The organism is Robertmurraya korlensis NBRC 107688, from assembly GCF_001591645.1.
Taxonomy (GTDB): Bacteria; Bacillota; Bacilli; order Bacillales; family Cytobacillaceae; genus Robertmurraya_A.
This window is the reverse complement of the sequence record NZ_BCVH01000012.1, coordinates 56,899-108,748: the sequence shown is the minus strand read 5'-3', so window position 1 is coordinate 108,748 and position 51,850 is coordinate 56,899. Positions and strand designations below refer to the sequence as shown.

Sequence of the window (51,850 nt, the reverse complement as noted above, 5' to 3'; positions counted from 1 at the left end):
TTGATGAAAGACGTTTCCTGGTTAATTCTTCATCCAAACGTTCTTCATTCCCTTGATGAAGGACGTTTCCTGCTTTATCCTTCATCCAAACGTTCTTCATTCCCTTAATGAAAGACGTTGCCCGCTTGATTTTTCATCCTAACGTTCTTCATTCTCCTTACACGAAAAAAGTCCCCCTCATAATTAAAGAAGGACACTTTAACGTTTGTTATTTAATTTTGAACAACAATATTCTCCAAAGCTACAATCAAATCATTCAGCTGATCCAAGCTAGAAATAACCTCTTTCATCGAATGTCTTTGATCTTCCACTCCAGCAAAAATTTCTTCCGTTGTCGCTGATGCTTCTTCGGTAATATTGCTAATTGAAGTTACTTCATTCACAATACTGTCGGAAGCCTCTAAAAGAGAGTTCGTTTTATGCTGGATTTGATCTGCTTGTGAAAATACATTCGTTGCATTCTGACTAATGAGTTGAAGAATATTTTCTGCTTCTTTTGCCGCTTGTGAGCTCAACTCAAATGCATTTTTACTCTGATTTAATTTTTCCTGAAGCTGAATAATTTTAGAGAAAATGTCGGTTAACATGTTCCCCACTTCTTCTGTTGCTAGACGAGAATGTTCAGCTAACTTTCGAACTTCATCGGCAACAACCGCAAACCCCTTGCCTTGTTCTCCGGCACGAGCTGCCTCAATACTTGCATTAAGAGCAAGTAGGTTCGTTTGTTCGGTAATTCCTTTGATCGAGCCAAGCATTTCTTCAATTTTACTATTTTGAGAGGCAAGTGTTCCCATCAAACTTACTGTTTCTGTCATGCTGCCTTCCACTTTCCCCATGTTAGAAGCAAGCTGAGATAAGTGTGTAGCTCCCACTTGTGTCGACTCACCTGTTTTACCAGATAACGTCTTCATCTCCTCTGACGTTTGAGTAACAAGAGAAATTTCCTTATGAATTTTTTCAATATTATCCTTAATATCATGAATGGAAACGGCTTGGTATTCCACCCCTTTAGCTACTTCTCCAAAACCAACTGCAATTTCCTCTGTTGCCTTGCCCGTATGACTCACTTCGGCTTGAATGGATTGGTAAAAGGACAATAACCCTTGAATAGAGCTTTTAATGTTCTCAAAGGTTTCTTGAAGTTGCTGTTGCTGGATTTTAGATTCTTCTAAATGCACATTCACATCAGAAACTACTTTTCTACCAATAACAGAAATGATAATTCCCGCCACACCACACATAGCTACTAATACGTACAATACAACAAGATCAAGAACTGGCAACTGGACAGCTTTAAATGCTGGATTCATAAAAAACTGAATCGTAAATACAAACAACATAAGAACCGTTGCCGAAATCATGACTTTACGATCTAAGTAAACGATTGAAAAAATCAAATACAGGATAAAAATGGTCCACGCATTAAAGGTTGGAATGGCTATTAAAAGAAAATGACTGGCAAGAAACATGAGTGAGACTACTAGATACTTTGTCCAACTATAGCTTGCAAGCTTTTTATTAATAAAAAATAATAGCGAACAAACAATCACCGTTAACGCAAAGAAACCAAGCATGGGTCCCATCTCAATCTGCTTGAAAAAATACATAAGCCCAATGATGGGTACTGCCGAAAGATAAAGGGAGATTACTGTATATGTCAGCAACTTTGTCCCTAGTTTTTCATAATGTGTAGCCATTGTGCACCTCTTTTTTAAATTACTTTGTTTTCCTAAATGAATTATCGACAAATTTCGCGATTTTTTTAGAAGAAAAACACACTGTGTAAAATTTATTTTTTTTAAAAAGAAGGTACCAAAAGTAGTATGGATTAGTATTTCCGGTGAAATTATTTGTGAAGTTGATGATAGTAGTGGTTAAGTTAGAGGGTCGGGTTCATACTATGTTGCAGTATGAACCCTTATTTATTATCCAGCCTTCTTTACTGAATCCTGATTAATTACTTTTTGCGATTTTAATTTATTTATATCCGCTCGTATCAATAGAGAAATAACAAGCGCAAGTACAAATAATCCCGAAAAGAAGGTTAAGCTTCCTGCATAGCTTCCTGTCGTATCCTTAATCCATGCAGCGAACAGCGGACCCGCTAAGCCAGCAGCAGCCCAAGCGGTTAATATATATCCGTGAATCGCACCTAACTGCTTTGTTCCAAACAAATCTCCGATATAAGCTGGAATCGAGGCGAATCCCCCACCATAGCAAGTATAGACAACGATGAGCATCCCCATAAACAACCATTGAATTGACACTTGTGGAAGGAAGAAGAAAATAACCATTTGCAAGACAAAAAATGCTGTGTACGTATTTGGTCTACCAATATAATCAGATAATGAGGCCCAACCAATTCTTCCAAGACCATTAAAGATTCCAATGGCACCAACTAAAGCTGCCGCTGTCGCCATATCAATTCCTATGCTTTCCATTGCTAATGGCTTTGCTACTGCTAAAATAGCAATCCCACAAGTTACGTTAATGAACAACATAAACCACAAATACCAGAAACGCTTTGTCTTTACTGCTTGATTCGCTGTTAATTGTGATAAATCCAACGTAGCTTTTGCTTTTCCACTAGCGATTTTCTCTTTAAATCCTTCTGGCAACCAGTCTTCTTCCGGTTTCTCAAGGTATAAAGAAGAGAGAACCATGATGATAAAATAAGAGACACCTAGAATGTAGAACGTGTTCGCCACCCCAACGGAGTGTATCAAAGAGTTCATCACCGGGCTAGCAATCGCCGCAGCAAAGCCGAATCCCATAATCGCTAAACCGGTTGCTAATCCCCTACGGTCAGGGAACCATTTAACAAGAGTAGATACAGGAGCAATATAACCTACTCCAAGTCCAATTCCTCCAAGTGCCCCGTAAAACAAGTACAATAAGGACTTCGATTCCATATCAACCGCAAACCCCGCTCCTGTCATTCCAATCCCAAAGAATACCGCAGCTAGTAATCCCGCTTTTTTCGGTCCGTACTTTTCTACGAAATGCCCTAAAAAGGCCGCTGATAATCCTAAAAATAAAATAGCAATACTAAAGGTTAAAGCCACTTCAGAATCAGACCAACCAAACATCTCTTTTAACGGTGCAGTAAAGTTACTCCAAGCATACACGGAGCCAATTGAAATATGAATCCCCACTGCTGATAATGCGATCAACCACCTGTTCTTCCTCACTAACATCTCTCCTTAGTAAATTCTATATTTTAAATCGTCATGAATGGATCATAACGGATTTTACTTACCATAGGATTGTTGATTAAGTAAATGCAAATCAACCAAGACCAAAACACGAACATTTTTATTAAAGAAACAAAAAATATTCGCCTTTTCAAAATTGAATAAACCTACTTTATCATGCGAAAGTGAGGAAGACAATAGAAAATTAGTATTTTTATTGTGGGTATGTTGTTAAACTGAGGATTAAAAATAGCTGTAGGCTTTTTTGTAAGCGCTACAGCTACTGGTGTTTATTAGAAGTTATGAAAAGTGGTTTGTGTTGGCCGAAAGGATTTCATCCAATTGAAAAATTCATTTTTACTATGTGAGATACTATCATAGCTAAAAAACGAATAATCAATAAAATCTAGATAGTTCTTGAGTTGTTTCTTGTGTCCATTTTTAAAGGCTTTATAGTCCCAGAAGTTAGGTCTTCTAACAGGTAATGGTTTTACTTTCTGTAAATATGGATGCTGTTGATAAACGATTGCAAGAGTACGTATCATTCGTTTTTGAGTACGATGTTGTCTAGCCTGATTAAACAATGTAATATAATCAACTTGCTCACCAATTCGATAAATAAGTTGAATGATATCTAAAAAGTGTTTCGGAGAATCAAGATTATGTCTCCATCCATGCAAACAAATCATGTAAAAGGTATGGTAATCATTTAACTCAAAAATATGTTGATAGTTTCCCAACCTCTTGGCATTTTGCCAAAACTCTTCAATGGGAAGCTTACAGGTGTCATTCTTCAGTAAATTCCAGTGCAGTTCTACGGTTAAAGGAATTCTTGCATTTGGTATATGTCTACTAAAACTGCAGTGAAAATGTCCTTCGATGGGTTCCTCTTCAACTGTAAATCCTAAGGAAGTAACAAGAGAAATAGCTTTGTTTAAATCCTCTGGATGAATCAGCAAATCAATGTCTGAGGTTCCCCGTGCTCCTATATGACCAAAGTATTTTTCCGCAAAGTGTACACCTTTTAAAGGAATAGCTGGAAGTTCTCTTTCCTCAAAACAATCCAAAACCTTTGTAAGCTGGCTCCTGATAAATAGAGAAAGAAAAAGACTCTCTTCGTATTGCTCCTTTAATCTTTCTTGAAAGAATACAGGTGTTTGCTCCAATTTTCCTTGTTGCTTTAATAAGTAATACACCTGGGGAACAACACCGAACTCCATGATTTCTTTCAGTAGAGATTTATAATCAGATGAATCAAGAGGTATCTCTGGTTCATACAATGCTTCCATCCAGTTCATAACGTTATCCTCCTTTCCTTATGCAAGTGACAATTCAACTTTTGATTTAAACTTTGTCCGGCTTAAGTTTTGGTATAACCCTGGTTGATTGAGTAACTCCTCATGAGTCCCCTGTTGAACAATCTTCCCCTGATCCATTACTAAAATTAAGTCAGCACTCTCAATGGTCGATAAACGGTGAGCAATCACAAGAGTGGTTCGGTTCTTCTTCAAAGAATTCAAAGCTTCCTTCACATAGTACTCTGTTTCTGTATCAAGTGCCGAGGTTGCTTCGTCCAATAATAAAATCGGTGCATCCTTTAATATTGCCCTGGCAATCGCCATCCGTTGCTTTTGACCACCTGAGAGCTTCATGCCTCTCTCACCAATTTCCGTATCGTAGCCATTAGGAAGTGTAAGAATGAAATCATGAATACAAGCGTCTTGCGCAGCTCTAATCATTTCGTGTTCTGTGATTCCAGGTCTAGCTAACATTAGGTTTTCACGTATGGTACCTGCAAACAAAAATGTTTCTTGAGGGACGCTTGCTATAGAGCTTCGTAACTTTGATACAGTCATTTCTTTAATTGATACCCCATCAAAGAGAATGTCACCTTGTTGGGGTTGATAGAAGCCTTGGATTAGGTTGAATAAGGTGCTTTTTCCGGCTCCGCTTGGGCCGACAAACGCCACTGTTTTTCCAGCAGGTATTGTAAGGTTCATGTTAGTAAAAATAGAATTCACTTTGTTATAACCAAAATAAACATTTCTAAAATCTATTTGATTTTCTAACTTAGTAGATTGGATTTTTGAAGGCAATTCTGGAGAGTGCACGGGTTCATCTAGGATTAGTAAAAGACGATCGATAGCTGTAATTGAACGTTGGAAGTTTGCCCACTGACCAGCAGCGCCTGTTAAAGGCGAAATTAAATAACCAGAAAGACTAAGGAATGTTAGTAGGGATCCTACTGACATTGTACCTGTTGACACATAATAAGCTCCCATTAGAAGGCAGAGATAATATGTTCCTGAACGAATAAATCCGCTCCCTGCATTAAAGCCTCCACGGATTTTAGCATTAGATAATTCTAGTTGGTATAGGTCTTCATTTTCCTTTGAAAAAGAGTGATAGGTTGATTTATCAAGAGTAAAAGACCGAATTACTCCTATTCCCTGGAATGTTTCGGTAATTCGCATATTTACTTTTTCAAACAAGGAGTTAAGTTTACGACTATTCTTACGTATTATAAAACCAAAAGTAATACCTGCAAGAATTGCAAATGGCGTTACCATTAAACCTATAAAAGTTAATTTAAAATTGATATTAGCTAAATAAAAAAGTACGATTGTAAAAACAACGGGGATACGTATTAGGTTGATTAGACTGTATCCAATGACACCATCAAGATTATGAATATCATTGGTAAAGTAAGTAATAAGTTCACCTGTATTTATTTTTGACACTCTACTTACAGGTAACCTCAATATATGACTAAACATATGATTCTTCATATCTCTTTTCACACCACTGGAAGTGACTGTTTCAAAATAAATATCGGATAACCCGTAAAGAATATTAGATATGATTAGAATCAGGGCAACCGGAATATATGATATTATTTTATCTACATCAGCTCGTACTGCTGCATTTGCAATTTCCCCATAAAAAGTAGCAAAAGCAATGGTTAATAAAATATCTACCAATAGTAAAAAAAGCATGATAAGATACGCTTTTTTATGCTTTATTATAAAAGGTTTTAAGAGAAAAAATGTCTTCCTAAGATCTTTAAAATTAAAATATTCTTTCATCAAATCCTTAAACACACTAAATTTCCTCATAATGAAACACTTCTTTTATTTAAATAGGCTCTTACTATTCCAGATAATTTTGGTATAAGTATAATTATTTTTCCCCAAGTTATCGCTGCTATATTATTAACATTTATATTACGTTCTTTTCTCTTAATAAATGTCAATCTAGCAATTATATTGGAGCTTTCTATTGGCTCATCAAAGGCTAGATTGGTATCTCCTTTACAGAAATAATACAGTCTATTATTTCGCGATTTATTGCAGTAATAACGATGAGCAATTAGTTCCCCAGTTTTTGTCCAGAATAATATAATGTCTCCTTTTTTTAGTTTATCAATGTCGAATAACTCGAATTCACATAAATCCCCATTTTTTATGAATGGAAACATACTTTCTCCTATACTTGGTAATATTATTTTGCTATCACTCTCTAGTTTATGTTGAAGAACGTGGAGTACTTCCTCTTTAAATATCATGTTCTACTAACCCACACTCTATAAGCTGAGTTAAATATTGTTCTATATCGTTTATGGTAAGTTCCTCACTTTCTGGAAACTGGACTCTGATAGAACGATACAATTCATTAAGTGTTTGTACTTCGTTTAATAAATCCCAACAATATCCGCCTAATTGGTTAACTTTAGTTACCGTAAATTGGTCAACATTTAATAATATCCATTCGTTATCTAGTAAAGTTGCTTCTACATTACTTTTTTTTATGTATTTACACATTAGGAAATCAACTCCCAAAACGATTCGTTTTTTTGGAAATACAGTTCATAAACAGGAGTGTTTTGTACTAGTTGCTGCATTAGTTGTAAAATATTTTTAGTGTCTTCACGATTATGTGCCCAATAAAATACCTTATCCATTAATTGCATAAGAGCATCAGATTTTTTTAATAACTCCCGTTTATTTTGATTAGATTGGATAAGTAACTGAATACTACCTATACCAGCAGTTAAGTTTTTTGCATGCGATTCAGTCTCACTTCTAAAAGGGGAATCAAATACGGTAATTTCATTACCTTGTATCTTTATGATACTGGCTTCATCTGATAAAAGTATTCTTGGGTTTGACAGTTTAGCAGCAGTAGATTTTCCTGCTCCCGAATAACCCGTAAATAAGTGAGCTTTATTTTGGTCAATCACACAAGATGAGTGTAATAATAGCCCCCATTTTCTATAAACAATATAGCAACTATATAAATTCATCATTGCATGCTTGAGAGCAAAATCGTTATTAACATATATCTTTGCTTCACTATAATCCGCTTTTACTTCTATTAAATAATCATTTCTTTGGAAAATGATTTCATTCGATGTTAATTTAATCTTCATATCATAGTTAAAAAAAGGGGTACCATAATTCCCCATGATTTTAATGTACATATCTATGCTATCAACCTCTGTTTCAGGGAATTTATTGATTTCTTTTTCAAAAATACTATCGCTATAATTTATTAGAAAGATATGTTCTGCAATGATGGCTCTTTTTTCACTCATATTCTTCATCCTTTTATTTTAGTTAGAAGATGAGCAATCCTTGCCTCATCTTCTAACTTCCTAAGTATTGTGTACTCTGTCTGATTGAGCACCGCTATCCTTGTTTGATGGATTACAGTTTGTACCCAACCCTTTTCTATCGCCGTTTGCAGTTACACTGTCTGTTTTTAAGCATCCACTAGCTTTTGTTTCAAAATAAATCCTTTGGTGTGACAATACTGTTGGTTTCTGGATTAACCCCAAAATTTCTCACCTCCTTATTTCTCAATAGAGAACATAAAGAACTTAAAAAATATAGATAACTATTAATGAAATTATCTATAGCACCTCAAGTATACTCCTAAGACATTTCTTTATAAAGAACATCTTTTCGACAAAAGTTAACATTGTTATTAAATTTTTTGACGAATCCCCATGCTTTAGTAATTCTATCCTATGTACTTTTTAATTGGATAATTTCTTAAGGAAAGCTCCTAATTTTGAATTTTCTTGCATGTATTTTCTTCTAGTTAAATACCACAATGCTAAAACCCCAGTTGCATTTTTTAATAAATCAAGATAGGAAAATGAACGAAACGGAACAAAGTATTGGTGAATCTCATCTAATACACCATATCCACCAGCAAGAATAATCGCAATAATCTCTTTTGTTGTAGTAAGTTTCCCGAATAGCAAAAATCCAAAGATTATGAAAAGATATAATAAACCAAATTCAAAAAGGTGGGCTAATTCTAGCCCAGCTCCTATTAATAAAAGAAATCTCATATCTATTTTCGTTGAAAGCATATATACGGATTCTGGATCAAAGTTGCTAGTTTGGATCCAAATCAAAGCCATGTAGACGAATGGGAGAACCAATAGGAGCAATCTTATAATAAACATTTTATCCCTCCGTTTATCAGCATCCCATCAGAGTCTTCCATTGAAGACCACATTACTCATCATTTCTGCATTTGGGTACCCTACGTTCTTGTACTGTTCTACTACCTTATGGACATCATAACTTACTCGGACATTTGAAGTTTGAATAGTACCTTCATTTATATCAACTATAGAATACGAAGCCTTATTTAAACCATCAAATGGAAGCCCTACACTTCCAATGTTCACAATACATTTTCCGTTCATAAAACGTATGTATGGCTTGTGAATATGAGCGTAGATAAACAAATCTGCGTCAGTCGTAACCAACTTTTCTAGGATGGTTTCGTCACTAGCAGATGGGAGAACTACTTCGAACAAACTGTCAGGTGTAGCATGAAAAGCATGAATTCGTATTCCTTCAACCTCAAGATTCAATTGAGTTGGTAATTCTCTTAAGTAGTTGATGCTTTCATCAGACAGTTTGGATACAATCCAATCTCTTTCTTTATTCATTAGTTCTAGAACATGGTCAGGGACCTCTCCCTGCTGCACTCCTCGGACCACCCATTCATCAGCATTTCCTTTTATTACATTACAATCGAGTGCTCGAACTAGGTCTAACGCACGTTGCGGCTCAGGTCCGCGGTAGCAAATATCACCTAGGACAAATACTTTATCAACGTTTTTTGTTTTTATATCATTTAATACCGCATCCAATGCAATGCCGTTACCGTGGATGTCGGAGATGAATGCTAGTTTCATTTTTATAAACTCCTTAATTAATATCCGTTTAATTATACAAATATTTAACTACCCATTCAATTTAATAAAGATACTCTTTTGAGGAATTGGATTTCTTATTAATTCACTATTCCTATCAAAAACAGGAGTCAAATAATCATCCTGAACATGGTTACCTAATGCCTGATAGGTTGAAGCAAGCTTTGTATCTAGGAGTGAGTATTGAGTAAAGTGAACCACTAATAATCCATTTGGTTTCAAGAGATTATCAAGCTCAATAATCTGTTTTTCAAATTTTTCAAAGGGGTAGATTTTACTTAAGTTAGTAATTCCTTTAGCAGCTACATCATGTGGATTTCTTTGTAAAACAGCCATGCAAAAGATCACATCAAATTTACCATGCTTTTTTATTTCACTAGGTGTGGAATAAATAAAAGAAATCTTCTCATCTACTGGAAGCTTTCTGCATGTTTCAAGACTACGTTTATTAATATCTGCACCAATTATTTGTGCAGTTGGAAAATAGCTTCGTAATGTTAATACCTCTTCACCCGTAGAGCATCCATAGGAAAGAATCTTTAGATTCCCCTTACCCTTAAAGTACTCTTGACATGCTGAAAAATTTTAGGATACCGATTCATAAAGGTAAGAGGAGTAGTTTGATGGGTATTTTTCGATTTAAAAGATGCAAGAACAGGAGATATCGATAGTCTTTTTCAAAGCATACACGCTTTAAAATTTGGACTACTTTCCATATAGACGAGAGGATAGTAGCTCCTAATCTAACAATCTTACTTTGGGAAGACTGTTGTGCCCTTACCAACTGTTTTGCCATTCCGAACATTGAGACCTTTGTATTCATCTATACATTTCCCCTACCTAATCATTTTAGTCATCCTATTTTCTATATACAATATACCATCGTTCATTATCAAGAACAATAAAAACCTAAAAAACTACAGATTTACTCTAAAAGCCTTTTTTGATTAATCTTAGGAAGTTGTCCAAACAATGACATAAATCATTCCATAAGATGTTAGAAGAATGAGAAATGGAGGAGAAAGAAGTGATATTAGTTATAAAAGATTACTTTCAAGGAAGTGCGAATACACAAAAATCATACAATGAAGATATGATAGGATTTACAATAACAAATAATCACGAAACAAATAGCCTAACATTTACTATAAACGGAATGACCATTCCTGTAAAACCAAAGCAACACTTTAAGGGGAGATTTGCACCATTCCGTACCGTTACTATTACCTCAACTGTTCCATTCGAAGCAACTGTATCTGGCTTAATTGATCCTGATAGTGATCCGCCTACAGATACTGAAGCACCAATATTAAATATAACTCCAGCGAGTACATTTGATGGTCAACAAACCGTCACTATGAATACGAATGAGACTTCTTCTATATATTATAGCACTGACGGAACCACTCCAACTTCATCAAGCCTTAGATATACTGAGCCAATTACAATAGAAGACACTACAACCATTAAAGCATTCGCAATTGATTCCGCAGGAAATTCAAGTAGTATCCAAACTATAACTTATACAAAGGTTTCTAGTGGTCCAATTCAAGAAGGTCTTGTCTTGCATTATGACTTTACTGGGAAAGCGGGCACATCTTCAAATACCCTTACTGATAAGGTAAATAATGTGGTAGCTACCGTTGTTGGAGTTTCACATGATGGTTCAACGGATGGGTATGTGGATAATCGTGGACTTTTGTTACAAAAACAAGACTACGTTAGTATCCCTACCAATACTAGTCCATTGAACAACCTAATTGATTTTAATAAAGGTATAACCATTCAAATGGTTAGTTATGATACGAATGGTTCTCATTGGAAGACTGAGGATGGAAGGTTTACTTCATATCGCTCCTTAGCCTCACTTAGATACAATAAACGAGATGGTAGTACAGGAAGTATAGCCTATGATTCCTTTTGGTTTAGGGATGAACAAGGTCTTCGTCAGAGTTACTCAGATTGGTTAAATCCAATTGGGTCTAATGCCATTAATACTTTTACATTCAGAATTAACTTTGATAGAACTGTCAATATATTCATAAACAATGCGATTAACGATAATGGTTCTCTACCAATACCAACTGATTTTGCCTCATTTGTGAATAATATTGCAACTTCTCCTCTTCATATAAGAAGAGATTTTGTTGCACTTAACACCCAATCTGAGAAACTAGCTTCTTTTATTATTTATAACCGGGCAATAACAGATGACGAAGTCAGAAGAAACCATAATTTTTTCTCAGCTAGCACACCCTTAGTAGGATTACAAGTTCAACCAAAGGAAGTTAATCTTTCACCAGGAGAAAGTCAAATTTTATCGGTTCAAGCATTACCTGATCAATATACAGACCAATTAGATATCACCTTTCAAAGTGGAAACCAAGGTTTTGTTACTGTAGATGAAAATGGGGTACTAACTGGGGTCACTGATGGCGAGACGAATATATCAATCACTGCTCAATACAATAATCAACCCTTTACTGAATATGTGAAGGTTAAGGTTGGGGGAGAAGTAAGTAATCCCCCTTCTTCCTCTAGAATTATTGATGGAATGTCTATAAATAGAAAAACAGACTCCATTGAAGTAGGAGAACATTTTGTTGTTATGGCTACAGCTTTATCAAGCAAGTTACCATATGATGTGTTTAATGAAAATATCGTCTATTGGGAAAGTTCTAACCCTAATATAGCAAGTGTTCAATACGGGGTGGTTAAGGGGATTGCTGAGGGACAAGCGACACTAACTGCTTATGACGCAACTAAAACTCACTCTAAAAGCTTTGATTTAACAGTTACTAAACCAAGTGTTGAAACAATCACACCCCAAGATACTTATCTTGTTCCATTAGCATCATACCAAATCAGTTCAACTAACACTAATTCTGTAGATACTACAAACGGGATTCAAAAAGCCTTGGATTATGCTTCAGCTAACAATTATAAAAAAATAGTCTTTCCAAAGGGGAGCTATCTAATTACACCGACAGCGAGAACGATTCACCTCCCTACCAATTTGACTGTAGATTTCAGTGATTCGGTAATAAATATTGAACCTAGCTCACTAACCGCTACTGGGTACAGAATGTTTTTAATGAATAATGTTGTTAATACAAAGCTTATAAGAGCTCATGTTTTTGGAGAAGCGGATTCTACAACTGTTAATACTTCTGTTGAAGGCTGTATAAGTCTATTAATTGAGGACTGTGTGAATTCGGGAATTGAACAATGTACGTTTAGTAAATCACCAGGATTTAATGTAATTACAGGTACAAGGCAGAATATGAATATGGGTAAAGCGACAAAGAGTATTTCTGTCAGTAGATTTAATTTTGAAGCAGGCAATATTAATGACCAAGGACAAAATGATAATAGTATTACAAAGAATTACTACCGGTATAATCAATTTATGGATATTTCGGGACTAGGAGAATACTATTTATTAGGTTATACCCAGGGGTACCATGGATATCCTCACTTACGATCACGACTTTACTCTATCCATTTTTACGATTCAAACTATCAGCATATTAGCTCACAAATGTACAACCTACAATATTATAATTATCCAAAACCAGTTAACGCTCGATATGCTAAAATTGTTATTTATCAAGAATCTCCGCCAACTACTGGCGACGCTGACTTTGGTGGAGCAGTTGCTTTTATCCGAACGGTTGGAATGCCGAGAGATTGTTTTATTAAGAACTGTACGCTTGAAAATAACTTTAGTACAGGCCTTGCCTTATGTGGCGGTCAGGGATGGTGGATAGAGGGGAATACGTTTTCCAATAACAAAGGAAGAATGCCTGGTTGCGATATTGACTGGGAGGACGGCTGGGAGCATATGGTAGGAGATGTGTTGAAGAACAATACGTTTAATTCACCAATCGGAGTAATCATGAGTGCCGGTGCTAGCCTTGCAGCATTTGAAAATACCTTTAGTCGCTCCGCCTTAATTGTTTGGGGAAGAACTCAGAACTGGAGAATTTTTAATAATTTATTTAACGAAAAACCAAGTGTAGCTAGTCCAAGTCTTTCTACTCAGGGCGATTCTATCTTTGCAAGGAATATTTTAAAAAGGGTACCACCTTATACTACAAGTACTTTACATGGTGCTAGTGCAGAGTATAAAGTTCATGAAATAGGTAATATTTTTGTTAATTAACTTATAAAAAAAGTAGCCATTCTAAGTATAGGCTACTTTTTTGTTAATGTTTAACCTACATTTTTAATTTGTTTTTTCAAACTAATTAGTTTAAAAGTCTTCTGAAATAAACCTTTAGCAATACCATATAAGTATTTAAATTCTTCAGTCTTATGATAAATCAAAATATATATTATGTTTGGAATGGTTAAACTAATTACTGCTTTTAATATTAGAGTTTTAATATCATGTGCATTAATCAAGTCTCCTGTATTTTTAGTAATTAAGTAGACTACAAACCCAGTTACTAAGTATACTGTGTAACTTCTAATATATGAACTAATTGGTTTAGAGAAGACTTTTTTATACACTAAGTAGGGTGTTAACCAAAAAGGAACTGCTAGCGCACTCACTAATGTACCTATAAACACACCAGTAATACCTATTTTCTGGACAAGTGTTATGGAAACTACTAAATTAATTACTGCTTGGCAAAGAGGAGCGTAGCGATCTTCATGGAAGATACCGGATGTAGTTTTTAAGGTTGTGATTGAATTCCTCATACCTCTTTCAAAAAAAATGAGCATCAATACATAGATTAAATTTCCTTCAAATAAAAAGTCTTTTCCTAGCCACAAACTGATAAAAGGTTCGAGCATAATGGCCAAAAATATTGTAAAGATGGAGTATAACCAAAAGTTTAGAAGCCTATATGTTTTATAAATGCTATAAACCTTTTCTATATTTTCTTTTGCAACCAAATTTCCTACACTGTGGTAGATATTATTAAATATCTGATTAATAAATGTTCTACAGATTTCAATTAGCATATTGTAGTTAGAGTAAATTCCTACAGCAGCAACACTAACAAAAGAAGAAATTATGATGTTATCAGTACCAAAAATTAAGTAATTACCTATGTTCTGGAGAATAAGTGCCTTTACATTTTTGGTAATGTCCTTCTTAGTAGAGCTATCAATTTTACCTTTAACTTTATCTCTTAAAAATGGATACATTTTATTGACAATTATAGCTAATATAATTGAGTTCGAGATAGTAATTACACTATCAATGACCAGGTACAAAATATAATCTTGTGTGAAATGAAGTATTGCTATTTTCAAGCAAACAGATAGTATGGACGAAATAGAATAAATCCCCGTAACAATATATCCTTTTTGACTAACATTTAAGAATGAGCTTTTATGTACATAAAAATAAGGTGCAACCGTATTTAGAAGAAAAATCAGATAGATCGAATGAACATTATTAATATTAGTATCCTTAATAAACATATCTAAAAAAGGCATAATAGCTAAGCCTGATACCAAAACAATTGCCGCAATGACCAAATATGCATTTTTATAAAACTTCATTAAAATATTTACTCTATAATGATCACTCTCAGCTAAAGGCTTATAAAGGCTATACATAATACTAGCCCCTAATCCAGCTTCTGCTAGTGTTAACATCGCTAGTATATTGGTAAACAATCCATTGATACCTAAATACTCTATTCCTAACGTACTAATAAATACTGTTCTAGAAACAAAGCTTAGTATGGTTATGATCATCTGATTAGCTAAACCGGCTCCAATATTAATCATAGAATTTTTTACTCTCATAAAATCCCCATTTTCTACCGTTATTCACTTCTTAAACTCTTTATTTGCTCATTCCAAATAATCTATTCTTTGACTGGAACACCATTATTGCTGTCAGTAGGGTTAACTTGTTTATCTCCAAATTTTTAGCAGCTTCATTTATTCCGGTAGTGCTTTTTACAAAGTTATAGTACAAATTGTAATTAGCTAACTTTGCTTTTAAATTATACTTACGAAAAGTAATCTGTTGCTTGAAGTAGATGGCTGTTCCTATTGGATTTCTTGAAAAAATACTTTCCATGTTTTGTGTTAACCCATCCTCAAGGTAGTCACATATGTAAATTACCTGGTTAAACCACCTAATTTTGTATCCATCATTAGCCATTCTATCCCAAACAGTAGCTTCTGTAATAAATGTTTCTCCATCTATTTCATCAAATTTATACTTTCGAAGAATTTCTGTATAAAATACCTCTGCCTTATCGCCTGTGATGTTATATTGATTTCTTTCAAGGGATGTAGCATCAATGTATTCACCAGCAAAAGTTGTACCTATAAACTTTGATTTTGATTTACCCCTATTCCCAGAAAGCCCACAATACATTTCTTTATTCTGTAAATCCAACTCCCATTTAACCACTGTTTCTAGGGCATCCTCTACCAGATAGTCATCAGAATCTACAATAAAAAACAACTCACCTTTTGCTAGGTCAGTTGCTTTATTTATAGCCCGATGCTTACCCCCATTTTTAATTTTTAAATACCTTATTGTAAAATTGTTATTATCTTTTAACCACATTTTAAACATTTGCTCTGTGTTGTCCTCGGATCCGTCATCAATTACTAACCATTCAAAATCAGTAAATGATTGTCGTTGCAGTGATATATACAATTTTTCTATTATATAAGCCCGGTTATAGGTTGGAGTAAAAACAGTAATTTTCATATTTCACGTCCTTATTTAACTTACCTTTGATTTCTCAGTTTTGGCTTCATTCATCTTCATAAAACTGTTCACTAACCTAATACAAAACCCCTGAGTGAAGGGTAAGATATTAAATTCATTAGAGTAAACACCGATATCTTTTGTATCACCTTGCGAAAAATCAACCGCACCATTTCTTCTAGTTACCCGCATAAGATAGTTTAAAGATTTATCAGAATTTATAAAACACTCTTCTGTAATTTCTGGTATTTCTCCAGCATTCACCAAAAACCATCCTAGAATAGCGGTGGTAGATGAGTCTTTTAGTGTTTCACTTCTTGTTACCGTCCATCCCCAGCTACCATCATCTTGTTGAAAACTAATTGCTGCTTTTGCAAATTTAATTACAATCTGCTCAAGTTCATTTTTATACTTATTTCCTACAGGTAGTTGCTTCCATGAATCCATTAATCCTATGGCATACCACCCTAGACCTCTTCCCCAACCATAAAGGCCTAATGGTGTTTTATTTTTATAATCATATGCATGGACAGGAATAGAATATTCTTTATGCATACCATACAGTTCATAGTTTCTTATTTGGGTCATTGCAAGTTCTAAACATTCTTCTTTTCCATACCTTAGTCCATAACTCACTAGAAAAGGGCAAATAAACCCAATAGTATCAACATAGCGATATTTTTTTGTTGAATGCCTATAAAATATAGTTCCGTCCTCACCCTTATGCTCTTTAATGAGGGACCATACTGTATCTAGAGCATGCTTATACATATTTATATCAATAAATTCCAATTTCATTACAGCATATGCAAGGATCGCTACATCAATATGTTTCGGCTTTTCTATCCATTGCCCATTTGAATCAAAAGTTCTATTTAGATAACTTACAATTGACTTCTGAAATGATATATCATCTCTAGTCTTAGAATATTCATTTAATGCTAGAAGTAGAGATGCTTGTTGCCAATGCTGAATTGCTGCTTTTGTATAATTCCCCTTAATGATATCCAGTATGATCAATCTTGAATTATCAGTTACCTTTATTTTTGGTGTTTTTAGTATCCACTTCTCTGCTATGTTACTTATGTCATTTGTCCATGAATCCATATCTTTAAATCTTCCTATTTTAATTCTTCCTATCCAATCTCTTAAAAGTGGGACCAAGTCTATACAAAGGACTAAAAGAATCATAGTTACAAATAAGTACAATCCCAAGTGTATAATCACTATCTTATAATTCCTTTCTAGCAATAAATAAATTATTTAACATAACCTACTGTATTTTCTAACTCCTCTGCCATTTGGTCACACATAGCAGGTGTAATATTTCCACCAACAGTCCATCTAAAATCATAGACTCTTGATCTCTCCATATTCTACTTATGTCGATTAATATATTCATCTGTTTGGCCAATACCCTTGCTGGGTTGCCGCCTACAATTGTGTTTTCCGGTACCGACTTTGTTACCACACTTCCAGCAGCAACGATAGCATTTTTACCTATACACCAGGCATAATTAAAGCTCTTGCACCTATAAATGCATTGTCTTCAATTTTTCCTTAGCTATTTTGGTCTAATTCTAATAACGTTTTGTACTGGCGTCATGTGCAAGTAAATATGCTTGTGGAAAATGTACATTATTACCTATTTCTATTAACCAACAATGTGCTCCGTCAATCAAACAGGTCTCTCCTATCTTCATACCTAGACCAAGACAAGCTTTAATAGTCAGCTCTTCATTTGACATTTCCCCCATTTTCATTTGAATAAAGTTCTTTACCCTAGTAAACAAATTGATCAGCTGCCTTTAAGATTATTAAAATAAAAAAACTACCCCTAAAGGTAGAATGCCATTACAAATTTATAGTTACTTTATCTTCTAATAAACTATAAAATTTATTTACTTCATCTTCAGTACCATGACATTCCATAATCAAATTCTGACTTAACTGAGTTCTTAGTGCCTTATTATCTATTAAAGATTGTATATTTATAGCAATTTCATCTTCGTTCATTTCAGATATAAGCCCTGTCTTTCCATGGATAACATGGTTAGTTGCTGTTTCAAAGTTAGTTATAACTATAGGTTTTCCTAAAACTTTCGCTTCCTCAATAGATATAGATTTACCTTCGTACCTTGAGGTCTGGACAAAAATATCTGCTTTTTTTATATAAGGATAAGGGTTTTCTTTTAATCCTAAAAATTCAACATGATTATTCAGTCCCTTTTCCTTTATAGCTTCTTCTAGCAAGTTTTGTTGATCTCCCTCACCTATTAGATACCATTTGATTTTGTAACCTTTACGTATTAATATTTCCAAAGCATTTAAAGTTAGTTCCAAACCCTTTTCTTTTGCTAACCTTCCAACAGAAATCAAATTTACAGCTTCCTCAGAAATCATATCTTCGACTGGTTCTATAGATAAATTATTTATTATATTTGTAGAAATAATATTATGTATACACTCTATCTTATTTTCATTATTCGGAAACATATCTTTTAATTTATTTACTAGGTCTTCCGAAACAGTAACTATGTGATCTAGCTGACTTAAGTAAAAGTTTTCTTTCTTCACATTTATATTTAATTTATTTAAATCAGTATGAATCCAGCCAATTTTCTTCTTAGCTTTTACTCTATCTACTAAGTAATAAATCGGACTTTTTTCTTGAAAACCAATAGCAACATCATATTCCTTGGGTAAGTGGCTTAAAGATGAAGCTAAGTATTTCCAAAATTTCTGTTCTACTTTCGCACCATTCTTTTCCGTTTTTGCCAAAAATCCCAAAACACCTCTATTCATAACTAGTTTATAATCTTTTTTACTTACTAGCTCAAACAAAGAATTTTTTAGAGGAAGGTCTATATATTTATAGTTTTTTGGTTCTGGTAGTAAATTAACTTCATTTGGTAGCTTCTTCAAAAAAGTACCCTCATGCTTAAATAAAAATAAATCTACATTGTAGGAAGTATAATCAATTGTTTCCAATAAAGATATAAGTGATTTTTCAGCTCCCCCACAAACTAACTTATTCAAAATAAATAACAAGTTTTTTTTCACTTTTTCAACCCCTAAAAAATTTGATAGAGCTTTTCAACTTCCTTTTCCGTTCCTAGTTTTAGCTTTTTTAGGTTATCACTCAATGTTTCTCTATGTTCTCCATTTATTATCAGTTTCTCTATTCCATCAGCTACAGATTGGCCGTCCATATTTACAATCATACCGTCTACTCCGTGAGTTATCTGATCTTTCGCTGTACTAAAGTCTGTTATAACAATTGGCTTTTGTAGTATTTTGGCTTCATCAAGAGCAATTGACTTTCCTTCAAATCTGGAAGGCTGGACATAAATATCTGCTTGTTTTAAGTATGGGTAAGGATTTGCTTTTAGACCTAATAGGAAAAAATGATTTTTAAGACCCTTTTTCTCTATGAGTCTTGTTAATTTTTCACGTTCATCTCCTTCTCCTATTACATACCATTTTATGTTAAATCCATTTTCCACTAGTAACTCACAAGCATCAATTGCCATTTCCAAACCCTTTTGATAATGTAGTCTACCAATTGTTAGTAAGTTAAATTCGCTTTCTTTTTTCTCAAATTCACTCTCAATGGTTTGGTTAGCCATTTCATGAATGGTGGATGGAGAAACTACATTGTAGATAACTTTCACTTTATTTTCTTGTGTTGGGAATCTCTTAACAAATATATTTGCACACTCCTCAGAAACAGTCACTATTGATGAGAGTGCATCAAAATAAGGTGAGTCGAAAACTGGATCCATTCCCAATTTGTCATAATCAATATGTACCCAGCCTATTTTTCGTTGAGCCTTCACTTTATCCACGCAATAGTAGGTAGACGTTTTTTCCAAGAATCCGATAGCAACGTCATATGTTTTTTCTAAGGAGTCTAGTGATTTACTTAAATACTTCCAAGTATATTGCTCTCTTTTGGATATATCCTTTGTTCTTCTTATCTCTAGACTAAACAATATACGATTTAAAGCTAAAATTGGTTTTCCTGCATTTATTAAGTCCTTGATAGAATCTATTAATGGTTTTGAAAACATTTTATAGTTCTCAGGTAGAGAAAGAATCTTTACTTGAGATGGAAGATAGTCCATAAAAATTCCTTCATGGTTCAGAAGGAACAAATCTACATTAAATTGTTCATAGTTAATTTGAGATAGTAAATTGATTAAACTTTTTTCACCACCACCAGCAGATAAGCTTGGGATGATAAATAATATATTTTTTTTCATACAACCCCTCATCCTATTTGACTAGCTTTTGTAAATGATCCGCTGCTTTATATGACATTTCTTTAATTTGAGGAATCGATTCATTTAATTTATTTATTATTTCTTCCTCTTCATTAACCATTTCATCAAAATATGTTTTTAATAGATCGCTATTGGAAATTTCATTTATATTTAATACCAGTTTCTCTTCACCAAATAAATCCTTGGCTATTCCCTTTGATTTCACGCTATAACCAAGTACCATTGTTGGTATATAATTCGAATATGCCGCGATTGTCGCATGAGTTCTTGCTCCAATAAAGAATCTCATTCTTGCAATATACCCTTTATATTGAATGGCATTTAGATTGTTAGGTAAGAGAATGACTCTTCCTGTATCTTTAAATTCTTCGTAAAACTTTTGAAGTACCTCATAATCATTATTACCATCAATAATTACGTGAGGAGTAAGAGCGATAGTCATGTCTGTAACATCTATTATGTGACGGATAAGATCTCTAACTGATTGTTCTGATTTTGGATTTCTACTTAGTACTAGTGGACTGAAATTTAAGCCTACTGTGTTTCCTTGTTGCCATCCATTAGGCAAATCTAATTCTTCCTTCTCCATAGTAAAGGCTGAGTCCGCACAAAGCTCTACATTGGTTAGTCCTTTACCTTTTAGCATGTTGTAGGTTAGCGTTTCCCGTGCCAAAATAAGATCAAATAATTTTAAATCTTTAAGTGTATGTTCTGTAATATCTTCTTCTCCTATTGAACATCCCCATAGAACTAACTTCTTCCCCTGCTCTTTTGCTTTCTTATCAATAACATAAAGTGCTGGTTGGTCTCCATAACAATAGTTATCTCCACCAACAGATAAAAGAACATCCATATTTTTCATATGCTTAATTGTGTTTTCTTCATACCTACTTATGGCATATGTGTCGTCTTTGAACAACTTAACATTAAGCATTGAGATAATCCAATCTTTTGAGTACTTCTTTATAGTTCGGGTTGATCCATCAAATACTCCATCTATTTTCTCAATAAATTTATCTGTTTCTGGTTTGCCTGATGCTAAGTAAACCCTCGAATTATCGATCTTGTTCTTAATAATCGTTGCAGTAGAACGAACAATTGCTTCACAACCTCTATTTAAACTTCCACCATGGGCAAACATTAAAATATTCATAATAAAATCCACCTTTCTATCTGTTTCTAAATCTGCTGTATGCTGTCGCAAAATAAAGTGCAGTTACTGATCTTTTATGTATCATTTTTACAATAAATCTCTCATATCTCCCTAAATCACTTTCAGTATCTAGGTAATATACCTTTAAAGCCTCTCTTACATCTTGGTTGTGAATCATATTTTTTACGTATTGGTATCTTTTGTTAAAGCTAACTTCCTTTGATGGTTGCAGGTATAGATGTATATATGAAATTACACTGTTAATAAACTTAGTTGATTTAAGTATTTGTATTTTTTTAAGTGGTATCTTCTCAGTGATTATGGTAGGAAATTTCATATTGTATACATCTAACGCTCTTTTAAAATAATCTTTGTTGGCGATATTTCTTGTAGCACTACCTTTTACTTCTCTGTAATAATAACCAGTGTAGTCAATATACTTTGCAGCTTTTGTATAATTAAAAAAATAAAGATTAAAAAGGCCATCTTCTCCTAACGCAATGCCTATAGGAAATTTAAGCCTCTTATCTTTTAATATTTTATTTTTATATATCTTATTTACAACACTGTTTAAGTTATCCACCTTTAACAAGTAAGGCAATATTTCATTTTCTATGTAATCGCCTACCAACCTTTGATTTAAAGGAAATGGATACGTTGTTTTATAAATTTGACCATTCATTTCACTTTCAAAATTGCATATGATCACATCAAAATCATCTTGTTTAGCAGCTTCATACAGTACTTTGAACATATCCTCCCTAACGTAGTCATCAGCATCAACAAAACCGATATACTCACCACTTGCTAATTGTAAGCCTGTATTTCTAGCAACACTTACTCCCTGATTTTTTTGGCTGACTAGAATAATTCTTTTATCATTTCTCTGATAAGATTCAATCAATTCTCGACTTTTATCCGTTGAGCCATCATCTATAAAAATGAATTCACATTCCTTAATTTTCTGATTCACTAGGGATTGGATGCATTCCTGAATGTATTTTTCCGCATTATAAACTGGAATAATGATACTAACCTTCACTTCGTCCATCCCAATCCCCCCTTACTGACTTTTAATTATTTCATATAGTTTTTCAATCTCATCATTGTTACTGTAATTTTCTTTCTTTGTATTTTTAACTAGGAGATTTCTAAGGTCACTATCAATAAATAGATCTTTTATTGCATCTGCTATTGCTTCAGGGTTACTTCCACAAATGATTCCATCTTTTCCATGGGTAACTTGACTTGCAGAAGTAGGATAGTTAGTTATAATGATCGGCCTGTTTAATATCTTTGCTTCAGTAACAGTAACTGCTTTCCCTTCATAACGAGATGGTTGGACATAAAGGTCACAAGCTTTTATATAGGGATAAGGATTGGCTTGTTTTCCTAATAAAATAAAGCTATCTTCCAGTTGATAGCTTATAATCAGATTCTTCAACTCTTGTTCATACCCTCCGTAACCTACCACATACCATCTAATATTAGTAAAACCCTTGTCATGTAATAGACGGAGTGCTTTAACTGCTAAATCAAATCCTTTTACATAGGATAGTCTTCCTACTGAGAGCACACTAAAAGATTCTCCAGGCATCTTATTAAATGCTACCGCTTCATTGGCCATACTAGTTATAAAAGCAGGTGATGTAATATTTTCAAGAATAAATACCTTGTTCTTTAAAGATGGATAAGTTAGTAAAAATGAATTGCAACATTCCTCGGATACAGCTGCAATATAATCAAACTTATTCCACATCTCTAAATCAATTTGATTATCAATCTCTAATTTACTGTAATCTGTGTGAATCCAAGCAATTTTTCTCTTTGCAGAAATTCGATCAGCAATTAGATCATGAGGCCAAGCATAACTTATGGATACATCATAATTTTTCTTGAGCTTTGGCACTAACAAGGATGAATATTTGGATACCAGTTGCATCTGTATATAACCAGATCCTTCCTCAAGCTTTCTTGCCTTTGCTTTTTGTATTGCGGCATACTTTGCAACGATTCTGACTATCGATGATGCATAATGACCTTCATTCAAACATTGAGTTATTGGCTTTCTAAAGACTGTATAAGCATAAATTTGAGGTAGAAGATTTACTTGATCAGGGATTAATTTCATAAAATCTCCTCGATGTTCAAATACCAACAAATCTACGTTATACTGCTCGTAATCAAAAGCTTCCAGCATATTAATCAAGCTTCTCTCAATTCCACCAATTTCCATATCATAGACTGATATTAAAATATTCTTCTTCATAATTTTTCCTCACATTACTTTTGTTTGGATGTGACCATGGCCAAACGGTATTACTTCTTTTTCTCTTTTATTAATAAATAATGAATTTGCTGGAACATTACCTTTTACTACACTACCAGCAGCTATAACTGCGTTGTCCCCTATGGTGGTATCACGTAATATAACTACATTCGCTCCAATCCACACATTCTTTCCAATGGAAACAGTTCCTTTTATTAAATGTGATTCGCTTGGATCTTTGTAATTATGATCATGATCATTAATGCATACATTAGGTGCTATTTTGGTTTGACTGCCTATAGTAATCTTATTTACACAATTTATCGTGCAATTATTATTAATAAAAACCTTGTCACTAATGAGAAGTTCACCAGTATGATCAACACGAATACTAGTGTTCTTTCTAATAAAGACAAATTTACCTATATGAACTTTAGCTTTTTTATGAAATATTTCTATATGACTATTTGCCTGAAGAAAAAATATAGTTGATCGGATATTTCTTATAAATAAGAGAGCATTTAATGAACCTCTTATACAAGCAAAAATGTTGGATAAGTTCATTAAAATTGTGAAAATTAATCCCCTTGATTTAGCTTCGGTAACTAGTGCTTTTACCATTTTTATGATCATGGTAGGAATACTCCTTCCACATTATTTAGTAATAAAGCTTCTTAATCTAGCAATATTTGATCCCCCGATAATTCTTGCAGTAGCTTTTTTCAAACTACTTTTTATCCTAGCACTGGGCGGTAGCCAACTCTTGTAGAAGTAGTGCATAGCTACAGTACTCTCAGTAACAAATTCCCTTATGTTTATATAATCATATGGAGAAAAGTACGTTTGTGGATAAAAGGCTCCGATGCCTTCAATCTCTTGATAACTTCCATCTCTTTTTAATCCAGTGTCTTCTAAAATTTTTGTAACGATCGCAACATTTGTTAGCTCATGAAAACTACCGTCTTCCTTTAGAAAACTTTTGCTTCTATATGAATCTAAGAATTGAAAAATTAGTTTATTTTCTTTTCTCGCTCCAATCGTACTTGTCGCAATATAATTCTCTTGCTCAAATCCCCAAAATGATTCATGGTGAAGAAATTTGTCAAAGGTTTGAAACACTTCAACATCTGTGTCTAAATAGATTCCACCCTGGTTATAGAGTGCATATACTCTTACATAGTCACTTACAAATGCAAATTTACCAGCTTCATAAGCTTCTTGAACAAAATTATTTGAATGAATGTCAAAGTTAGTTTCATTCCACTCAACAATTTCATAATCGTTTAGGATTTTCCTCCAACTTTGGATGCACTTTTTAACGATTTCAGGCTTCTCTTTCCCGCCAAACCAACAATAGTGGATAACCTTTGGGATAGTTGTTGTATCTGCTTTCATCCCACACATCCTTATCCTTGTTTTGTATTCTGCCACTTTATAAAATCTAAGAGCATCTTATATTCTTGAATTTGCTCTTTTTCTACTCCAGAATCTCTCAATTCTTTTACAAACTCCACCCACTCATTATCCATTTGAGGCTCATTTTTATCGTCACCCGAACCTAGTAATTCCTTTAAATCTACTTCCAATACAGAAGCAATCTTTTCAATTACATTAATGGAGGGATTTTGATTTAAATTTCTTTCAATGTTACTAAGGTATGATTTGGCTATTCCAGCTCGTTCTGCAAGCTCTGTTAAGGTAAAGCCTCTTCTTTTTCGAATATCATAAATGTTTTTTCCAATCATTATTTTTACCCCGTTTTATCCGTATTGTTGTACTTTTTCACATCCAAGGTTTAAGGATTTAATACAATCGACTATTCTAATCAGTTCTTCATTTGTTAGATTTGAACCTGAAGGGAGGCAAATCCCGGATTCAAATAACTGGTCCGACACACTATAGGTTTCTTGATGTGAATAATATTTCATCCCCCTAAATAAGGGCTGTAAATGGAGTGGTTTCCATACAGGTCGAGCTTCTATATTCTCATTGGCCATTAAGTCCAAGATTTCCTTTACAGAAGCTCCTGCTTCTCTATCATCTATTGTTAAAGCAGTCAGCCAACGGTTGGACTTGGTATCCTTCAATTCAGGCATAAAATAAATACCAGGTAAATGCCCTAATTCTTCTTGATATTTAGAAAATACACTTCTCCTCGCCTGAACTCTTTCATCTAAAACTTCTAATTGCCCTCTGCCTATACCCGCTAAAACATTACTCATTCGGTAGTTATAGCCCATCGTGCTGTGTTGATAATGTGGAGCAAAGTCTCGGGCTTGCGTTGCTAAGAATCGTGCTCGGTTTAAGGCTTCTAAATCATTGGAAACCAGCATACCTCCGCCAGATGTTGTGATAATTTTGTTACCATTAAAGGAGTAAACTCCGAATTTGCCAAGAGTTCCACTTGGTATTCCTTTATAAGTAGCTCCTAACGATTCTGCTGCATCCTCAATAATGGGTACCTCATATTCATTACAATGAGATACTATCTCATCCATTTTGGCACTTTGACCATAAAGATTGACAACAATAACTGCCTTAGGTAACCGTCCCTGAATTTTCGCATCCCTTAATGCTCTCTCAAGTGCCTTCGGAGACATGTTCCACGTATCCGGCTCTGAGTCAATGAACACTGGCTCTGCTCCTAGATAAAGAATTGGATTCGCACTTGCAACAAAGGTAAGTGAGGAGCAAAATACAGTATCTCCTTTACCTACTTCTAATAAAGAAAGAGCCAAGTGGATGGCAGCTGTACCTGAACTAACAGCAACTGCTCCATTGACTCCTACGTAATCGGCCAATTCTTTTTCAAAGGCATCCACATTAGGTCCTAAAGGAGCAATCCAATTTGTTTCAATTGCCTCCTGCATATACTTGGCTTCATTACCTGACAGATGAGGAGGCGATAGGAAAATTCGACTTTTCTTAACTGAAGAAATCATTTAGACACCCTCTATCAATTGTAGTTTTATTACTCTTGCAGGGACACCAACAGCTGTACTTGTTGGAGGGATGGACTTTATCACAGTGGCACCAGCACCGATGATTGACCATTCCCCAATTTCTAAGCTGGGAATTACTGAGGCTCCTGCCCCTATATGTACTCCCTCTCCCACTTTCACTCCACCCGTCAATGTAGCTTTTGGAGAAACATGAACAAAATCAGAGATTTGGTTATCATGTTCAATAATTGCTCCTGTATTAATGATCGTATGATTACCAATGTACGAATCTGCATTTATTACGGCTTGTGGCATGACAACTGTTCCAACACCAATTGTTACACTCGGACTAATCCATGCTGTTGGATGAATCAATGTTGCAAAGAAAGCATCTTGGAACCCTAATCTTTCGACTATTCTTTTCCTAGTCTCATTTCTTCCAATTGCTATAATGAACTTTAGATCTGGATGAATGTGTAATAGTTGTTTAGCCGAATCGATTGGACCATTGTAAACAGAATGTTCAAAAGTTAGACTCGTGTATTTATCATCTAAGAAGGCGATAATTTGACTTTCCTCATTTAACCGAACCAAATCTTGAATAACCTTGCTATGTCCTCCCGTTCCAACAACCGCTAGTTTCATCCATGACCTCCTTCTACTGATTTTGTACCCTTGAATGGTTCTACTGTAGCTACCCCTCTTTGGGTAATCCCTTCAGTTTTAACCACTTTTTTTATCGTTATAAATAAGATTTTCAAGTCTAACCATAAGGAACGATTGTTCACATACCAAACATCAAATTTAAACTTATCTTCCCAGCTGATTGCGTTACGTCCATTTACTTGGGCCCACCCAGTAATCCCTGGTCGGACCATATGACGTTTTGCTTGTTCTTCGGAATATAAGGGTAAATATTCCATTAATAAGGGTCTAGGGCCGACTAAGCTTATGTCCCCTATAATGACATTTATTAATTGTGGGAGTTCATCAAGACTGAACCTTCTTAATGTAGCTCCAAACGGGGTGAGTCGAATACGGTCAGAAAACAAATTCCCCATACTATCTCTGGCATCGGTCATTGTCCGAAACTTATAAAGATTAAATGGTTTTCCATGCAATCCCGGTCGTTGCTGCTTAAATAGAATGGGTGCTCCTAGTTTGATTCTTATTAGAAGAGCTAAAGTTAACATGACTGGTAAAAACAAAATAAATAGTATCAAACCACAAATAAAATCAAGACATCTCTTCACTTTTCCTACTCCTAGGGTAGAATTTGCTTTTTAGGTTCTAAAAGTTCATTCAATCTTTGCTGTATTTCTGAAATCATGTCATTCACTTGTATATCTGACTCCTGCCCTTTTGAATAAAGCTCCACAAGCAATTCTTTAAATTTTTGTTGCGTTTGTATTCCCACTGTTTTTTCCTCACTTTACTGTTTCTTCAACTTTTTCCCCAAATAAAAAATCCCCACTTTTTCCTGTAAAGTGAGGGTCTTCTTCATATCCATTTGGATTTTTTAGTTGCCATCGCCAAGCATCGGCACACATTTCTTCTATTCCTTTTTCCGCTTCCCAGTTCAGTTCCATTTTTGCCTTTGTTGGATCTGCAAAGCAAGAGGCGACATCTCCGGGTCTAGGTTCTACTATTTTGTAAGGAACCTTAGCCAGTGAAGCCTGCTCAAAAGCTTGAATGACATCAAGAACACTGTATCCTTTTCCCGTTCCAAGATTGTACGCACCAATTCCTTTTGTTTCCTTCACCTTTTCTACTGCTTTTAAATGGCCTTTTGCCAGATCAACTACATGGATATAATCCCTGACCCCTGTTCCATCTTTTGTTGGATAGTCATTTCCAAAGACACTTAACTCTTTAAGTTTTCCAACAGCCACCTGCGTAATATAAGGCATTAGGTTGTTAGGTATACCATTTGGATCCTCTCCGATTAATCCACTATCATGTGCTCCAATTGGATTAAAGTATCTTAATAGAGCGATGCTCCAGCTTTTATCAGATTCGTATAAGTCTCTTAGAATGTCCTCAATCATCAATTTTGTTCTACCATATGGGTTCATTGCCCATAAACTGGCGTCTTCTGTAATTGGTACACTTTCTGGTATACCATATACCGTTGTAGATGAACTAAAAACCAGATTTTTCACTCCATATTTGCTCATCACTTTACAAAGAATCACTGTGCTAGTGATATTGTTGTAGTAATACCATAGTGGAACATTCACCGATTCTCCTACTGCTTTTAGACCAGCGAAGTGTATCACCGCATTAATTTCGTTTTCTTCAAATACTTTACTAAGTGCTTTCTCATCTAAAAGATCGATATAATAAACCTTGAAGTCTTTCCCTGTGATGTTCTTTATTCTATTCAAAGATTCTGGTTTGCTATTAATGAAGTTGTCAACAACAACGATATTGTGTCCTTCATTTAATAGTTCAACACAGGTATGGCTTCCAATGTAGCCTGCTCCACCCGTGACAAGTATGGCCATATATTCACCCCTCTTTATCTTCTACAGATAATTACTTTCATAAATAATATTGAGACTTATTACAGATTCATAGAAATAATATAGGAAATAAAAAATTACTATCAGATAATATATAAACCTTTGTTCCTTTTCTCTAAAAACCTGTACAACCCAAGAAACTAAAATAAGTTGATACAGATTAAAATAAATAGAAAAACGGGCAAATATCCAGTTTTGCATGGAGATAATCATAAATATTAACCCTACGAGAGCCATATTTACTATATAGTCACTACTGGGAAATATCTCCCTAAGCTTTTCCCTTCCTAGGAAAGCAATTACAAGTGGAGCTGCATACACAGCTACACGTACAACATTGGCTCCACCTTCATTAAAGTTTGAGTAATGTCCATACTGTGTATCTTCAATTGCTGAAAACAATAGAGAAGAAAATAAATCAAATCCAACGACAATAATAACCGAGAAGAATAATAGAATAATTGTCGCCTTAGACCACGCTTTGTATCTTACTAAAAAATAAATAGGTAAAAGTATAAGTGCACTTTGATGAAAAGTAGCAGCTATTAAAACAACAATAAAATACATGATCCAGTTCCCACTAATGATAAAACGCGTAGCAGTAAATATGATTGCCGCGGCTAACACCTGTCGTATCCCATTCATAGAAACAAGAAATAAGCCACCTGTAATATAGGCATAGGTGCTTAATTCAAAAAAACCTGAATATCTGGATAGTATCAAAACGATAAGTATATTAGTTATTAACGCGGTTATAAAAATTAGCGTTTGAGGGTCAGTTGAATAATTTTTTAATAGCATTTGAAGAATTCCGAAACCAAAGTCTTTATCTTTTACTATTGAATCCCATGTAAAAGTACTAACTTTAAATGAGTGCATATAAAAGAAGGTATCACCAATGTTTTTTCTAAGTCCTGCAATGACTACTAGCGATAACATAACGCCTGCCACTAATAATCGATTAGGTCTAAAATTTATTAGCACACCCTTTACAACGACTGGATTTGAGAAATATCTAGCAAAAAACGAAAATATAAAAACAATAGCAAGATTCCACCATAAAAAGGTCATGTGTAACTACCTTTCAGCATTGTATAGGAAGTAATTTACTGCTTTATTACTGTTGCTCTTTGTGTTTTATTAATGAACAGATATAATGAAACACCAAATGGTATGGCTAATGCTGTAAATACTTTATTTGGTGATTCGATTAAAAATCTATTATTTTTTATCATTAGGCTACTAGAAACATAATGAATACACTCTCTAAATTTATCTTTCATTGTAGGTGCGTATTTCATTGCTTCTTTCCTAAAAAAGGCGAATCCATATGGATTTTTCCTGTATTGATGGATCATATTCATACTCGACCCATCTTCAAGATACTCCACATGGCAGAGAACTTCGTTCATAACTAGTAACGGACATTCTTGATCAATTAAAATATACTTATAACTTAATGGACAATATTTTTCACCATTAAAAAGGGGGTATGGTGGAGTTTTTTTAGTTAACTCTGATCGATATACAAGTTTTTTATCTCCCTTAACTTTGAACTTTGCATATAAATCAGTTAATGTTGTTTCTTTTAATTGTTCTGGGATTCTTGTACCGATTACTTGCCCTTCAGGGGTAGCATCAAGGCCAATTAATCCAGCATATTTATTACTACCATACCTATTCCAATATTGTACTATTTTCTCAACAGCGTCATCGGGCATATAGTCATCTGAATCAATACAAACATTTAACTCGGTTTTTATCAATTCATAGGCTGCATTATGTGCCCCGTGCATACCTTGATTTTCTTGATAGTGGTACTTAATAGGTACAGTACCCTCAGTGATCCACTGTTTCACTAATTCCCTTGTATTATCAGTTGATCCATCATCTATGATTAACCAAATGAACTCCTTACAAGTTTGCCTTTGAAGACTTTCATAACATAAATGAAGAGTATATGCACGATTGTAGGTAGGGGTGAAAATAGTTAAAAGGGGCTTCAAGACTACTCCTCCTATCACTTTGCTTCCATTAAATAATAATTTTCAAGCCAACTAGCCATACTATTCGTGTCATATCCACTTTCTCTTAAATGCATGGTTGTATCATAATGCTCATGAGTTTTTGATAGTATTTTATTTGCCCAATATTCGGGAGAAGCTTGTAAGCTTATAAACTCTACCCTTCCAGTGACATCACTTTCCTTAGTAATCGAATCTGACACAATACAGTTTAGTCCGGCTGCTTGTGCTTCTATTAACACGACTGGCAAACCTTCGAATAATGATGGGAAAAGAAAAAGATCCATTGCATTCATTAAGTTAGAAATATCTTCACGGACCCCTAAAAAATTTATATTCTCAGATAAACCCAAACTTTTCACTTTCTCTTCAACCACATTCCTTAAATCTCCATCCCCCACAAGTAATAAAATGGAATTAGGTGTTTTCTTATAGACTGATTGAAAAATATCAATTAGATAATCATGATTTTTTTGCTTATTAAATCTACCGATGTGACCAATCACTAACTGATCTTCGCCAATGCCTAGTTCTTTTCTTAGTGAATTTCTCACTTCTGAGTTAAACTTGAATTCTTTAACATTTACAGCGTTATTAAGGACTTTCACTTTATTATCATTGGAAACTCTTCTTCCAAAAAGCCATTCCCCTGCCTTTTTGGAACAAGCAAAGTAAGTTGTAGGATTTTGCTTCATATAATATCGAGCATAGAGTCTGAATGGAAGCTTTAAATCGATTCCTAAATCACTCAAGTGACTATGAGCAATTCTTACTTTCACTCCAGCTTTTTTAGCTGCTCTTAAAACAAAGCTACTATTTTCATTGATATGCGAATGGACAATTTTATATATGTTCGATTGAAAAAAATCATCTAATAGGCTGAAATATCTTTGATAGTTACCAGGACGAATAGGTGGCATGTTATAGATTCTTCCTCCTAGATTAAGGATTTCGTCATCATAGTGACCCTTTTCTTCCCGATGAACCATAAAATCAAACTGAACCTTAGTTCGATCGATTTGGCGGTAGTAATTCATCAGCATGGTTTCTAATCCACCACGATTCATAATGGTTACTACTTGAAGTATTCTTATTGGTTCCACGCCGATCCTCCTATCTTAACGACTTTCTTAATATATTTATGGTTACTAATAAACAGTAGTAACCCGCTACAAATCTTGATTTAGCAAAAAAATAAAAGACTCTCCAAACTAATGGAAATTGACTTAAGTCTAAATTAGTAAAGGAACTTCTTATTTGTTGATGGTGTAAGATCTTTTTTATTTTTTTCATCTTTATTGATACATGTTGGTTCTGTTCAAATAATTCATTTAATCCAAGACCAAGAGTATTAAGACAAATACGGTTACTGAGTGCTTGACTATAGTCATTACCAAGTTTTTTTTCTTCAATAAATGTTGATAGTTTATTAAAAAGACATTCCCATTGACTCAATAGATTAGGTTTATAATTAGAGGTTAAGGAGGTACTGTTCTCTCTCCAGTAGTGATAAAAATACTTATTGATGAATACAAAATTTTGTGTAAGGTACATTACCTCTATATTAAATAAAGAATCTTCATTGGTTCCTATCTCATGTAAGTCAGTAAATACTATCTTATTCTCAAGAATTAAGTTAGCACTATATAGCTTTGACCAGACGGTCCCCCATGCATCTAGTAATTCTGGATTCCTTACTTCATCACCCAATGGTCCTATTAACCTTCTTAATATTTTTTTATGAACTTCTTCACCGGTAATCTTCACTTGTTCAGGCATATGAAACTGCTTTTTCTTTGAATGACTACCAAATTCTCTAATATAACTACACATAACAACATCAGCTTCTTCAACTTGAGCAGTTTTATATAGTTCTTCATACATATAGCTATCAATCCAATCATCCGGATCAACAAAACCTATATATTCTCCAGAAACTTGTTCTAATCCAGTGTTTCTAGCTGCGGATACTCCACCATTTTTTTTATTTATGACTTTGAGTCGTGGATCCGATTTTTGGTAATCAAGTAAGATTTCGTAGGACCTATCGGTTGAGCCATCATTGACAGCAATGATTTCAATTTCCTTTAGTGATTGATTTAAGATACTGTCTAAACATCTACTAAGATATTTATCCACGTTATATATAGGCACGATTATACTTACTTTCGGCTTCACGACGTTCCTCCGCAATATAGTTTGAATACACTTCTTTTATTTCTGTACTAACTTGGTCTAATGAAAACTTTTTTACTAATTTAACGCTAGCAGCTCCCATTTTTTCTCGCATATCCACCGAATTATATAGCTTCAAAATTTTCGATCCAAAATCCTGAAAGTTATCATTTACAACTGTAAATCCATTTACACCATCACTTACTAACTCTATATGTCCCCTATTAACACTAGCTATAATTGGTAACCCACATGCCATTGCTTCCATGATATTCACAGGAAGTCCCTCTCTTTTACTAGACGCAACGACTATATCACTCATTTTTAATAGAGATTCGATATCCCTACGGTATCCTAAAAAATCGATCATACTTAAAACATCTAACTGTTCTGATAGCTGTTTGCTTTGCTCGAGCAGAGGTCCTTCTCCTGCTAACAGTAGTCTCGCTTTAGGAATGTGCTCCTTAACATGTGCAAGTGCATGAATTAGAAGCTGCTGATTCTTATTTGTATTAAACTCGGCCGCGTAAAACATTAAAAAAGCATCGGTATCATAACGATGCTCTGCCCTTAACACTTCTTTATGAAAGTTGGATACTGGTGTATACCGTTCTGTATCCACCCCCACCCCATGTACATGTTCAATTAGCTTTGCTTTGAACTGATGGGAGGTGGCTAAGTGATAATCTTCTTCATTAATCGTAATTAAACAGTCCGTTAAGTAAGATAATACTCTTTCAATAGGGTAGTAGACCATCCAGTTAGGGATGGGTGATCCCTTACAAAAATGAAACCCATGTGCGGTGTAAATCACTTTTGTCCCTTTCTGTCTTGCGGAACGAGCTGCTAGTCTCGCAAGCACTCCTCCCATTGGTGTATGACAGTGTATGAGCTGATACCCATTTCGATCGATAACCTCTTTTAGTTGGCTATACGCAGCTATGTTTTTTCTATGAAAAGGTGACCGTTGTATCGGGAGATTGAACTTTTCATCTACAAATGGTAGTTCGATTGTTCCCGAAGCAGCTACATGAACATCCCATCCTTGTTCCTTAAACCACTTTAAATAAGGTAGATGGAAGGCACTGAAGTGATAGTCAACTGTCGCACAGAACAACACTTTTCTTTTCATAGGACACCTACTTTATTAGTTGTCTATCGAGCACCGCTGATAGATAGTTTAATAGGTCAGAACGTAGCTCTTCCTTTTGAAGGGCAAATTCAATGGTTGTTTGAATAAAGCCCATCTTTTCCCCTACATCATGGCGAGTTCCTTCAAAATCATAAGCATAGACTGCCTCATATTGATTTAGCCCTGCGATGGCATCTGTTAACTGAATTTCTCCACCTGCTCCGGGTCCCTGGTCTCCTAAAATATCAAAAATTCTAGGATTTAAGATGTATCTCCCCATAATAGCTAGATTGGAAGGAGCCTCCTCCATCTTAGGCTTCTCTACTAGGCTATTCACGCTAAAGAATCTCTCTCCAATTTCATTGCCGTTAACAATGCCATAGCGTGATACTTCTTCCATTGGAACCTTTTGTACTCCAAGAACGGAAGCCTGATATCTTTCGTATTGATCGATTAATTGTTTTAAACATGGCTTTTCTGCTTGAACGATATCGTCTCCAAGAAGAACAGCGAAAGGTTCATTTCCAATGAATTTTCTTGCACACCAAATCGCATGACCTAATCCCTTTGGTTCCTTTTGACGGATGTAATGAATATCTGCCATTTGTGAGGATTTTTGCACCTCACTCAGTAGCTCAAATTTACCCTTTTCAATTAAGTTTTGTTCTAGTTCAAACGAGTTATCAAAGTGATCTTCAATGGCACGTTTTCCTTTACCTGTTACAATGATGATGTCTTCGATTCCTGAAGCAACTGCTTCTTCAATAATATATTGAATCGTTGGTTTATCTACGATTGGAAGCATTTCTTTTGGCATCGCCTTTGTCGCTGGAAGGAATCTGGTTCCTAATCCTGCCGCTGGAATGATTGCCTTTTTTACTTTTTTCATTTGTTTCCCCTTTCTTATCCTGAAATAGATACAACAGTTGCTTTCTTTCTCTTCACCTTATTGTTCGCTAGGTTTATTAACACTTCTTTTAACGTTTCTTTCTCCATGGTGTGGAAGGTTTGAACAATCTTATCAATATCCTCGAGATAAAGCGTAGCTGGTTTTCCTATATATATATTCGGAAATACTTGTTTTTCCTGTACTTCATCATCCTTTAATAGCTCTTCAAACAACTTTTCACCAGGACGGATTCCTGTAAATTCAATTCCTATTTCTTCTATTGTATATCCTGACAGCTTGATTAAATTCTTGGCCAAGTCTACAATTTTTACGGGTTCTCCCATATCTAATACGAAGATTTCTCCTCCACGTGCTAGTGCACCTGCTTGAATGACTAGTCGAGAGGCTTCTGGAATGGTCATGAAATATCGAATCATATCTGGATGGGTGACCGTAACTGGTCCACCTTTGGCTATCTGCTTTTTAAATAATGGAATGACGCTACCTCGACTACCAAGTACATTCCCAAAACGAACAGCAACAAATTTCGTCTTACTTTTTTGATCCATATTTTGAACGATCATTTCTGCAAGTCTTTTCGTTGCTCCCATCACACTCGTCGGATTCACAGCCTTATCTGTTGAAACCATGACAAATGTTTCAACCCCATGCCAGCTAGCTGCTTCAGCTACATTTCTTGTACCAATAATATTATTTTTGACTGCTTCTTCTGGATTTCGCTCCATTAAAGGAACATGCTTATGAGCTGCTGCGTGATAGACCACTGCAGGATGGTGAGTTCCCATCACATTCATCATTTTCTTAGCATCCTGTAAATCAGCTATCTCCGTAACATACTCAATTGGGAGGTGCCCAAACTTTTCTTTTAGTTCTTGCTCAATGGAGTAAATACTATTTTCACCGTGGCCAAGCAACACAAGTTTCTTTGGTGAGAACAAGGATATTTGTCTACACAACTCTGACCCGATGGAACCACCTGCTCCAGTTACTAGTACAACTCGATCCGTAACATACTCCGAGATACGATCCATATCAAGAACGACAGGACTACGACCTAATAAATCCTCTACCTCAACATCCCGAATACCACTTACAGACACTCTTCCTGTCACAATGTCCTCTAACATCGGAAGAATTTGAGTTTTTGCCTTTGTTTTCGCACACTCTTGAAAAATGATGTTCAAGTCTTTTCTTCCTAAAGAAGGGATGGCAATAATGATATTATCTATACCTAGTGAATCGACTGTTTTAGTTATTTGGTCGATGCTCCCGACTACTGGTAGCCCTAGGATGTCTAATTGATGTTTATTGAGATCATCATCAATAAATGCAACGGGTTGTAATACTGAATCATTACTTCTTAGTAACTGTCTTGCCACCATTGTTCCAGCAGAACCTGCACCAATAATCAAAGCTCTCTTTTTTTCTTCAGATGAACGCAAATAGTTATCACGATACATTCTCCAACAAAATCTTGAGCCACCAATCATGGACATATGAAGAAGCCATGTGACAGCCAAAAGTCGGAAGAAGATTTCACCAAGCATAATCTGTTGAGTAAGTGCTGCTGTCAGTATAGACAACGTCACCACTTTACATATGATGATCATTTCTCCCACGCTCGCATACTCCCATGCTTTTTTATAAACATGTAAAAGCAATGAGTAAACATGATGACTAAGTACGATAGCTAATGAGCTAAGTACAATTGGTGTTGTGATAACACCAGTACTTGCGTTCGTAAGGAAGAACCCAAAGAAGATGGCTGTTAATACAATGAAGGAATCAATTAATATAAATAATGACAATCGTTTCTTATAAGACAATTTTTATCCCTCCTATTCGTCTTACTATTTAATCTAATGTCACATTTCTTCGTTGAATCGCATAGTCAATGATCTTCCTAATTTCTTCTAGCTGCTCACGTGTTGCCTCTTGTTTTATGTACCTCACCGTCTTTTTAAGTGACTTCGGAAACTTATCAATATTACCCATCACTGATCGAACTCCTTAGGAATAAAATAAAAAACTTAACTATACGTTTTTCTGTGTAAAAGCGTATAGTTAAGTTTTTTATTAATAAAACAGGGCATCTAACCCCACCTCACATCACACTATCGACGACACGCGTCTAAGGTTTTTCACCCACAGCATAACCGAGTGCCTCCATTGATATAGGTTAGGAGGCATCACCTTTCAGATTGTTCTATTGTGAACATAGGTATTCTCAATTAAGAACAAAACGATTAAAAAAACTAGCTTACTTGATTTACAATTACACCAACTAAAGGGGCCTTCGCAAATTCTAACACCTTCTTTGATTCTTGAGCTGCCTCCAATTTAGTTTTTGCCTTTTGTACCACTAGAATCACTCCGTCACACAAGTTTGCTAGAACCTTGGTGTCTGTAACCTCAAGTACTGATGGTGAATCAACCAGAATAAGGTCATAGAGTGGTTTAACATGGGATAACAATTCTTTCATTTTTTCAGATTCAAGTAGCTCTGCGGGATCCAGAGGAATCGGTCCACTTGTTAATAAATCTAGATTATCGATATTACATTTTGTAATCGCTTCACAAAAAGGTGTTTTTTCACTTAAAACATCTGTCAAGCCAACCTCATTACTCACTTTAAATAGTTGATGAATACTTGGATTTCTAAGGTTTCCATCAATAAGAAGGACTTTTTCTTTTTGTTGAGCAATGGAAATAGCTGTATTAGCAATAATGGTTGATTTTCCTTCAGATTGCCCTGGAGAGCTAACCACCAGCAAATTGTTTTTCTCAGCTTCATTTAGGAAGTGAATATTCGTTCTTATTGTTCTAAACTGTTCGGAAATGATTGATTCTGGATTTGAGTACGTAATTAAGTTTCTTCTCTTAATCTTAGCTAATTGCTTACGTCTACTAAATACCAATAGAATCACCTCGATTATTCACATTTATCTTTTTGGTTTTGTTAATATTCTTTTTGGACATGATGGACACACTTCCCAAAATAGGGACTTCTAGAAGTTCTTCCACTTCCTGCTCTGAGCGAATGGATTCATCAAGCGAGTCCACTAAAAATATTAAGCCTATCCCTATGACGATGCCTCCGATAATGGCGGCCCCCAATATCTTGTTTTCATTACTTTCATTAATAGGAATTGGATTTATCTGAGCATCCGATAATACTCTAACATCTTCAAAATCCATAATATTAGGAATCTCTTGAATAAAGACATTTGCAGTAGTATTGGCAATTTCTGCAGCTAGTTCAGGGTTTACATCAATGACACTAATTTTTACCACTTGCGTCTCATCTATACTTCCAACTTGTATACTTTGTGCTAAAGATTCTGGTGTTCTTTCAATACCAAGTTGAGTAATTACCTTCTCTAATACGGTTTTGTCCTTAATGATTACTTCAAGTGTCTTTCGTTGCCCTCCATCCGCATTTATAATGATATTAGTAGATGAACTATATAACAGCGTTGTTTGATTGATCGAACTGTAAAAATAACCAAACAGGGCTGCTAGTATCGTGATGGTTATTCCTATCCAAGCACGTTTCTTTAAAACTCCAAGTATTTCTTTTAGATTTATTTCCTTAGCCATGCGTCGATCTGTTTGTAATCGCCCCATACATACCACCTTGTTCTCTTTGTATTGTATAGTTCTAAATAAAGAACAATCGCTACAAAAAAATAGATTTCCTTTGTGGAATCTTCTTTTTTCGAACTAATATTCTTTATAATAAATATATTAGTTCTTTAAAGAGAACAAGTCAACAAAATTCTAATTTAAAATTAATTAAGAATTGGTAAATATTAAAGGGTCGCTTCAAGTTGTTTTCCAAGTAAATGATTAAACATACCTTTTCGATCCGCAGCTAATTGATTGTACTCTCCAAATTGAATTATTTCACCTTGATCTAATACAATCACCTGATCAGCGTTTTTTATTGTTGAAAGTCGGTGAGCTATTATTATAATTGTCATTTGACCTCTGAGTTTTTCAAGGGATTTTTGAATTTTCCATTCGTTCTCGGAGTCTAAAGAACTTGTAGCTTCATCTAAAACGAGAATAGTAGGTTTTCTTAAAATCGCACGGGCTAACACTATTCTTTGCCTTTCTCCTCCTGAAAGTCTAAGTCCCCGATCCCCAACTAAAGTATCAAGCCCTTTTGGCAATTCTCTTACAAAATCTGCTGCAGATGAAAACTCTAAAGCTTCCCATAGTTCTTCTTCGTTCGCAGAAGATTCCAACATGATTAAGTTTTCTCTAATTGTCCCATTAAATAAGTAAGGATCTTGCGGAACATAACCGACCGATTTTCTTAACGAAAACAGCAAGTGTCTTGTTAACTTTGAGCCATCAATACTTACCAAACCAACTTCTGGCTGATTAAGCCCCATTATTATATCTACCAATGTACTCTTTCCTGCTCCTGATGGACCAACTATCGCTGTGGTTTTATTCGCCTTAATACTGAGATTGATATTTCTTAATGCAAAAACTGGCATACTCGTATCGTATCTAAATGAAACATTTATACATTTTATTTCTCTTCGAATGCTAATTCTCTTCTGTTCAGAATATAAATACTCTCCTAATTCAGCTACACTTGCACTTTCCTTTTGCAATTTAATTATATTTTCAAAAGAAGGCAAAAGTGCGTTTAGTTGTTCTAAACTAAACTGAATTGAGGTTACTCTTGGCCATAGTCGACTAAAAATTAATAGTATGATCATTAAATTAGCCGAATCTGCTTGGAACATAACAATTGAAACATATGCAAAAATTGCAATCAAAATAGCTGAAAATGCCTTAAAAATAAACTGTGTATTTGTTCTTAACCTGATCGCTTCTAAAGTATTATTTTCTATATCCTTACTTAGTGAGCTTACCCTGTTTATATGACTAAGCTCTAATGTATTACTTTTAATGTCTTTTATTCCGTTAAGTTGATCACTAACATTTGCTAAGTAAGCTTTAGAAAGCTCTACAGTTTGATTTCCAATTTTGTTATTTTTCTGGAGAAACTTTTTAGAAAATACGAGTAAAATCACTCCAAATATTAGTACTGTTACAGTGAGTTTTACTGACAAGAATAAAGCAATCCCAATTTGTATCATGGTAAACGCAAGTGAAGTAATAAACTGTAAAAACATTTGTATTCCAGCGCCTACACGGTTTAACTCTGTAGTTAACGAGTTTATAATATCTGACTTTCTTAATCTAAGGAATAATTCCCACTTCGCAATAAGTACTCCCCTATAGGTTTCTTCTCTCAAATGGCGAATAAAACCTTGTTGTATTTCTCCATTTAAACGTGTTTGATTTCGTTGAAAGGCCGAATGTAAAATTAGTAATAAGGTATATATAACCAAAACCACTGGTAATCCTAAATTATTAGGTAACCCATTAAAAAAGTTGTTAAATAAATTAAGTGATGAATCTTCTTTTAAATTTAAGTTAAGTAGACCTGAGACACTTATCAAAGGAATTAACAAAAATATCCCAACACCCTCAAATAAGCTAATAAATATCATCCCAAATAAGTTAAAATATAATTTCTTACCCGCAAAAAGATGAATCTTTTTAGTGAAGTATAGTATCTTTTTCATCTTCAAGCTCCTTTTATTGAAACACTTTTTTTCTTAAGAACCATAATAATGGTCTAAGCGGAAAATACAGAATATGTAAATGTTTTGGTAATGGAAATAATTCAGCATCCAATGGATAAGGATGAAGATAACTTAATACAGTCATAAATTTTTGTTTTGTAGACATCAATGAGAATAGGTGTTTTTTATGATATTGAGCTATTTCTTCAGGCAGTGGGTGATTATGCAAATTTACCATTCTCTCAATATAAAAGACTGCCCCTTGTGCTAGTTTCATCGAGGTATTGCTTTTACATAGAAGTTTCTTTTGTTCTTGTGTTAATTTAGTCCTAAATATATTACTGGATAATATTAATGCCTGCCCACATAAATGGCTATTATTATACTTTCTCAATAACTCATTTGTATCTCTCCAATTAATCTGTTTGGATGCCAAGTAATGAATATCAAGCAACCATCTAAGTCTTGACCATCCGTGCCTTGCTCCATGAGTAACTAGAAAAATAAACATATCCTCTATACTAAGTTGATATGCGTAATTTTTAGATAAAGCACATGTTTGCCTTCTTTCCCATAACTCCTCAAAAGTTGCTTCAATTGACGGACCTGGATTTAACCTCCAGTGTAGTTCTATTTTTACCTTATTTGTAGGATCCGAATATGTTATATGATGATGTCTCCATTTCCAATCATTTAAAATAGTTTTGATATAGTCATCCTTTTGAAACCCAAGCTTTACTAAAAATGCCTCAACCTTTTCCAAATCTTTCAAAGGTATTAGTACGTCTATGTCACTTGAGGTTCTAAGATTAATATCTCCATAAATAAAACTCCCTAAAAATGGACCTTTTAAAAAGATAGCTCGAATGTCATTTGACTTAAAGATTTTAGCTAACTTTTCCATCTCACCAGAAAGATACATCATATTAAAAGTATTAAAATTATGATAGATTTTTAATTTATCTAGAACTACTCTAGGTATTTTATCTCCAACATAATTTGATAGGATTGGATAAATGTAGGGATATAATCTATGGTGTAAGATTAGGTCAGTAAAAGCTTCCCAATCAATATCTTCAAGAAGGTTTTTATCTCCTATTTCCTTATCGTTAATAATGTCAATAATGAGTAAAAGCTCTTTCGGAATATTTCGCAGATCAAGATTATATTTATTCACACTTGGGCACCCTCATGTTTTATTATTTTCTTCGCAAATTTCCCTACAACTGTAAATTTCTCCATTGATTCTTGGCCACTTATATATATATCTCCGCTTCTTAACCATGCATGTGCTATTAATCTATCATTGTTATCTTTTGCCGTACCTAAGTAGATAGTACTTTCTATTCCACGTAACTCTAGCATTTTCATTCCTGCCAATGCTTTAACTAAACATTGACTTTCCCAGAAAGTGTATTTACTCACTATATTAATTGCATTAGAAATTAAAATTAGATCTTTTTTTTGATTCTTTCTATTAACAGATGTTTCTCCTATCACAAGGCCAAGTCGAGAAAGCACTTGATTAAAAGGTAGAAATTTCAAGTATCTCGCCCACCCTAAATATATAAACGCTTCAAAAAATAACCGTTTATTCCTATTATCCATTACAAGAAATAGTTTAATTATATTCATAAGCTTCATTGTTATACATTATTTGCTCCTTTCTACTAATCCTTCTTTATAAAGATCATTCAAAAAAGATAGTACTTGTTCTTCACATTGTGAATGTTCTACTTCATATTCATCCCCTAATTTTTTACATAGAGAACTGATTGTTATAGGTTGCTCTAAGTAATTCCATAGCACCCCACCTATTTCTCCCAAGTTATAATATTTACCATTTTCAATACATAGCATAACTGTTTCTGATCCCATAAGACTTACAACAGTTCCCCCACTTTGTTTTAGGACGTCATCAGAACTTATCTTTTTACTCAATTAGAAAACTCCTTATTATTGTAGATTTTGGATAGAACTTTAGATTTAATTAAATCTGCTGTATACTTTTGTTCGGGGCGTTTAATCTGTAAAATTTCAACATAGTTTGTTAATTGAGAGATCATATTAAAATGCCATTCTATTAACTCCATCCTATACAATAAATGATTTCTATAGGTATGCATTGTAAGTACATTTAGACTGTGTAAGCCCTTAAAGGATTGGATTTCTAATTCATTACCTTGAACCTTTTGTAATTCAAAAATCCCTCCTATCGGTAAAGGAGTTGCACAGTAACTGTCTATAACTGGAACACAATACTTCCTTTCCCTTCCATATATAGAACAATAATTCATATGACCCCTTCCGATTTTATCCAGTGCGTCTTCCCATAACTTCTGTTGTGGATAAGCAGGAGTTACCATTGGGACATTGTCTTTTCCAATTGAAATTGGAATAACATCATCTGAGATAAGTTTATAGCCATCATTCAAGAATGCTGCTGCAATTGTTGATTTTCCTGCTCCTTGTTCTCCAATAAACAGATAGGCTTTCCCATCAACCGCAATAGCACTGCCATGCAGAGGGAATATTTTACGTTGATAAAGTAACGCACCAAAACAGGAGCCTAGTACATATATCTTTGCAATTTGTTCATTGTAGTCTTCCAATGGAGTTATAGTAATCTTTTTTCCACTTTCAATAGTGAATTTTGCGATATTCTCAACTTCAAACATCACCTTATTCTTATCAACTTCCCAATACTTCATTTGATTTGAGCTAGTTTCTACCACTTCTTTTTTATAAATGATAACATCTGGTTGTTCCTTATTAATTAAAATTGCCCGCTCTTTTAGTTCTGAAAACACTATATTTGAATGGATTTTAAACCCAAACGCTTCATAAGCTATTAGTTCATTTGTAGTAGTTAACAATATTGTTCACTCCAAATATAATCAATCTTAAATTTGATAAAGCCCTTATACATAATTATCTGTATAAGGGCATTCATTCCTAAAACATTAAGTATTAAGATCCATGGTGAACGCCAGTTTGACCCTCTTCACCTAATGCAGCATTATAACCTTCATCATATTTTCCCCAGTTTGCAGAAGCCATTGTTTGTGAAACATCAAGTGTTTCTAGAGTGGGTTGTTTCCATTCCTTTTTCATAGTATCACCTCCTTTCAAGAATATTTTTTAATAAACCTATAAACAATAAGAATTCTAATTAGAATAGTAAAGTTCAAATCAAATATTAAACTTGGTTTGAGACCTTCCTTTAAAACCTCGAGAGAACTTTTCAATACTGGAGAATTTGTTATTTCCTTAAGTACATTATCAGAAATAGCAAGCTCTAGTTCAGAAATAAATGAGTCCCACTCAGATTTCATACGGTGAATACTGTCAGCCGCCTGAATTCCTCGAATGCTCTGGTTTAATCTAACATCATCTGGCAGGTAACCCAAGGTTGCCCTACGTATTAATGCTCTACTAAACCCATTTTGTACATATTGATCCTCTGGAAGAGACAAACAAAAATCTATAACTCTGCTATCATTTGTAGGATCTCTTTTCCAAAGGGAGTTATAAAGCGACAATTTCGTACTGATCGTATTTGTAGCATTCCATGAAAAAACTTCGTTAAAATGATTTATTCTATTTTTAGTTACATCACCATACGGTCTACTAACCCTTTCTATCCCGTGGTGTTCAATTTTTTCATATATTTTTGTAGCTTCGGCAAAAGTCGGGTTTAGTACCAATGGAAATTCCGTGATCTTTTCTCTATTTAGCCAATTTCCAATAGTTGGGAATGCATTCATCCCAATTTTCGGTAACAACCTAAACCTGCTACTGTGCATATTTCTGCTATACATATTTAATTCACGAACTAAACATCGCCATTTCATCGTCCTTAACAGATGAGCATAATAGTTAAATGTTTGCCCCCAAGAAATACTAAGATTTCCTCTTCCCCCATTTAACAAGACTCCAATCTTATTTTTTTGGGCTTCTTCAAAAATACCTCTAATCCATATTGCATTTCCAAAAAATTTGAAGGGCATTTCATTTATTTCTAAGGTTTTGTCTATTTCTGCTAAAGGGCTTTCTCCAACAAAATCCAGATAATGATCTTTTATATTTCCAACATAGTCCACTGTTGACTTTATATATGGGCTCTCATCAGCAATATAAGCATTAGAAGTCCAGTCTTTAAAATCACTTGGAGGCACATAACTGAAAGTGTGCAGACTTTTATTCCTGTTTCGGAGAATCCGTGAGGCAAAACTTACTACCGATCCAGAGTCTAATCCACCACTTAAATGTGCGCCTACTTTTAGGTGTGTGCGAAGCCTAGAATTTACTGCAGAATTAAATACATCACGAAATGCTTCTATATATTCACTATCAGATCCAAGTTTTAGGTAATTACCTTCTTTAAACTTTATATATCTATCAATTTTTGTTTTTCTATTATTTATACTTATTCTATGTGAGGGAGGAAGCTGTTGAATGTTTTTATAGGCTGTATTATAAGTGTCCACAGTATCATTCATGTCTGGAATTGCTAAAAATTCCGCAATCCACAGTTCATTAATTTTTTTCTCTAGCCTTGGAGTAGAAAACAATGGCTCAATGGTTGTTGAAAAAATAAACTTTTCATCATCCCTATAAAAATATAGAGTCCTCCCACCCGAAAAATCTCGAGCCCCAAACAATTTCTTCTCTTTCTCATCCCAAATCACATAGGCAAAATCCCCAACTAAGAACTTTGGCGATTCCTCTCCCCACTTATGATAGGCAAGTAAAATTAGCTGACTATCAGTGATTTTCTTACGATCTTCTCTATCAATCTGCAAAAGTTGAAAAAGCTCTTCTCGATTGTCAATGATTGCATCAGCTGTAATGGCTAGACGTCTTTCATAGTCATAGAATGGTAGCTGTTCGCCAATGGATTCTGGCGTGATCCACTGAGCATGGCAGCCGAGGAACAGGTTATCTTTGTGCCAGGTTTGTATGTCGTTGGCAGGAAATTTTTCTAGAGCTTTCATCATGCCAGTGCTTTGTTCAATTGAGACGGGTTCCCCGTTAAGGTTTAAGATTCCAGCAATCGCGCTCATATTTCCTCCTGATTCCAAACATTCTGTGTTTATATATATTTTACCGTTCTTAGTAGAGAACGTATAATCCAAAAAAATTCCCTGCAAGTTTTTTCTTTAATGTGTTCTGATTGGTTCTTTATTAAGAACTAAAATTACTAAACTAAAAATACCACCTTCCACTCCTTTAGTCAATCTACTTTTTTTATATTTACAAAAAATAAATAGACATCCTCAAATGAATGTCTAAATAATCAACAACGCTGTTCCAATGGTAATTAAAACTGCCCCTGCAATCGTATTTTTCGTAGGCTTTTCTTTTAAAATAAAAAAGCTTAGTACCATCGTGATTACCACACTGAACTTATCAATCGGCGTAACCACACTCACCTTCCCAAAGGCAAGTGCTGCAAAGTAGCAGAGCCATGAAAGTCCTGTAGCGGCACCAGATAAAATCAAAAATATGTACGATCGTTTCGAAATGGTTTTTAACTCCTTACCTGTCTTTTGAAAAAAGACAATTCCCCACGCAAACAGGATAATCACTACGGTTCGGATAAAGGTCGCTACATTTGAGTCCACGTCTTCGATTCCGATCTTTGCTAAAATGTTTGTCAACGAAGCAAAGATGGCAGAGAGTACCGCCAACCAAATATACGATTGACCCACTCGAACTTTTTTCTTTTCTTTATTTCTGCCAATTAACACAAAGGTTCCAACAGAAATGATCACTCCCCCGGCTACAACAAGGGTAGTCGCTGGCTCCTGAAGAACGATAAACGAAAGAATAATCGTTAACACAACGCTTGCTTTATCAATCGGAACGACCTTTGAGACATCCCCGATTTGTATAGCTTTGAAAAAGCAAAGCCACGATAATCCTGTTGTTAACCCAGAAAGTACGAGGTAAAACAGCGCTTCTCCAGATACTTCAAACAAAGCATCCGTCTGCTTGGTGACCAATACCATGACAAATGCCATAACAAGTACCACCACTGTTCGGACGGCTGTGGCGAGGTTTGAATTTACATTTTCAATTCCGATTTTGGCCAAGATAGCAGTTAGTGCCGCGAATAATGCTGCTAGTAATGCTAAAATAATACTCAATTCCATCAGCTCTTTTTCTTTTTATGTATTTATTATCTCACTGTTTATTCTTCTTTATCTTATTTTCGCCAATCACTAATGATTCGTCCAGTTTTTAACATCATAAAAAGAGATTGCTACCATTCTAGCAATCTCTCCATTAGACTGTGACCTGATTGGTACCAACTTGATTTCGTCCCATTTCTTTCGCCCGGTAAAGAGCAAGATCGGCCTGTTCAATCAGCTGTTTTAACCCTTCTTCTTCCATTATTGTACCTGTTACGTATCCAATACTCACGGTGACAACCTGAGCCACAGGTGAAAACCCATGTTCCAACCTCATCCCCTCCACAGAATTCCGAATCTCCTCAGCCAACCCACGAACAGCCTTTTCTTCCATATCAAAAACAGCCACAATAAACTCTTCTCCTCCAAACCTAGCAGCTATGCTAGAAGGGGCATCGACTACCTTGGTTAACACTTTACCAACAGCTTGAATAACTTGATCACCTTGCAAGTGTCCGTAATGATCGTTATATGGTTTGAAGGCGTCAATGTCCATCATGAGAATGGATAGTGGTCGTTCCTGATGTGAGCGTACCAGTGTACTTTCAATATATTGATAAAATCCTCTTCGATTCGATATTCCTGTGAGCTCGTCTAACATCGAAAGCTCTTTTAGCTTAACGTTCATCTTTTCGTTTTCTTTTATTTTTTCGGCGAGTGAGGTGTTGGATTCTTTTAATAGTAGCTCACTAATGTAATTGGTCACATAGCTTCGATATAGCATTCGAGAAGCAAGCCAACAGAAAAATAGGAAGACAGTTAAATTGATAAAATGTCCCATCACAACGGTACTCGAAGGTTGAACCATTGGTAATCCAATTCCTAAAACGAGAATGGCCGGTGTGTAAATAGCCAGAATGATTTTATTTGTGGCGTGAAACAAAATCGATACACACATAAAGTTCACAACAAACGCCATCACATGTCCGTATTCTCTTTGGTCCACGAGCGTTACGACTGCCCCCCAAACTAAAAACATACTAACAAGGCTTAATAACACAGGTTTTGCCCACTTATTCCGGGAGATCTGCTGCTCGAACCAACGTATTAATAAAAGCATCGTACTAGCCATGAGGACCAAAGTAAGATAAAGAAAAAAATATGTATTTCCATCAACTAAAATTTGTTTCTTATCGTATGTTTCCGCCATATTCATTCCAAGTAAAATCACTTCGAATAAGATGACAATTCTAGCGAACAGCTTACAGCGTTGCATGTTTTCTTTAAATAGGTATTCTTCTAATAATAATTTCTTTTCTCTAGGGATATCTGGTGTAAGAAAGGAATGTTCCAATTTCATTTTCACAACCTCATTTCATTACTATTTACCTAGTATACAAAAGAGGGAAGATGAAATATATTCTTTTCTTTTAAAAAGCTTGTGACGAATTGTCACAAGCTTTCCCGTTAGTCGTTCGATAGAGACAGCGCCGTCTCCGCCGTTCTCAAGTCCACCTCAAGCTGTTTTTGTGTATCCTGAGGATGATAATATCCTTTCTCCATCATATATTTAGAAAGTTTCCGATGGGTATCAATGGCATCCTCGAGATGGTTAATTAAGGTTTGCCTGATTTCCGGAGTTGCGGTTTCTGTAATGGCAAGTGAGTAGTTTCTCACAGCCGTTTTTGATGCCATTAATAAATCGGTGGCAATGACCTGATCTGTTAATGGCGCCATACCGGTTAGTTTTTCGATAAATGAGTTCATCGTTTCCTCCGTTACGTGAGATGACGTTTTAAATCTTCAATATGTCTGGAGGACGCTGTGACATCCTCCTGCATTAATTCTTTTAAAGCTGGGTCAGTGACTAAGGCTTGCATGACTGTTGATTTCGTCAAACATAAACTTTTAAAGGTTAACAGTTCGTGTAACTCGAGACTTTCGTGAACTCCTATATTGTCTATCATGCCTTCACCTCCATTTATTGTTCAAGCGCTTCTGTTGCGTACGAAATGTCCTTTTTCAGTTGTTCAGGAATATTATACGCATCATAAATGCCTCTGTCCTGAAGGAATCCGTATATTCTTTCATGATAAGCGATGGCGTTTCGTAACTCTTGTCGCAAAAATGTATGTACCTCATCAGATGTAGCTTCTGTAATCGCTACAGAAAGATCTTTTATTGATGCTGTTGTTTCAAACAGCATATCTGTTGCAATTACATGGTCTGAAAAGCTTAAAGGTTTAACCTCCATACGATCCCTCCTACTGATCCATTTTCGTTTGTGCCTTTGCCAGGATATCTCTCATTTGGGTCAACGTGGATGTTCCCAATCGAATGTTTTCTTCCACTAATTCTCTTAGATCCGGATTTTCTACTCGGTCGAGTCGAGCTTTTGCCTCTGCTAAACATGCCACCTTAAAGGCATTTAGTTCTCTCAAGTCTATAATTTCATGAACTCCAATTACATGACTCTCCATTTCCCTCACCTCCTGTTTTTAGCTTTTGTTTGAACACAGAAACATATCCAAAAATAACAATGTTTGAAGGGAGCGATTGTGTAACAAAATAAGAACGCTCTAAAGGAGGATTTTTCATGAAAAATGTAAGCTGTGGTAGTGGAAAAGCAAAGGGTAATGCACCAAAAGGGGATTTAAAATGGTGGCAGCTGAGCCTCATTGGGATTGGATGTACGATTGGAACAGGCTATTTTCTCGGATCTGGAATTGGAGTGAAAATTACTGGACCGGCAATAGTTATTTCCTTTTTATTAGCTGCCATTGGAACCTATGTGGTTTATCATTTTTTAGCCATGATGACAACCGAAGATCCGCAGGAGGGCTCGTTCTGTTATTACGCCGGAAAAGCATTCGGGCGCTGGGGTGGATTTAGCTGCGGGTGGAATTACTGGATATCGAAGATTTTAATTATCGGAAGTCAGTTAACGGCCCTAGCGATTTTATCCAGATTTTGGTTTCCAAAGGTTCCTTTATGGATATTTGCTGCAGGTTATGCAGTTCTTTCTATTATTGTTGTTTTATTAGGTACAAAAGGATTCGATAAGGTAGAAAATGTGTTAGCTGTCACGAAGACTGCAGCAATTCTTATGTTTATTGTTCTTGCGATTGCTGCATTGGTCGGATGGGTGCACGGTGGAGATACACACCAGCCAGGAATACCTAATTCCCTTCATGATATTTTTCCAAAAGGTGGACTGGCTTTTTGGTCGTCCCTTCTTTATGCGTTTTATGCATTTGGGGGAATTGAAGCGATTGGGTTATTGTCGATGCAACTTGAAAATAAAGAGGATGCTCCCAAAGCAGGGCAAATCATGCTTATTGTATTAACTATTATCTATGCGATATCAATGGGGCTTGTTGTTACCATGGTTTCTTATCAGGCAATTGATGAAAAAGAAAGTCCGTTTGTCACCGCCTTGTCTCATTATAAGCTGCCATTTTTCCCACATGTGTTTAATGCAGCCATTATCACTGCTGGGTTTTCAACGATGACCGCTTCACTATTTACAGTAACAAACCTGTTAAAAACATTAGCCAAAGATAAGGATGCACCGGCTATTTTTGAAAAAGAAAAGAAGCTTTTCCTAGGCAAAGAAGTCCCGCTGCCTTCGTTGGGTCTTGCTACACTAGGAATATCAGCTTCGGTTGTTGCAGCCTTGCTTTTACCAGGGAAAATCTATGCTTATATCACAACAGCAGCTGGAATTTTACAGATGTATAACTGGGGATTTATCATCCTCTCTGCTTTAAAAATCCTTACGTTAAAGGCTTGGGATAAAACCTTATGTATGATCGGATTGATTTTACTAGCTGCTGCTGTGACAGGCACCATTTTTGAAAAAAGTATACGACTTGGTTTTTTCATTAGTTTGATTGTGGTCGCATTAATTGCTCTTGTCACGTTTATCATGACTCGGGTCTGGAAAAAGGCAAAAACAGCGTAAATAAAGTCCCAATAAGGGGAAGCTTATTGGGACTTTATCATCTATAGTAATTGGATATTGGCGTCCCTGCATGATTGAAGAATTTCATCATTCCATATGGACACTTGGACCTCACCGATATGTGCTTTTTGCAGGTAAAACATACATAATCTTGATTGTCCAATTCCTCCACCGATTGTGTATGGCACCTCTCCGTTTAGAATGGCTTGGTGGAATTCTAACTGCGCACGTTCCTCAGCACCCGCTAGTTTTAACTGCTTTTTCAAGGTTTCCTCATCCACTCGAATTCCCATAGACGATACTTCAAATGCCATTTCAAGGGTAGGATTCCAAAGAACAATATCCCCATTCAATGTCCAATCGTCATAATCCGGTGAACGACCGTCGTGCTTGTTGCCTGACTTTAGTGCTCCACCAATTTGTGAGATAAAGACGGCACCATACTCCTTGGCAACGATATCCTCTCTTTGTTTCGGTGTTAGGTCTGGGTATTGATCTTCTAATTCCTGTGTAGTGACGAAATGAATGTTCAATGGAAGGGATGGTTTTAATTCTGGGAAAAAGTCATTAAGGTAGATTTCTGTGGATCGAAGTA

General features: G+C 35.1%; 53 protein-coding genes and 1 pseudogene (1 of these 54 cut by a window edge). 2 read left to right on the top strand and 52 right to left on the bottom strand.

Features of this window, described 5'->3' with window-relative positions:
• Positions 1-212: 212 nt before the first annotated feature.
• The 11 genes from BKO01S_RS16165 to BKO01S_RS24015 form a co-directional block, all read right to left on the bottom strand.
• Complete coding sequence (locus BKO01S_RS16165) at positions 213-1,697, bottom strand: methyl-accepting chemotaxis protein (protein ID WP_066056336.1); 1,485 nt, start codon at positions 1,695-1,697, stop codon at positions 213-215.
• Between the two features lie 228 nt (positions 1,698-1,925).
• Positions 1,926-3,197, bottom strand: coding sequence for an L-lactate MFS transporter (locus tag BKO01S_RS16160; RefSeq protein ID WP_066056334.1), 1,272 nt, complete (start codon positions 3,195-3,197; stop codon positions 1,926-1,928).
• A 290-nt stretch (positions 3,198-3,487) separates the two neighbouring features.
• Positions 3,488-4,492 carry a nucleotidyltransferase domain-containing protein gene (locus BKO01S_RS16155; RefSeq protein ID WP_066056330.1) on the bottom strand — a complete coding sequence of 335 codons (1,005 nt, stop codon included), beginning with the start codon at positions 4,490-4,492 and terminating at the stop codon, positions 3,488-3,490.
• An 18-nt stretch (positions 4,493-4,510) separates the two neighbouring features.
• Positions 4,511-6,190, bottom strand: a complete 1,680-nt coding sequence (locus tag BKO01S_RS16150; protein WP_232311257.1) for an ABC transporter ATP-binding protein — start codon at positions 6,188-6,190, stop codon at positions 4,511-4,513.
• A gap of 116 nt (positions 6,191-6,306) precedes the next feature.
• Positions 6,307-6,759 (bottom strand): signal peptidase I, encoded by a 453-nt coding sequence (locus BKO01S_RS16145; protein ID WP_066056324.1) that lies wholly within the window; start codon positions 6,757-6,759, stop codon positions 6,307-6,309.
• Complete coding sequence (locus BKO01S_RS16140; RefSeq protein ID WP_066056321.1) at positions 6,749-7,015, bottom strand: PqqD family protein; 267 nt, start codon at positions 7,013-7,015, stop codon at positions 6,749-6,751. Before BKO01S_RS16140 ends, BKO01S_RS16145 begins: the two co-directional genes overlap by 11 nt.
• Entirely contained in the window at positions 7,015-7,788 is a 774-nt protein-coding gene (locus BKO01S_RS16135) for a hypothetical protein (RefSeq protein ID WP_066056318.1), read from the bottom strand. Before BKO01S_RS16135 ends, BKO01S_RS16140 begins: the two co-directional genes overlap by 1 nt.
• 60 nt (positions 7,789-7,848) lie before the next feature.
• The gene (locus BKO01S_RS16130; RefSeq protein ID WP_066056315.1) at positions 7,849-8,031 is read right to left on the bottom strand and encodes a hypothetical protein; all 183 of its coding nucleotides are present in this window, start codon (positions 8,029-8,031) and stop codon (positions 7,849-7,851) included.
• A 201-nt stretch (positions 8,032-8,232) separates the two neighbouring features.
• Positions 8,233-8,670, bottom strand: a complete 438-nt coding sequence (locus BKO01S_RS16125; protein WP_066056312.1) for a VanZ family protein — start codon at positions 8,668-8,670, stop codon at positions 8,233-8,235.
• Between the two features lie 27 nt (positions 8,671-8,697).
• A complete protein-coding gene (locus tag BKO01S_RS16120) occupies positions 8,698-9,414 on the bottom strand; it encodes a metallophosphoesterase family protein (RefSeq protein WP_066056309.1) in 717 nt (238 codons plus the stop codon).
• A gap of 48 nt (positions 9,415-9,462) precedes the next feature.
• Entirely contained in the window at positions 9,463-9,969 is a 507-nt protein-coding gene (locus BKO01S_RS24015; protein ID WP_084362110.1) for a class I SAM-dependent methyltransferase, read from the bottom strand.
• Positions 9,970-10,459: 490 nt separating this feature from the next.
• Here BKO01S_RS24015 and BKO01S_RS16105 point away from each other — a divergent pair, with 490 nt between their 5' ends.
• A complete protein-coding gene (locus BKO01S_RS16105) occupies positions 10,460-13,597 on the top strand; it encodes a chitobiase/beta-hexosaminidase C-terminal domain-containing protein (RefSeq protein WP_198158831.1) in 3,138 nt (1,045 codons plus the stop codon).
• 50 nt (positions 13,598-13,647) lie between these two features.
• On the opposite strand, the gene BKO01S_RS16100 is transcribed toward BKO01S_RS16105, so the two are convergent.
• The 40 genes and pseudogenes from BKO01S_RS16100 to BKO01S_RS15920 form a co-directional block, all read right to left on the bottom strand.
• Positions 13,648-15,201, bottom strand: a complete 1,554-nt coding sequence (locus BKO01S_RS16100; protein ID WP_066056297.1) for a lipopolysaccharide biosynthesis protein — start codon at positions 15,199-15,201, stop codon at positions 13,648-13,650.
• 40 nt (positions 15,202-15,241) lie between these two features.
• Entirely contained in the window at positions 15,242-16,126 is an 885-nt protein-coding gene (locus tag BKO01S_RS16095) for a glycosyltransferase family 2 protein (protein ID WP_066056294.1), read from the bottom strand.
• A gap of 15 nt (positions 16,127-16,141) precedes the next feature.
• Positions 16,142-17,353: a glycoside hydrolase family 88 protein gene (locus BKO01S_RS16090; RefSeq protein WP_066056291.1), complete on the bottom strand. Its 1,212-nt coding sequence runs from the start codon at positions 17,351-17,353 to the stop codon at positions 16,142-16,144.
• A 175-nt stretch (positions 17,354-17,528) separates the two neighbouring features.
• Positions 17,529-17,630: pseudogene (locus BKO01S_RS25280) on the bottom strand (acyltransferase); the annotation flags it as partial.
• Between the two features lie 350 nt (positions 17,631-17,980).
• Positions 17,981-19,189, bottom strand: coding sequence for a glycosyltransferase (locus BKO01S_RS16080; RefSeq protein WP_066056286.1), 1,209 nt, complete (start codon positions 19,187-19,189; stop codon positions 17,981-17,983).
• Positions 19,190-19,200: 11 nt separating this feature from the next.
• The gene (locus tag BKO01S_RS16075) at positions 19,201-20,391 is read right to left on the bottom strand and encodes a glycosyltransferase (protein ID WP_066056284.1); all 1,191 of its coding nucleotides are present in this window, start codon (positions 20,389-20,391) and stop codon (positions 19,201-19,203) included.
• Positions 20,392-20,404: 13 nt separating this feature from the next.
• Positions 20,405-21,565: a polysaccharide pyruvyl transferase family protein gene (locus BKO01S_RS16070; protein ID WP_066056281.1), complete on the bottom strand. Its 1,161-nt coding sequence runs from the start codon at positions 21,563-21,565 to the stop codon at positions 20,405-20,407.
• 16 nt (positions 21,566-21,581) lie between these two features.
• A complete protein-coding gene (locus tag BKO01S_RS16065) occupies positions 21,582-22,616 on the bottom strand; it encodes a glycosyltransferase (protein WP_066056277.1) in 1,035 nt (344 codons plus the stop codon).
• 12 nt (positions 22,617-22,628) lie between these two features.
• The gene (locus BKO01S_RS16060; protein ID WP_066056274.1) at positions 22,629-23,834 is read right to left on the bottom strand and encodes a glycosyltransferase; all 1,206 of its coding nucleotides are present in this window, start codon (positions 23,832-23,834) and stop codon (positions 22,629-22,631) included.
• 9 nt (positions 23,835-23,843) lie between these two features.
• Entirely contained in the window at positions 23,844-24,467 is a 624-nt protein-coding gene (locus BKO01S_RS16055) for an acyltransferase (RefSeq protein ID WP_232311256.1), read from the bottom strand.
• 21 nt (positions 24,468-24,488) lie between these two features.
• Entirely contained in the window at positions 24,489-25,229 is a 741-nt protein-coding gene (locus BKO01S_RS16050) for a glycosyltransferase family 32 protein (protein WP_066056271.1), read from the bottom strand.
• A gap of 11 nt (positions 25,230-25,240) precedes the next feature.
• Positions 25,241-25,579, bottom strand: coding sequence for an XRE family transcriptional regulator (locus tag BKO01S_RS16045; RefSeq protein WP_066056268.1), 339 nt, complete (start codon positions 25,577-25,579; stop codon positions 25,241-25,243).
• Positions 25,580-25,594: 15 nt separating this feature from the next.
• The gene (locus BKO01S_RS16040) at positions 25,595-26,776 is read right to left on the bottom strand and encodes a DegT/DnrJ/EryC1/StrS family aminotransferase (protein ID WP_066056266.1); all 1,182 of its coding nucleotides are present in this window, start codon (positions 26,774-26,776) and stop codon (positions 25,595-25,597) included.
• Positions 26,777-27,421: an acetyltransferase gene (locus tag BKO01S_RS16035; protein ID WP_066056262.1), complete on the bottom strand. Its 645-nt coding sequence runs from the start codon at positions 27,419-27,421 to the stop codon at positions 26,777-26,779.
• Positions 27,418-28,029, bottom strand: coding sequence for a sugar transferase (locus BKO01S_RS16030; RefSeq protein WP_066056255.1), 612 nt, complete (start codon positions 28,027-28,029; stop codon positions 27,418-27,420). Before BKO01S_RS16030 ends, BKO01S_RS16035 begins: the two co-directional genes overlap by 4 nt.
• Positions 28,030-28,040: 11 nt before the next feature.
• The gene (locus BKO01S_RS24445) at positions 28,041-28,193 is read right to left on the bottom strand and encodes a YwzD family small protein (RefSeq protein ID WP_157077396.1); all 153 of its coding nucleotides are present in this window, start codon (positions 28,191-28,193) and stop codon (positions 28,041-28,043) included.
• Between the two features lie 10 nt (positions 28,194-28,203).
• The gene (gene galE, locus BKO01S_RS16025; RefSeq protein ID WP_084362109.1) at positions 28,204-29,283 is read right to left on the bottom strand and encodes a UDP-glucose 4-epimerase GalE; all 1,080 of its coding nucleotides are present in this window, start codon (positions 29,281-29,283) and stop codon (positions 28,204-28,206) included.
• Positions 29,284-29,304: 21 nt separating this feature from the next.
• A complete protein-coding gene (locus BKO01S_RS16020) occupies positions 29,305-30,372 on the bottom strand; it encodes an EpsG family protein (RefSeq protein WP_066056252.1) in 1,068 nt (355 codons plus the stop codon).
• Positions 30,373-30,407: 35 nt separating this feature from the next.
• Entirely contained in the window at positions 30,408-31,307 is a 900-nt protein-coding gene (locus BKO01S_RS16015) for a glycosyltransferase family 2 protein (protein WP_066056249.1), read from the bottom strand.
• 14 nt (positions 31,308-31,321) lie between these two features.
• Positions 31,322-32,428 (bottom strand): glycosyltransferase family 1 protein, encoded by a 1,107-nt coding sequence (locus BKO01S_RS16010; RefSeq protein ID WP_066056246.1) that lies wholly within the window; start codon positions 32,426-32,428, stop codon positions 31,322-31,324.
• Between the two features lie 10 nt (positions 32,429-32,438).
• A complete protein-coding gene (locus BKO01S_RS16005) occupies positions 32,439-33,503 on the bottom strand; it encodes a glycosyltransferase family 2 protein (RefSeq protein ID WP_066056243.1) in 1,065 nt (354 codons plus the stop codon).
• Positions 33,466-34,632, bottom strand: coding sequence for a glycosyltransferase family 4 protein (locus BKO01S_RS16000; RefSeq protein ID WP_066056240.1), 1,167 nt, complete (start codon positions 34,630-34,632; stop codon positions 33,466-33,468). Before BKO01S_RS16000 ends, BKO01S_RS16005 begins: the two co-directional genes overlap by 38 nt.
• Before the next feature lie 7 nt (positions 34,633-34,639).
• Positions 34,640-35,521: a UTP--glucose-1-phosphate uridylyltransferase GalU gene (gene galU, locus BKO01S_RS15995; RefSeq protein WP_066056237.1), complete on the bottom strand. Its 882-nt coding sequence runs from the start codon at positions 35,519-35,521 to the stop codon at positions 34,640-34,642.
• A gap of 14 nt (positions 35,522-35,535) precedes the next feature.
• Entirely contained in the window at positions 35,536-37,368 is a 1,833-nt protein-coding gene (locus tag BKO01S_RS15990) for a polysaccharide biosynthesis protein (protein WP_066056234.1), read from the bottom strand.
• A gap of 28 nt (positions 37,369-37,396) precedes the next feature.
• On the bottom strand, positions 37,397-37,540 hold the full coding sequence (locus tag BKO01S_RS24440) for a hypothetical protein (RefSeq protein WP_157077395.1): 144 nt from the start codon (positions 37,538-37,540) through the stop codon (positions 37,397-37,399).
• A 257-nt stretch (positions 37,541-37,797) separates the two neighbouring features.
• Positions 37,798-38,469, bottom strand: a complete 672-nt coding sequence (locus BKO01S_RS15985) for a CpsD/CapB family tyrosine-protein kinase (protein ID WP_232311255.1) — start codon at positions 38,467-38,469, stop codon at positions 37,798-37,800.
• Positions 38,450-39,169, bottom strand: coding sequence for a YveK family protein (locus tag BKO01S_RS15980; RefSeq protein ID WP_066056229.1), 720 nt, complete (start codon positions 39,167-39,169; stop codon positions 38,450-38,452). The genes BKO01S_RS15985 and BKO01S_RS15980 overlap by 20 nt, the downstream gene beginning before the upstream one ends.
• Positions 39,170-39,354: 185 nt before the next feature.
• The gene (locus tag BKO01S_RS15975; protein WP_066056226.1) at positions 39,355-41,154 is read right to left on the bottom strand and encodes an ABC transporter ATP-binding protein; all 1,800 of its coding nucleotides are present in this window, start codon (positions 41,152-41,154) and stop codon (positions 39,355-39,357) included.
• 13 nt (positions 41,155-41,167) lie between these two features.
• Complete coding sequence (locus BKO01S_RS15970; RefSeq protein ID WP_066056221.1) at positions 41,168-42,331, bottom strand: nucleotidyltransferase domain-containing protein; 1,164 nt, start codon at positions 42,329-42,331, stop codon at positions 41,168-41,170.
• A complete protein-coding gene (locus BKO01S_RS15965; protein WP_066056355.1) occupies positions 42,328-42,789 on the bottom strand; it encodes a lasso peptide biosynthesis B2 protein in 462 nt (153 codons plus the stop codon). Before BKO01S_RS15965 ends, BKO01S_RS15970 begins: the two co-directional genes overlap by 4 nt.
• Positions 42,790-42,807: 18 nt before the next feature.
• Positions 42,808-43,095, bottom strand: a complete 288-nt coding sequence (locus BKO01S_RS15960) for a lasso peptide biosynthesis PqqD family chaperone (RefSeq protein ID WP_066056218.1) — start codon at positions 43,093-43,095, stop codon at positions 42,808-42,810.
• Positions 43,092-44,030 (bottom strand): phosphoenolpyruvate carboxykinase (ATP), encoded by a 939-nt coding sequence (locus BKO01S_RS15955; RefSeq protein WP_066056215.1) that lies wholly within the window; start codon positions 44,028-44,030, stop codon positions 43,092-43,094. Before BKO01S_RS15955 ends, BKO01S_RS15960 begins: the two co-directional genes overlap by 4 nt.
• A 94-nt stretch (positions 44,031-44,124) precedes the next feature.
• On the bottom strand, positions 44,125-44,268 hold the full coding sequence (locus tag BKO01S_RS24435) for a paeninodin family lasso peptide (RefSeq protein ID WP_157077394.1): 144 nt from the start codon (positions 44,266-44,268) through the stop codon (positions 44,125-44,127).
• A gap of 14 nt (positions 44,269-44,282) precedes the next feature.
• Complete coding sequence (locus tag BKO01S_RS15950; RefSeq protein ID WP_066056212.1) at positions 44,283-46,220, bottom strand: asparagine synthase-related protein; 1,938 nt, start codon at positions 46,218-46,220, stop codon at positions 44,283-44,285.
• Between the two features lie 225 nt (positions 46,221-46,445).
• Positions 46,446-47,312: an EamA family transporter gene (locus BKO01S_RS15945; protein WP_198158830.1), complete on the bottom strand. Its 867-nt coding sequence runs from the start codon at positions 47,310-47,312 to the stop codon at positions 46,446-46,448.
• A 133-nt stretch (positions 47,313-47,445) separates the two neighbouring features.
• Positions 47,446-48,651, bottom strand: coding sequence for a sensor domain-containing diguanylate cyclase (locus tag BKO01S_RS15940; RefSeq protein ID WP_066056209.1), 1,206 nt, complete (start codon positions 48,649-48,651; stop codon positions 47,446-47,448).
• A gap of 107 nt (positions 48,652-48,758) precedes the next feature.
• The gene (locus BKO01S_RS15935) at positions 48,759-49,058 is read right to left on the bottom strand and encodes a spore coat protein (RefSeq protein WP_066056207.1); all 300 of its coding nucleotides are present in this window, start codon (positions 49,056-49,058) and stop codon (positions 48,759-48,761) included.
• Positions 49,059-49,069: 11 nt separating this feature from the next.
• Positions 49,070-49,258, bottom strand: a complete 189-nt coding sequence (locus BKO01S_RS15930) for a hypothetical protein (RefSeq protein WP_066056205.1) — start codon at positions 49,256-49,258, stop codon at positions 49,070-49,072.
• A 14-nt stretch (positions 49,259-49,272) separates the two neighbouring features.
• On the bottom strand, positions 49,273-49,545 hold the full coding sequence (locus BKO01S_RS15925) for a spore coat protein (RefSeq protein WP_066056201.1): 273 nt from the start codon (positions 49,543-49,545) through the stop codon (positions 49,273-49,275).
• Positions 49,546-49,555: 10 nt separating this feature from the next.
• Positions 49,556-49,771, bottom strand: a complete 216-nt coding sequence (locus tag BKO01S_RS15920) for a hypothetical protein (protein ID WP_066056197.1) — start codon at positions 49,769-49,771, stop codon at positions 49,556-49,558.
• A gap of 116 nt (positions 49,772-49,887) precedes the next feature.
• Here BKO01S_RS15920 and BKO01S_RS15915 point away from each other — a divergent pair, with 116 nt between their 5' ends.
• Positions 49,888-51,255, top strand: a complete 1,368-nt coding sequence (locus BKO01S_RS15915) for an amino acid permease (protein ID WP_066056194.1) — start codon at positions 49,888-49,890, stop codon at positions 51,253-51,255.
• A 41-nt stretch (positions 51,256-51,296) separates the two neighbouring features.
• Here BKO01S_RS15915 and asnA read toward each other — a convergent pair whose 3' ends face one another.
• Positions 51,297-51,850 carry the 3' portion of an aspartate--ammonia ligase gene (gene asnA, locus BKO01S_RS15910; RefSeq protein WP_232311260.1) on the bottom strand. It continues 451 nt past the right edge of the window, so only the last 554 of its 1,005 coding nucleotides appear in the window; its start codon lies off the right edge, out of view — the gene reads right to left on this strand; the stop codon is at positions 51,297-51,299.

Bases quoted from the DNA above. Each gene is read 5' to 3' on its own strand.
- BKO01S_RS16165 (WP_066056336.1), bottom strand. From the start codon at position 1,697: ATGGCTACACATTATGAAAAACTAGGGACAAAGTTGCTGACATATACA.
- BKO01S_RS16160 (WP_066056334.1), bottom strand. From the start codon at position 3,197: ATGTTAGTGAGGAAGAACAGGTGGTTGATCGCATTATCAGCAGTGGGG.
- BKO01S_RS16155 (WP_066056330.1), bottom strand. From the start codon at position 4,492: ATGAACTGGATGGAAGCATTGTATGAACCAGAGATACCTCTTGATTCA.
- BKO01S_RS16150 (WP_232311257.1), bottom strand. From the start codon at position 6,190: ATGCTTTTTTTACTATTGGTAGATATTTTATTAACCATTGCTTTTGCT.
- BKO01S_RS16145 (WP_066056324.1), bottom strand. From the start codon at position 6,759: ATGATATTTAAAGAGGAAGTACTCCACGTTCTTCAACATAAACTAGAG.
- BKO01S_RS16140 (WP_066056321.1), bottom strand. From the start codon at position 7,015: ATGTGTAAATACATAAAAAAAAGTAATGTAGAAGCAACTTTACTAGAT.
- BKO01S_RS16135 (WP_066056318.1), bottom strand. From the start codon at position 7,788: ATGAGTGAAAAAAGAGCCATCATTGCAGAACATATCTTTCTAATAAAT.
- BKO01S_RS16125 (WP_066056312.1), bottom strand. From the start codon at position 8,670: ATGTTTATTATAAGATTGCTCCTATTGGTTCTCCCATTCGTCTACATG.
- BKO01S_RS16120 (WP_066056309.1), bottom strand. From the start codon at position 9,414: ATGAAACTAGCATTCATCTCCGACATCCACGGTAACGGCATTGCATTG.
- BKO01S_RS16100 (WP_066056297.1), bottom strand. From the start codon at position 15,201: ATGAGAGTAAAAAATTCTATGATTAATATTGGAGCCGGTTTAGCTAAT.
- BKO01S_RS16095 (WP_066056294.1), bottom strand. From the start codon at position 16,126: ATGAAAATTACTGTTTTTACTCCAACCTATAACCGGGCTTATATAATA.
- BKO01S_RS16075 (WP_066056284.1), bottom strand. From the start codon at position 20,391: ATGAAAAAAAATATATTATTTATCATCCCAAGCTTATCTGCTGGTGGT.
- BKO01S_RS16070 (WP_066056281.1), bottom strand. From the start codon at position 21,565: ATGAATATTTTAATGTTTGCCCATGGTGGAAGTTTAAATAGAGGTTGT.
- BKO01S_RS16065 (WP_066056277.1), bottom strand. From the start codon at position 22,616: ATGGACGAAGTGAAGGTTAGTATCATTATTCCAGTTTATAATGCGGAA.
- BKO01S_RS16060 (WP_066056274.1), bottom strand. From the start codon at position 23,834: ATGAAGAAGAATATTTTAATATCAGTCTATGATATGGAAATTGGTGGA.
- BKO01S_RS16055 (WP_232311256.1), bottom strand. From the start codon at position 24,467: ATGATCATAAAAATGGTAAAAGCACTAGTTACCGAAGCTAAATCAAGG.
- BKO01S_RS16050 (WP_066056271.1), bottom strand. From the start codon at position 25,229: ATGAAAGCAGATACAACAACTATCCCAAAGGTTATCCACTATTGTTGG.
- BKO01S_RS16045 (WP_066056268.1), bottom strand. From the start codon at position 25,579: ATGATTGGAAAAAACATTTATGATATTCGAAAAAGAAGAGGCTTTACC.
- BKO01S_RS16040 (WP_066056266.1), bottom strand. From the start codon at position 26,776: ATGATTTCTTCAGTTAAGAAAAGTCGAATTTTCCTATCGCCTCCTCAT.
- BKO01S_RS16035 (WP_066056262.1), bottom strand. From the start codon at position 27,421: ATGAAACTAGCGGTTGTTGGAACGGGAGGACATAGCAAGGTTATTCAA.
- galE (WP_084362109.1), bottom strand. From the start codon at position 29,283: ATGGCCATACTTGTCACGGGTGGAGCAGGCTACATTGGAAGCCATACC.
- BKO01S_RS16020 (WP_066056252.1), bottom strand. From the start codon at position 30,372: ATGACCTTTTTATGGTGGAATCTTGCTATTGTTTTTATATTTTCGTTT.
- BKO01S_RS16000 (WP_066056240.1), bottom strand. From the start codon at position 34,632: ATGAAAAGAAAAGTGTTGTTCTGTGCGACAGTTGACTATCACTTCAGT.
- galU (WP_066056237.1), bottom strand. From the start codon at position 35,521: ATGAAAAAAGTAAAAAAGGCAATCATTCCAGCGGCAGGATTAGGAACC.
- BKO01S_RS15980 (WP_066056229.1), bottom strand. From the start codon at position 39,169: ATGGGGCGATTACAAACAGATCGACGCATGGCTAAGGAAATAAATCTA.
- BKO01S_RS15975 (WP_066056226.1), bottom strand. From the start codon at position 41,154: ATGAAAAAGATACTATACTTCACTAAAAAGATTCATCTTTTTGCGGGT.
- BKO01S_RS15965 (WP_066056355.1), bottom strand. From the start codon at position 42,789: ATGAATATAATTAAACTATTTCTTGTAATGGATAATAGGAATAAACGG.
- BKO01S_RS24435 (WP_157077394.1), bottom strand. From the start codon at position 44,268: ATGAAAAAGGAATGGAAACAACCCACTCTAGAAACACTTGATGTTTCA.
- BKO01S_RS15950 (WP_066056212.1), bottom strand. From the start codon at position 46,220: ATGAGCGCGATTGCTGGAATCTTAAACCTTAACGGGGAACCCGTCTCA.
- BKO01S_RS15945 (WP_198158830.1), bottom strand. From the start codon at position 47,312: ATGGAATTGAGTATTATTTTAGCATTACTAGCAGCATTATTCGCGGCA.
- BKO01S_RS15940 (WP_066056209.1), bottom strand. From the start codon at position 48,651: ATGAAATTGGAACATTCCTTTCTTACACCAGATATCCCTAGAGAAAAG.
- BKO01S_RS15935 (WP_066056207.1), bottom strand. From the start codon at position 49,058: ATGAACTCATTTATCGAAAAACTAACCGGTATGGCGCCATTAACAGAT.
- BKO01S_RS15930 (WP_066056205.1), bottom strand. From the start codon at position 49,258: ATGATAGACAATATAGGAGTTCACGAAAGTCTCGAGTTACACGAACTG.
- BKO01S_RS15925 (WP_066056201.1), bottom strand. From the start codon at position 49,545: ATGGAGGTTAAACCTTTAAGCTTTTCAGACCATGTAATTGCAACAGAT.
- BKO01S_RS15920 (WP_066056197.1), bottom strand. From the start codon at position 49,771: ATGGAGAGTCATGTAATTGGAGTTCATGAAATTATAGACTTGAGAGAA.
- BKO01S_RS15915 (WP_066056194.1), top strand. From the start codon at position 49,888: ATGAAAAATGTAAGCTGTGGTAGTGGAAAAGCAAAGGGTAATGCACCA.